Raw genomic sequence first — 55,609 nt, 5'->3', positions numbered from 1 at the left:
CCGCTGCTGAACGCCCTGCTGAACACCGCGTCGGGCGCCACCTGGGTCTCGATCCACCACGGCGGCGGCGTCGGGATCGGCCGCAGCATCCACGCCGGCCAGGTCATCGTCGCCGACGGCACCCCGCTCGCCGCCGAGAAGATCGAGCGGGTGCTCACCAACGACCCGGGCACCGGTGTGATGCGACACGTCGACGCCGGCTACGAGCGCGCCGAAGAGGTGGCCCGCGAGCGCGGCCTGCGCGTGCCGATGTGGGAGTCCGAGTGAGCGAATTCCTCGCGCATGGGATGCTCGCCGGGCTCGACGAGATCGCTGGAACCGGCCGGGACGCCCAGCGTGGCGGCTACTCCCGGCACGTCTGGCAGGCCGCCGACCTCGAGCTGCGCGCCTGGTTCATCGAACGCGCTGAGCGCATCGGGCTCGCGGTCGAGACCGACCGCAACGGCAACATCTGGGCTTGGTGGGGCGAGCCCGGGCCGGATGCCGTCGTCACCGGCAGCCACCTCGACTCCGTGCCCGGCGGCGGCGCCTTCGACGGCCCGCTCGGCGTCGTGTCGTCGCTCGACGCCATCGCCCGACTGCAGGCGAGCGGCTTCGTGCCGTCGCGGGCCTGCGCCATCCTCGTCTTCGCGGAGGAGGAGGGGTCCCGCTTCGGCATCGCCTGCCTCGGCTCGAGGTTGATGACCGGTGCGCTGCACGCGGACCGGGCCAGGGCCCTCGTCGACCCCGACGGCATCACGCTGGCCGACGCCGCGGCCCGCGCCGGACTCGATCCCGCCCGTCTCGGCACCGACCGGGAATCGCTGGAGCGAATCGGACTGTTCGTCGAGCTGCACGTCGAGCAGGGCCGCGGCCTGATCGACCTCGGCGGGCCGGTGGCTGTGGCTTCCTCGATCCTCGCCCACGGGCGCTGGCGCCTCACCGTGACCGGCCAGGGCAACCACGCCGGCGCCACCCTGATGGCCGACCGCCGTGACCCGATGGTGGCCGCAGCCCGCGCCGTGCTCGCCGTGCAGGACACGGCCGCGGCCCGCCCGGGCACCCGGGCCACCGTCGGCCGGATGAACATCGTGCCCGGCGGCACGAACGTGATCCCGTCGAGCGTGCAGGCCTGGCTCGACGCCAGGGCGGAGACCGACGAGGAGACCCGCGCCCTGCTGGGAGAGATCACCGCGGCGGTCGAGGCCGTCGTGGCCGAGAACGGATGCTCCGTCTCGGTCGTGGAGGAATCCTGGGCCGATGCGGTGCACTTCGACCCGGAACTCCGGGACCGGTTCAGCGCCGTTCTCGGTGACGTGCCGGCGCTTGCGACCGGAGCCGGTCATGACTCCGGGGTGCTCACGGCCAGCGTGCCCAGCGCCATGCTCTTCGTGCGCAATCCCACCGGAATCTCGCACTCTCCCGAGGAATTCGCCTCGGCCGACGACTGCGTGGCCGGGGTCGAGGCTTTGGAGAAGCTGCTGAGGACCCTGCTGTGAGCGCCGCCGAGACGCCCGACCCGACGGCGACAACCCCGTCGAGCTCAGTGGCCGAATGCGCCTACTGGTGCGAGACCCTGCTCATCGACGGCGAGTCGATCGCCGGCGTTCGCGTCGAGGTGGGCGAGGACGGACGCATCGCCGGCCTCACGCCCGGCTGCGCACCGAGGCCGCGGGACGTGCGCCTCGGCACCGTGCTGCCCGGAATGGCCAACGCGCACTCCCACGCTTTCCATCGCGCATTGCGCGGCCGCACCCACGGCGCCGGCGGCGACTTCTGGCAGTGGCGCGAGGCGATGTACCTCGCGGCCGGTCGGCTCAACCCCGACCGGTACTACGCCCTCGCCCGTGCCGTGTTCGCGGAGATGCTGGTCAGCGGGTGGACGGCCGTCGGTGAGTTCCACTACGTGCACCACCGCCCGGACGGCTCGCGGTACCCGCGCGAACACGCGATGGAACTCGCGCTGGCCGCAGCGGCCCGCGATGTGGGCATCCGTCTCGTGCTCCTCGACACGCTCTACCTGACCGGCGGCATCGGGTGGCCGCTCGCTCCGGAGCAGCGAGCCTTCGATGACCGTTCGGCGGCGGGCTGGCTGGAACGCTGGCGCTCCCTGCAGGACGCCCTCGGCACGGATCCGGATTGCCGGGTCAGCCTCGGCGCCGCGATTCACTCCGTGCGCGCCGTGCCCACGGCCGCCATGCGGGAGGTGCTCGCGGGGCTGCCTTCCACCGCGCCCCTGCACATCCACCTCTCCGAGCAGCCGCAGGAGAATGCGGACTGCCTGGCGGAATACGGCCTGACGCCGACCGGCGTGCTCGCCGACCTCGGAGCGCTCTCGCCGCGCCTGAGCGTCGTGCACGCCACCCACCTCACCAACGCCGACATCGCGCTGATCGGAAGCGCCGGCGCGACCGTCGTCATGTGCCCGACGACGGAGGCCGACCTCGGCGACGGGATCGGCCCGGCCAGGCGGCTCGCCGACGCCGGCGCGAGCATCGCCCTCGGCTCCGACCAGAACGCCGTCGTCGACCCCCTGCTCGAGATGCGCGGGCTCGAGGCCGGCGAACGACTGGCCTCCGGGGAACGCGGACGCTTCGCCCCGTCCGCTCTGCTGCGCGCCGCCTCGGCCAACGGCTATGCCTCGCTCGGTCTCGGCGACGACGGACTCCGCCCCGGCGCCCTTTGCGACCTCGTCGAGGTGTCGATGGAGAGCGTGCGCACCGTCGGGTCGGTGCCCGCCCAGGTGCCACTCACCGCCACCGCATCCGACGTGCTCCGGGTCATCGTGCACGGCGTGATCGTCGCCGATTCCGGTCGTCTGGTCTGCGCGAACGGCGGCGCGGCCGACCGACTGCCCCAGACGTTGCTGCGCGACGCCCTGGCCGTGCTCGACAAGACCCCGCCTACCCGCCACGACCCGTCGGGAGACCGCGCATGACAGGCCAGCAGACCAGCCCGCAGACCACTGAACTGATCATCGGCATCGCCGAGCTGACCAGCCAGGCCGACGACGGAGAACGCCTGCGGGGTGCCGCCCTGGTGATCGAGAACGGCCGCATCGCCTGGCTCGGACCGGCCTCCAAGGCTCCCGCCGCCGACACCCGCACGGATGTCGCCGGTCGCGCCGTGCTTCCCGGCTGGGTCGACACGCACACCCACCTCATCTTCGCCGGCGACCGGGCCGCGGAGTTCGAGGCCCGGATGGCCGGGCAGCGCTACGCGGCCGGCGGCATCAATACCACCGTTGCCGCGACCCGGGCGGCCACCGAGGAGCAGCTCGTCGCGGGTGCCGCCCGGCTGCGGCGGGAGGCCGAGGCCCAGGGCACCACGTTCCTCGAGACCAAGACCGGCTACGGCCTCGATCTGGCGAGCGAGGCGCGGTCGGCGCGCGCCGCGTCGTCCGTGGCCGACGTGGTCACCTTCCTCGGCGCCCACCTCGTGCCGGCGGGGATGGACCGGCGCGACTACCTCGACCTTGTCACCGGGCCGATGCTCGCCGCGGTGGCCCCGCACGCCGACTACATCGACGCGTTCTGCGAGGTCGGCGCGTTCGACGTGGAGGAGAGCCGCGAGGTGCTGCTCGCCGGCCGCGCGGCCGGGCTCGGCGTGCGCGTGCATGGAAACCAGCTCGGCTTCAGCGGCGGGGTGCGGCTCGCGGTCGAACTCGGCGCGGCCAGCGTCGACCACTGCAATCACCTGGAGGAGCGCGACATCGAGGCCCTCGCGGGGTCGGCGACCGTGGCGACGCTGCTGCCGGCCTGCGACCTGTCGACCCGGGAGCCGTTCCCGCCGGCCCGGCGGCTGGTCGACGCGGGGGCGCGGATCGCCCTGGCCACGAACTGCAATCCGGGCACCTCGTACACGACGTCGATGCCGTTCTGCGTGGCGACGGCCGTGCTGCAGATGGGGCTGACCATCGAGGAGGCCGTCTGGGCGGCGACCCGCGGCGCCGCAACGGCGGTCGGCCGCGAGCACGGACCCGACGCGGTCGGGTCGCTTCGGGTGGGCGGGTGGGCCGACCTGCAGGTGCTCGACGCGCCATCCGTCGCCCATCTGGCCTATCGGCCGGGGGTGCCCCTCACCGCCGCGGTCTGGCGCCGGGGCGTGCGGAGCCGGCGCGGCGGCGGTCTCGATGCCTGATATGGGCAGGATGCCTCGGGCGGTCCCGATGCCTCAGGTGGGCAGGATGCCTCAGGCGGGCTGGATGCCTGAGGTGGGCCGGATGCCTGACGGCGGCCCGGTCCTGCTGCCGGCCGCCGGCCGGGTGCGCACCGCGTGGCGGAATGGCGGGGGCACGACCGCCGAGGTTATCGTTCGGGGCGACAGCCGGAATCCGGGCGCGGAAACCGGTTTCGACTGGCGGGTCAGCATCGCGACGGTCGAGTGCGACGGGGACTTCTCTCCCTATCCGGGCGTGGACCGGTGGCTGATGCCGCTGTCCGCCGGCGGGCTGCGGCTCGTCGAGGAAGGGGAGCTCGTGCCGGTCGGGCTGCACGAGGTGCGCGCCTTCCCCGGCGAACGGGCCGTTTCGGCGGTCGGCGTCACCGAACCGACCCTCGACCTGAACCTGATGGTGCGCCGGGGCGAAACGACCGGAGCGCTGTGCGCAGCGGAGGTGGCCGGGCGCGCCGAGCTGGCGACCGCCGCCGGCGAGCAACTCGTGATCCTCGTTCTCAGCGGTGTTATCGACGCCGCCCTCGACACCGCTCCCGAGGGCACTCCCCCGGGCGCCCGGTCCAGCCGCACGCTCGCCCGTCACGACGCCGTGTTCCTCGGTGCCGGCAGGCAGCTCACCCTGCACGGGGTCGGGCGGATCGCGGTGGCCCGGATCGCGACGGTGCCCGGCGACGACCCGGTGCCCGCCTGACCGATCTGAGTTGTCACTCCGCTGTGTGGTCACGCCACTGTGTCGTCAAAGCAGGCAGACCCCGGCAACCGCGCTGCCGTCGACGAGCTGGAGCCGAAGGTACGCCGGGAGCGGCGATTGCGCGAGCCGAGTCGGCCCGGTAGATGATCAGCCGGCGACGTTCGATGGTCGCGGCCAGGGTGGGCAGCGAGATCCCCACGGCGTGACCTCGGCCGCGGCTGGCCGGACCGACGTCTCTGCGCCCGGGCGCAGGCCGCGCAGCAGCATCTGCTCTGGGCAGACGGTGGAGAGGAAATCCCCGACCGACAGGGCGAGCCTGTCCCCGACGAAGGAGTACAGGATGCGGTTCGAATCGCGGCGCTCGGTGACGAGCCCGGTGGCACGGAGCACGGAGCACGCAGCACGCAGCACGGAGCGACCCTCTCCGATCGCACCCGATCGCCCCTAGTCTGGGCGGATGCCTTCCGAACTCCGTACCGACCGGCTCCTGCTCCGCCGGTGGCGTGAGTCCGATCGGGAACCCTTCGCCGCCATGGGGGCCGATCCGGCCGTGATGCGTTACTTCCCCGCGACGCTGACCCGGGCCGAAAGCGACCCTCTTGCGGCCCGCGCCGATGCCCTCTTCGATCAACACGGCTACGGGCTGTGGGCCCTCGAAAATGCCTCCTCGGGAACGTTCCTCGGTTTCACCGGACTGGCGCCGATGCCCGTCGGCATCCCGGGTTCCGGCGGGGTCGAGGTCGGCTGGCGCCTGGCCCGGGACTTCTGGGGCCAGGGTTACGCGACCGAGGCTGCCCGCGCGGCGCTGGGGTTCGCCTTCGGGGAGCTGGCGCTTTCCGAGGTCCACTCCATCACCGCCGTGATCAACCTCCCGTCCCGTGCCGTGATGGAACGACTGGGGATGACCTTCGTCGACGAGTTCGAGCATCCGCGCGTCGCCCTCAGCTCCCCACTTCGCCCCCACGTGCGGTATCGAATCATGCCTGCCGCCGGTGTTTGAGCCTGTCGAAATCGCCGTCGGCTCGACCTCCGTCCCGGTGATTGAGCCTGTCGAAATCACTGCAGGTTGTCCTCCGCAAAGCGGGGTTGATCAGGTTATCCACACCCCATCGTGAGGGCGGGTTTGGGTCGGGGAATGTCGGTGGTTGGTCGTAGTGTGCTCGTATGGCCACCCCGGTGAGCATCACCCAACAGCAGCTCGGAGTGCTCTTCGACGCGGTCGCGGCAGCCGACAAGGCGATCGCCCGGTGCTTCGCCGTGCGGGCCGAGGCGGTCGACCGGGCCCGCCGGTTCAGCGCCGCGCAGGCCGGGTCGATTCCGCTCAGCCTGCAGTCCCGGTGGAGTCGCGAGGAGATCGCGCAGCGGGAACTCTCCAGCGAACTCGCCGCCACGCTGCGGATCCCGGAACGCACGGCGGAGACCCTCCTTGCCGAGAGCCAGGCGTTGGCCGAGCACCTCCCCGCCACCCGGGCCGCGTTGGCGGAGGGGCGGATCAGTTACCGGCATGCGCAGGCGATCGTCCAGCAGTCCTGGTCGATCCCGGTCGAGGGTGTGGCCGCGTTCGAACAAGCCCTGCTGCCCTCGGCGGAGCATCTGACGGTGGCCAAGCTCAAGCACAAGGCCCGGCTGCTGCGGGAACGGTTGCACCCGGAGACGATCACGGCGCGGCGGGCGAGGTCGATCACGGACCGCACCAGCGGGGTGACCCCCGAGTACGACGGGATGGCCACCCTGTATCTGACGACAGGGGCCGAGCTGGTGCAGGCGATCTTCCACCGGGCCACCGACCTCGCCGCCAGCCTCCAAAGCCCGGACGAGACGCGCACGCTGACGCAGCTGCGCGCGGATGTGCTCAGTGACCTGTTGATCCACGGGGTCACCCCGACCGGCGTCGGCACCGGCGTCAAGGCGACCGTGCAGGTGACGGTGCCGGTGCTGACACTCCTCGGGCACAGTGAGGAACCCGGGTATTTGGAAGGGTATGGGCCGATCGATCCCGCGACGGCGCGGGATCTGGCGTCGAAGGCGCCGAGTTTCACCCGGTTGCTCACCCACCCCGAGACCGGGGTGATCCTCTCTGTGGGGAGGGACCGGTACAAAACGCCCAAGGCGATGCGCCGGTTCCTGCGCCTGCGCGATGAGACCTGCCGCTTCCCCGGCTGCAACAAACCGGCCCGGGGTGCGGAGCTTGACCACTCGCATGATTGGGGGTTGCTCGGCGAGACCGCGCACGACAACCTCGCCCACCTCTGCAGACCCAACCACGCGCTGAAAACCCAGACCCGGTGGACCGTCGCCCAGCAACCGGGCGGCATCCTCACCTGGACCTCCCCGACCGGGCGGGACTTCGTCACCGAACCCGCCACGGTACTGCCCACCGGACCACCGTCGACGGCATCGGACCTCCCCGACGACCCGCCGTTCTGAGGCAGAGGGCAGCGTCTGCCGGTACCGCAGGCGCTGCCGACCTCAGGCCTTGCCGACCGGCCTGGTCGGAGCCTTGGCCGTGGGTCCCCGGGGGGTGCGGTTCTCGGCGCTGACCATCCAGGCGTACTGCTCCAGCTTCTCGATGAAACCGTGCAGGATGTCGGCGCTCGTCGGGTCTTCCTCGTCGACCGCGTCATGCACGGCCCGGATGTTGTCGACCGTCGCGCCCAGGCGGTCGGTGACCAGGCCGACGGTCTCCGCGGTGTCCACCTCCCCGGCCGGGAACTTCGGCAGGTGGGTGGTCGCGGTGACCGTCTCGCTGCGGCCGTCGGGCAGGGCGTCGAGGGCGCGCATCCGTTCGGCGAGTTCGTCAGAGAACAGCCGGGCGTCGTCGATGATCTCGTCGAGCTGCAGGTGCAGGTCGCGGAAGTTCTTGCCGACGACGCTCCAGTGCGCCTGCTTGCCCTGCACGTGCAACTCGATCAGATCGACGAGGACGGACTGCAGGTTGGAGCCGAGTTCTGCTGATGCCTTCACGGTCTTGCCTCTCTCTCGCACGAGGGAAACACGTCTCGGCCGCCGGCCGGCCGGTGCCCCCCCGCTTGGTTTCAGACAGCACTGTAGCAGGTGCGAATGCGGGGGTGTCGAGCCGGGATTCAGCGAACGGCCCGACGCGTCTCCAGGCGCAGTTCGAGCTCGTTCATGACCACGGATGCGAGGTCCTCCAGGGTCGTGATCTCCTCCGGGGTGACCGTGCGGGGTTCGAAGTCGAGCACGCACAGGGTGCCCAGGTTGTGCCCGTCGCGGGTCTTCAGCGGCACGCCCGCGTAGAACTGCAGTCCGAATTCGCCCGCCACGAGCGGGTTGGCGAGGGCGCGCGGGTCGGAGCGGGCATCCTCGACCACCCAGGGAACGTCGCTCATGATCGCGGATGCGCACAGGCCCGGGTCGCGGGGAATCTCGGCGAGGTCGAGCCCGTGATGCGACTTGAACCAGATCCGGTCGTCGTCGACGATGCTGACGATGGCGATCGGCACCCCGAAGATGCGGGCGGCGAGCGCCGCGATCCGGTCGAAGGCGCCGTCGGCGGGGGTGTCGAGGATGTCCAGGCGTTGAACCTCGGTCATCCTGGCCACCTCGTCGGTCGAGAACGGCCCGGATTCGTCGGCGCGGTGCCTGCCCGTCTCGGCGATGACCGCCTGCCGGAGTGCGAGCACCAGTTCCCCGATCGGCGGCCGAAGCTCGGGGTCCCTGGTGAGCATCGACGAGAGCAGGTCCCGCCAGGCCGGCGGGAGGGTCTCGGGGATGACCGGGTCGCGCAGCAACCTCGCCAGGGCCGCCGGCACCGGCTGGCCCTCGAATTCGACCTCGCGGGTGAAGCACTCCAGCAGCACGAGCCCGAGGGAGTACACGTCGCTCGACGGCCCGACCTCTTCGCCCTTCGCCTGCTCCGGGCTGAGATAGGCGGCGGTGCCCGAGGTCATCCCGTCGTTGGTCAGCCGTTCGCTGGACGGGTAGAGTGCGATGCCGAAGTCGGTGAGCTTTGCCCTGGCCCGCAACCGGCTGCTGTACTGGGCGAGCAGGATGTTGGCCGGCTTGATGTCGCGGTGCACGACACCCCGGCTGTGGATGTATTCGAGCCCCTCGGCCAGGTCATACCCGATCTGGGCGATGTGACGGGTCGAGATCGCGCCCTGCAGCAGTCGCTCCCGCAGGTCGACCCCGTCGACGAGTTCCATCACGAGGTAGATCTGGCGTCGATCCGGGGATGCGCGGTGAACCCCCACGTCGAGCAGGGTGACCAGGCTGTGGTGGTTGAGGCTCGCCAGCACGTTCGTCTCGGCCTGCTGCCTGGCGATATCGCCCTGGTCGACGGCGCTCGTGCGGAAGACCTTGATCGCCACGTCGCGACCCAGCCGCTCGTCGGCGGCACGGTACACCGAGGCCATGCCTCCACTGCCGATGAGCTCTTTCAATCGATAGCGCTCACCGAGGAGACCGGTGGGTTTCGCGGTCATTCGGCCTCCTGTCGAAATCGAGTATATGACAGCGCGAACCCCGTGATTCCACCGCCCCGGTGGCGGTCCGGTCGGGCGTCCACGGCACACCGACCGCCCGGGATGCGCACCCGGGTCTCGAGGTCCGGAGGCCGCGCGGCCGAGGCGTGTCCGGGGGTGCGAGATCGGCCCAGGAGTGTGACACTGGCCCTATGACCAGCAGAGGAGTTCGGGGGCGGAACCGCAGGGTCGGGGTGGCCTGCCTGGCCGCCGGGATCGTGCTTCTCGCGGGATGCGCCGCCCCGACAGCATCGACCAGCGATTCCCCGACGCCGACACCGACACCGACACCGACACCGACGGCCACGGTGACCGCCTCGCCAACTCCCTCACCGACCCCCACCGCCTCTGCCGGCGTCGCCGCGTGCGGACCCAACCAGCTCGCACTGTCGCTGCAGTCGCGGCCCTACGACAGCGGCGCCGGCAACTTCTTCTGGGACCTGCAGCTGACCAACAACAGCTCGGTCGAATGCGCGGTCGAGGGGTACCCAGCAATATCCCTGGTCAGCGCCAATTCCGGGGACACGATCGGCACCGTGAGCCCCGAGGAACCCGGCCGCTTCTTCCCGGTCGCCCTCGTGTCGCTGGCACCGGGGGCATCCGCTTTCAGCCTGCTTCACCTCGGCCAGGCCGGCGCCTACAGCTGCACGACCGTTCCGGTCACCGAACTCGCCGTCACACTGCCGGACTGGGCCGACCCGCGCCGGGTGGCCACACCCAACCAGATCGACGGCTGCGACGACACCAGCACCGCCATCGTGCGTTCCGGGCCCCTGGCACCGGACCGGGTCGTCTTCTAACCTGGATCAACCCATGGATGCCGAATCAGCCTTCAACTCCCTCGCCGCCGAGCTCTCCCCGGCCGGCGCCGTCACCGCGAAGATGTTCGGCGCCCGGGCGATCACGCTGCGGAAGAAGGCGTTCGCCTGCCTCCAGGGCGACGCGATCGCCTTCAAGCTCGGCGCCGGCAGCCCGGAACACACTCGCGCCCTCACGATCCCCGGAGCCGGACTCTGGGACCCGTCGGGCCTGGGCCGCCCGTTCACGGACTGGGTGCTGGTGCCCGCGATCGACGGCCCGGAACTCTCCGGCCTCGCCGAGGCAGCCCTGACCGGCCTCGCGGCTGCCCTCAGCTAATTCCTCGCCCTCGGCAGGGCGTCCCGGGCAGCGACGGCCCGCAGCTCCCGGCGTTCCGCCCGGCGCTCCCGGCCGCCCTCGACGAGGAAGTACAGCACGGGCAGCACGACGAGGGTGAGCAGGGTCGAGGAGACGAGCCCGCCGATCACCACGAGGGCGAGCGGCTGGGAGATGAACCCTCCCTTGCCGGTGAGTCCGGTGGCCATCGGCAGCAGCGCGAAGATCGTGGCGAGCGCGGTCATCAGGATCGGGCGGAGCCTCCGGGATGCCCCGTTCACCAGCGCCTCGCGCACCGACAGGCCCCGGCGCCGGTACTGGTTGACCAGGTCGATCAGCACGATCGCATTGGTCACCACGATGCCGATCAGCATCAGCACCCCGATCAGCGACGGCACCCCGAGCGGGATGCCCGTGACCACCTGCAGGGCGATCGCACCCGTGGCGGCGAACGGCACGGAGACGAGCAGGAGCAGCGGCTGTAGCAGGGACCGGAAGGTGGCCACCATCACGATGTAGACGATCAGGATCGCCACCAGCAGCGCGATACCGAGCTGCTGGAACGCCTCCGTCTGGTCGGCCGTGACACCGCCGAGAGTCGCCGTCGCCCCCACGGGCAAGGTGGCGTCGGCGAGCGCGGCGGCCATCTGGGTGTTCGCCGTGCCCAGGTCGTTGCTGTTCGGCGTGGCCGACACCGTGGCCGTGCGGAGCCCCTTCGTGGTCGTCAGGGTCGACGGCCCGTCGACCTGCGCGACCGTGGCCAGGGTGTCGAGGGCGACCGGGCCGGCCGGCGTCGGGATCTGCAGGGCCGCGAGCTCTGCGGTGGTGGCCGGCGTGACCGCCGATTGCAGGTAGACCGACAGGGTGGTCTCGTTGATCACGATCGAGCCGGCGATGCTGGGCTGCATGGCCTGCGACACGAGCGTTCCGAGGGCGAGCTCGCTGAGTCCGGCCTGCGCCGCGGCATCCCGGTTCACCGTGATCGCCAGGTAGGGGCGGGACGCGGCGAGGTTGCTCGAGCTCTCCTTGATGGCGCCGAGCGTCTTCACGGCCGCGAGGATCGTGTCGGTGGCCTTCTGCAGGTCCGCGCCGGTGGCCGCGGTGATGTCGACGGCGATGTCGGATGACCCGCCGAACCCGCCGCCGCTCGTCACCGAGAACTCCCCGCTGTCCTTCAGTGCGGCAAGCGTGCCGCGCACGGCATCCTGCACGGCGTCGGGCTTGACCGTGCCGTCGGTGGTGATCGAATAGGCCACCGCGCTCGTCGAGGGTGCTCCGCCGCTGAAGGCGGCCAGGGCGCTGCCCCCGCCGATCGACACCTGCACGATCTTGACGCCGTCGGTGCCGCGCAGGGTCTTCTCGACCGCGGTGGACGCCGCGTCCTGGGCGGCCAGGCTGGTGCCCACCGGCAGCGTCTGGGTGACCCGGAAGGTGGTCTGCCCGGTCGAGCCGAGGAAGTTGATCTTCATGAACGGCACGATCGCCACCGTGCCGCCGAGCACCAGCACCGCGAGCAGCATCGTCGTCACGGCGTGGGTGAGGGTCCAGCGGATGACCGGAAGGTAGCCCTGCTGCAGGCGGCTGGGGTGCTCGGTGACCGCGTTCGCGGAGGCTTCGGCGGCCGCGTGCCGCCGGCGGCGTGCCCGTTCCTCGATGGTCGAGCCTGCCTCTCCACCCTCGGTGATCGAGCCACCCTCGGTGAGCGAACTTGTCGAGATCCCCGGCTCAATCCCTGCCGGCTCGACCGCCGCCGCCGTACCCGCCGTCGCACCCGCCGCCGGCCGTACCCGCGCCGGCCGGAGGAACCAGTACGCGAGCACCGGAACGATGGTCAGCGACACCAGCAGAGACGCGAGCAGCGCGATCGTCACGGTGAGCGCGAACGGGCGGAACAGCTCCCCGGTCGCCCCGCCCACGAACGCGATCGGCAGGAACACCGTGACCGTCGTGATGGTCGAGGCGGTGATCGCCCCGGCCACCTCCCGCACCGCCCGCACGATGGTGTCGGCACGGTCGATTCCGGCGACCAGGTTGCGCTTGATGTTCTCGATCACGACGATCGAGTCGTCGACGACCCGGCCGATCGCGATCGTGAGCGCGCCGAGGGTGAGGATGTTCAGCGAATAGCCGACACTCTGCAGCCCGATGAAGGTGATCAGCACCGAGGTCGGGATCGAGATCGCGGTGACCAGGGTCGCCCGCACCGAGAGCAGGAAGACCAGGATCACCAGCACCGCGAAGATGAGGCCGAGGAAGCCCTCCTGGGTGAGCGAGTCGATCGACTCCTGGATGAACGGCGCCTGGTCGAAGACCACGGTGAAGGTGGTTCCGGCGACGGCGCCCTCGAGCCTCGGCAGGATCGCTCGCACGGCCTTCGACACGTCGACGGTGTTGGCGGCCGGCACCTTCGTGACCGCGATCGTCAGCGCCGGCTTGCCGTCGACCCTCGAGATGCTCGTCACCGGGTTCGGGCCGAGCGCCACCGTGGCCACATCATCGATCCGGACCGGTCCGGCGCCCGGCACCCGGGAGATGAGCGGCAGTGCCGCGATGTCCTCCGCGGAGCCCAGCTTCGTGCCGGCCTGCACGGAGAGCGTCTTGCCGTCCTGGCTAAGGGCACCGGCCGGGACCAGCGACCCGTTCTGTTGGAGGGCGTCGCGGATGGCCTGCGTGGAGAACCCGCGCGCGGCGAGGGCGGCGACATCCGGCGTGATCGTCACCCGGCGGCCGACGTCGCCGACCAGGGCCGCCTCGCGCACGCCGACGACGTCACGGATGTCGCCGAGCACGCTGCGTTTGAGGTCGTCGGCCAGGGTCGCCCGGTCGCCGCCGGAGACGGCGAGGGAGATCACCGGGAAGTCGTCAATGCTACCGCTGATCACTTGCGGGTCGAGGTTCTCGGGGAGCCGGGTCTTGATCCGGTTGATCGCCTGGCTGATCCGCGACTCCGCCTTGACCAGGTCGGTGCCGTAGGTGAAGGTGGCGCTCACCAAGGATGAGTTCGTGCTGCTCGTCGTCGAGGTGGATTCCAGCCCGGCGATGCCCTGGATCGCGGTCTCGATCGGCGTCGACACGTCGTCGTTGACGACCTCGGGCGAAGCGCCCGGGAAGCTGGTCGACACCAGCAGCTGGGGCAGCTGGAGCGAGGGAATCAGCTCCTGCTTCAGGCTGGTCAGCGCGAGGCTGCCGAAAATGGCGGCGACGATGGTGATGAGCGCGATCAGGGCCCGGTTCTTCATGCTCACAACGGCGAGGAAATGCACCTGCACAGTATCTCATTGCACGGTGTGCAGAATCCGTGTCGCACCGGGGCCCGGGGGTGTCGGCGGAAGCGGGCAGCGCGTATTCTCGGCGACAACGAGCCCCCCAACACCACCGGCTCACCGACAACATCCACCGAGGAGAAACCATGTCCGTTGCACGCGTAACCACCCTGAGCATCCGGTCGGACACGTCGTTCGAAGACGCGATCGCCTCCGGCATCGCCCGTGCGAACAAGACCCTGCGCGGCGTCTCCGGCGCCTGGGTGAAGGAACAGAAGGTTGAGGTGTCCGACGGCACGATCACGTCGTGGGAGGTCGTGATCGAGGTGACCTTCGTGCTCGACGACTGACCGGCTGCCCTGGCTCGTCAGACGACGTCGGCGAGGTACCCGGTGTCCGGCACCGGATGCCGCAGCAGCGAATCCCAGGCCAGGCCGAGCGCGTGGACGGCCAGGTCCATCTCGTCCGTGCCGTAACAGAACGGAATCCGCAGGAACCGTTCGAAGGCTCCGTCGAGCCCGAACCGCGGCCCGGCCGGCACGAGCAGGCCGTGGTTGCGCGCGGCGAGCGCGAGCTGGGAGCTCACCGGCAGCCCGAGGTTGACCCAGGCGGTGATGCCGCCGTCGACGTGCGGCACCTGCCAGTCGGGGAACCGCGCGGCGAGCAGCCGTTCCAGGTGGTCGCGGCCGACCCGGAGTTCGCTCCGGCGGCCCTCGAGGATCGCGGGCATCTCGGCCAGGAGGCGCACCACGATCAGCTGCTCGAGGATGGGCGTGCCCAGGTCGTTCGCCGACCTCGCGGCAACGAGCCGGCGGATCAGCGGCCGTTCGGCGCGAATCCAGCCCACCCGCAGCCCACCCCAGACGGTCTTGCCGACCGACCCGATGGCCACGACGTCGACCGGCTGCCCCGGCTCGGCGTAGGCCGGGAATGGCAGGAACTCGCCGGCCCGGTCGATGTCGAGCTCGGCGATCGTCTCGTCGACGACGAGCACCGTGCCCTGACGGGCCGCGGCGGACAGCACCCGCTCCCGCTGTTCGGTCGGCATGGTGCGGCCGGTCGGGTTGTGGAAGTCCGGCATCAGGTAGCCGAGCACGGGGTTGCTGCGGCGGAGGGTCTGCAGGAGAGCGGTCTCGTCCCAGCCGGCGGTCGCGGCATCCTCGCCGGGCACGGCGGTCGACACGGTGACCGGCACGAGCCGGGCACCGGCGGCGGTCAGCGCCTCGTAGGCGTGCGGGTAGGTGGGCATCTCGATCAGCACCCGGTCGCCGCGGCCGACCAGCACCCGGGCGAGCAGCGCGATCGCATGCTGGGCGCCGATCGTGACCATGATCTGCTCCGGGTCGGTGGGCAGCCCGCGGACCCGGTACCGGTCGGCGATCGCGGCGCGCAGTTCCGGGATCCCGACCGGGTCGAAGCCCGAACCGCCGAGCTGGCCGGGCAGGTCGCCCACGGCGGCCCGGGCGGCATCCGCGAGGCCGGCGAACGCGGGCATGGTGGCCTTGCTGAAGTCGAGGATGCCGCCGGCGGCCGATCCGGTGTGCGCCGCCGGCACTCCGGGCAGCCGGGCCACGCTCCCTGAGCCGCGCACGCTGACCAGGAAGCCCGTGTCGCGGAGCCGGCGGTAGGCGGCGGTGACGGTCGTGCGGCTGACGCCGAGCCGCGCACTGAGGTCGCGTTCGGCGGGCAGCCGGCTGTCGGTGGGGATGCGCCCGTCGAGGGTGAGCAGGCGGATGCGGTCGGACAGCGCCCGGTACGCGCTCCCGCCGTCGCGCCACTCCCCCAGCCTCGCCTCGAGGGCCCGCGCGCTCATCTGGTTCTCGACCATGAGGCCACTATAGGGAGATTGGCTACTTGATAACAGGCCAATAGTGCAATTGGATTGACGACTATGACCCGTCGCCTCTCCCAACTGCTCATTGGTCTCTTTCTCTATGGCCTGGGGATCGCGCTGATCGTGCGGGGCGAGATCGGCGTCGCCCCGTGGGACGTTCTCACCCAGGGCATCGACAGCCACACCCACCTCGGCTTCGGCCTGATCACGGTGCTGATGAGCGGCGTCGTGCTCCTGCTCTGGATCCCGATCCGGCAGAAGCCCGGCATCGGCACGGTGCTGAACGCCCTGCTGGTCGGACCGTCCGCGGACGTGGGCCTCTGGCTGATCCCGCCGGGCCAGGACCTCTGGCTGCGCGTCATCTTCTTCGCGGCCGGGCTGCTCGTGCTGGCGGTCGCGACCGGCCTCTATATCGGCGCGCACTTCGGCCCCGGCCCCCGCGACGGACTGATGACCGGCCTGCACAAGCGCACCGGCTGGCGGATCTGGGTGGTGCGCACCGGCGTCGAGGTGGTCGTGCTGGGCGCCGGCTGGTTGCTCGGCGGAAACGTCGGCGTGGGCACGGTGCTCTTCGCCGTGCTCGTCGGCCCGCTCTGCAACTGGACGATCCCGTTCTTCGCGATCAAGCGCCCCGCCGAGGCGGAGGCCGCGCCCGCGCATCCCGGCCTCGAAGAGGCGCTCGAGGGCTCCGCCGTCCCGTCCGAACCCTCGATCGACAGCCCCGCCAACTGAGGTCTCCGCACGGAAGCCGATGCTGAAAGGTCGGTGACGATTGTTGAACAATCGCCGGAAGTAAGGCATCCTTAGTCAAAACTTCCCGCAAGGGACGGAGGGATAAGGATGTCCACCATCGACCTGAACGGTATCGACCCGAGCGGTATCGACCTGAACAGTGACGTCGGAGAGTCCTTCGGCAATTGGAGCCTCGGCGACGACGCCGCCATCATCTCGTCGGTGTCGAGCGTGAACGTCGCCTGCGCGTTCCACGCCGGCGACCCGAGCACGATCAGGGCCACCTGCGCCGCGGCGGCCGCGGCCCAGGTCACGGTCGGCGCGCATCCGGGCTACCGCGACCTCGCCGGTTTCGGCCGGCGTTTCATCGATATGGCCCCTGGCCACCTCACCGACGAGGTCATCTACCAGATCGGCGCGCTCCAGGCCCTGGCCGCGGTCGCCGGCACCCGCGTCAGCTACGTGAAACCGCACGGCGCGCTCTACAACGCGATCGCGCACCACACCGTGCAGGCGCAGGCCGTGGTGGACGCCATCATGGCGGTCGACGCCGGCCTCCCCGTGATGGTGCTGCCGAATTCGGAGATCCAGCGGCTCGCCGACGCGGCCGGGCTCCGCACGGTCGTCGAGGCGTTCGCCGACCGCGCCTACAACCCCGACGGGTCCCTGGCCTCCCGCAGCCTGCCCGGCGCCGTGATCGTCGACCCGGCCAGGGTCACCGAGCAGGCCCTCCGGCTGGCGGCCGATCGCCGGGTGCAGGCGGTCGACGGCACGTTCCTCGACGTGCCCGTCGAGAGCATCTGCCTGCACGGGGACACTCCCGGCGCGGTCGCCCTGGCCGCCCAGGTGCGCACGGCGCTGCAGGATGCCGGCATCCCGATCCGAAGCTTCGTCTAGCCCGTGACGGGGTCGATTCGCGGCATCCGCGGCATCCGTGCCGTCGGCGACCGCGCCGTGCTGGTCGAACTGGACAGCCTCGCCGATGTGCTCGGGCTGCAGGCCCGGCTGCAGGAGGATCCGATCGACGGCCAGCTCGACGTGCTGGCGGCCGCCACGACCGTGCTCGTCACCGCCGTCTCCGCCGCCGCCGCCCGCGGGTTCGCCGCCGAGTTGAGGGGCCGTGACGTGACCCGGGCGCCGCATCCGGACACGACCCTCGTGCTGATCGACACCATCTATGACGGCGAGGACCTCGCCCTGGTCGCCGCCGAGACCGGCCTCAGCCAGGACGGGGTCATCGTCGCGCACACGGGCCAGACCTGGACCGCCGCGTTCGGCGGCTTCGCCCCCGGGTTCGTCTACCTGACCGGCGAGACCCCGGCGCTCGTCGTGCCCCGGCGCGCCGAGCCGCGCAGCGCGGTGCCCGCCGGGTCGGTCGCCCTCGCCGGCGACTACTCCGCCGTCTACCCGCGGGCCTCCCCCGGCGGCTGGCAGCTGATCGGCCGCACGGATGCCCGGATGTGGGACCTCGACCGAGCCCGGCCTGCCCTCGTGCGGCCCGGCAACCGGGTGCGATTCCGTGCGGTGCGCGAGTTCGTCGTCGCGGCCGCGGACGTGACGAACACACCAGTCGAGGCCGCGGAAGGCGGGCCGGGCCACGGAGTCCTCGTGGTCTCCCCCGGCCCGCAGACCACCGTGCAGGACCTCGGCCGCCCCGGCTTCGCGGACCTCGGCGTGGCAAGCTCCGGCGCGCTCGACCGCGGCGCCCTCCGCCGGGCCAACCACATCGTCGGCAATCCGGCCACGGCCGCCGTGCTCGAGAACGCCCTCGGCGGGCTCGTGCTCACGGCGGAGACCGACCAGGTGCTGGCCGTCACCGGCGCCCCGGTGAGCCTCACCGTCACGGCGCCCAGCGGCACACCCGGCGCCACTCAAGGCGGCACACCCGGCGCCACGCCCGGCGCTACACAAAGCGTCACGCCCGGCGTCACGCAAAGCGGCACGCCCGGCGCCACACCAGGCGCCATACAAGGCGGCACACCCGGCGGCACACCCGGCGGCACACCCGGCGTCACGCCCGGCGTCACGCCCGGGGTCACACAAGGCAGCACACCCGGAGCTGCTCCCGTGCGCCGCGAGCCGCCGATGGACGCCCCCATCTCCCTGCTCGCCGGCGAGACGCTCACCCTCGGCCCGCCCCGCGCCGGGGTGCGCAGCTACCTGGCCTTCCGCGGCGGGATCGACGTTCCCCTGGTGCTCGGCAGCCGCTCCGCCGACACCATGTCCGGGATCGGCCCGGCCCCGCTCGTCGCCGGCGACCGCCTCCGGATGCTTCCGGCCGCCCCCGGCAGCGCCGTGCACGGCCCCGAGACCCCGCCGGCCCCGCCGGCCGAGGTCACCGTGCTGCGCTTCGTGCCCGGGCCGCGCGCGGACTGGTTCGACGCGGCATCCGTCGCCCGGCTCGCCGGCGACGAGTGGGCGGTGACCGCGAAATCGAACCGGATCGGCCTCCGCCTCGACGGCGAACCGCTCGTGCGGTCCACGCCGGGCGAGCTCGCCAGCGAGGGCACGGTGAAGGGCGCCATGCAGGTGCCGCCGTCGGGCCTGCCCGTTCTGTTCCTCGCCGACCACCCCGTCACGGGCGGCTATCCGGTGATCGGGGTCGTGCTGGCCGAGGACCTCGACCTGGCCGCCCAACTGCCCACCGGCGCCCGGATCCGGTTCGCCCCGACACCCGGCGCCGCACCCTCGATCGTCCCCATCCCCGCAACGGAGAGCTGAGAGCATGCAGAAAGTCCTGATTGCCAACCGCGGCGAGATCGCGGTGCGCATCATCCGCGCCTGCGACGATGCCGGCCTCGAATCCGTCGCCGTGTATGCGGGGGTCGACGCCGACGCCCTGCACGTGAACGCCGCCACGGAAGCCTGGACCCTGGGCGGGGACAGCCCGGCCGACAGCTACCTCAACGTGGCGAAGCTGCTCGACATCGCCCGCCGGTCCGGCGCCGACGCGGTGCACCCCGGCTACGGCTTCCTCTCCGAGAACGCCGACTTCGCCCAGGCCGTGCAGGACGCCGGCCTGGTCTGGATCGGCCCGACGCCGGAGGCCATCCGGGTGCTCGGCAACAAGGTGTCGGCCCGGGAACTCGCGATCCGGGTCGGCGCTCCCCTCGTGGCCGGGTCGGAGGGCACCGTCGCAACGGCGGCCGAAGTGCGCGCGTTCGCGATGGCGCACGGCCTCCCTGTCGCGATCAAGGCGGCCTTCGGCGGCGGCGGGCGCGGACTCAAGGTGGTCTGGGACATGGATGCGATCGAGGAGTCCTTCGACTCGGCCGTGCGCGAGTCGACGGCCGCGTTCGGCCGCGGCGAATGCTTTGTCGAACGGTTCCTGCACAAGCCCCGGCACGTCGAGGCGCAGATCCTCGCCGACACCCGCGGCAACGTCATCGTCGTCGGCACTCGGGACTGCTCGCTGCAGCGCCGCAACCAGAAGCTCGTCGAGGAGGCGCCGGCGCCGTTCCTCACGCCCGCCCAACGCGCGCAGATCTACACCTCGGCCAAGGCCATCTGCCGGGCCGCCGGCTACACCGGCGCGGGGACCGTCGAGTACCTGCTCGCCCAGGACGGCACCATCTCGTTCCTCGAGGTGAACACCCGGCTGCAGGTGGAGCATCCGATCACCGAGGAGACCAGCGGGATCGACCTCGTGCTCGCCCAGCTGACCATCGCCGCCGGCGGTCCGCTGCCCGTCGCGGCGGACCCCGAACCGCGCGGTCACTCCTTCGAGTTCCGGATCAACGCCGAGGATGTCGGGCGCGGGTTCCTGCCCTGCCCCGGCACCGTGACGACCTTCACCGTGCCGACCGGGCCGGGCATCCGCGTCGACACGGGAGTGAGGGCCGGCGACCTCGTCCCGGCGCAGTTCGATTCCCTGCTGGCCAAGCTCATCGTCACCGGCGCCGACCGGCAGCAGGCGCTCCGCCGCGCCCGGCGCGCCCTGGCCGAGTTCGAGATCACCGGCCTGCCGACCGTGCTGCCGTTCCACCGGGCCGTGGTGCGGGCGCCGGCGTTCACCGGCGCCGACCGGCTCGGTGTGCACACCGGCTGGATCCAGGCCGACTTCGCCGAGCAGCTGCCGAACGACCCCCAGTACAACCCGGCGGCCCCCGAGGCGCCCCGCCACACCATCAGCATCGAGGTCGACGGCCGGCGGATGGCTCTCGGCCTGCCGGCCAGCCTGCTCGACGCGCTCGGGCGCGGCGCGGGGCCGGCGAACAGCCCGGCGGCCGGTTCGGCGGCCGGCTCGTTCTCGGCCGTCGGCACGGCCGGCACCGTCAGCCCGGCGCCGGAGGCCGACCCGAGCATCCTCAGCGCCACCATGGGCGGATCGGTCGTGAAATGGATGGTGGAACCCGGTGCCGCGGTGACCGAGGGCGACCCGGTGCTCGTGCTCGAGGCCATGAAGATGGAGTCGATCGTGACGGCGCATCGCACCGGGATCCTGCGGAACCCGACCGTGCACCCCGGCGACGCCGTGGCCGCGAACTCCGCCGTCGCCTCCATCGGCGACTGAGCCGGGCCCGCCCGCATCATGACGGCACGCACCATCATGACGGCACGCACGGCACGCACCATCATGACGGCACGCACGGCACGCACCCGGACGGCCCGCAACGGGACCGTCCGGGACGCGCCAGCCCGTATCGTGGCAGCATGACCCTCGCCGAGATCCTGGACGACCTCCGCCGCACGAAGGCGTCCGGCCTGCACGCCGAGACCGGCCTGTGGGTGGCCGGGGTGCTGCGCGAGCAGATCGCCGCCGGGCGCCTCGCGCCGGGCACCAAGCTGTCGGAGGAAACCCTGGGCGACGCGCTCGGCGTGTCCCGGAACACCCTGCGGGAGGCGTTCTCCACCCTGAGCGCCGAGCGCGTGGTCACCAGGTTCCCCAACCGCGGAGTCTTCGTGTCCCGGCCGACGACCGACGACATCCGGGAGATCTACCGGGTGCGGCGCTACCTCGAACCGGCCGCCGTGACCTGGACCCCCGCGACCGAACTCGGCCCCGTCCGACTTGCGCCGCTGAGCCTGGCGGTCGAGCGGGCCCGCGCCGCCAGGGACGCCGGGTCGATCCCCGGCATGGCAGGGGCCAACCAGGACTTCCATGCCACCATCGTGGCGCTGGCCGGCAGCGAGCGCCTCGACCAGCTGATGAGCCAGGTGCTCGCCGAGATGCGCCTGGTCTTCCACTCCATGGCCGAGAACGCGCTGTTCCACGCGCCCTACGTCGACGAGAACGACCGGATCGTGTCACTGCTCGCGGAGGGACGCCAGTCCGACGCCGCCACCGTGCTGGCCGACTACCTCGTCCGAGCCGAGGCCCAGCTGCTCGCCGCCGTGGCCGCCCGCGCCGGAGGCTGATTCAGGAGATCCGGCCCCGGGCCTGCGCCGGGTCCCCGGACCAGTGCGGTCGTCCCGGCCGCGTGCGGAGAATCTCCTGAGTTAGCCACGACGCGAAACGTCTGCGGCGGGATGACGCACGGTTAGGGCACGAGGTAGTCGGAATCGCGGGCGTCCGTGATCAGCATGTGCCCCGGGGCGTGGCCGATCGCGAGCGGCGGCCGCGACTCCATCACCGCGGCCTGCGGGGTCACCCCGCAGGCCCAGAAGACGGGGATGTCCCCTGGCCGGAGCGAGACCGCCTCGCCGAAGTCGGGTGCGGCAAGCTCGGCGATGCCCAGGCGCGCGGGGTCTCCGACGTGCACCGGGGCGCCGTGCACCGCCGGGTAGCGCGCGCTGATCCGCACCGCGTCGGCCACCTGCTCGGGCGGGATCGGCCGCATCGAGACCACGAGCGGGCCGCCGAGCGAGCCCGCCGCGGTGGATCGCACGTTCGTGCGGTACATCGGCACGTGCCGGCCCAGGTCGATGTGGGCCACCGGGATGCCGCCGTCCTGCAGCGCGGCCTCGAAGGTGAAGCTGCAACCGAGGATGAAGGTCACCAGGTCCGACCGCCACCACTCCCGCAGGTCCGTCGGCTCGGCGACGAGCTCGCCGTGCTCGTAGACCGTGTAGCGAGGCAGGTCGGTGCGGATGTCCCCGCCGGCCAGCAGCGCACCGCTGGTCTCGCCCTCGTCCAGCACCCCGAGCACGGGACACGACTTCGGGTTCCGCTGGGCGAAGAGCAGCACGTCGAAGGCCTGCGCGCGGGGGACGATCAGGAGGTTGGCCTGGGTGAATCCCCTGGCCCAGCCGGCGGTCGGGGCGACGAGGCCGCCCCGGAAGTGCGCGCGGGCCGCCGCGCCGGTCAGGGTGGCCCGGTCGAGCGGGAGGGCTGGCATCCGCCTACACCCAGAGCTTGGCGAGGCCGCCGAGCGACTGGTAGCCGAGGAAGAGCGTGAGCAGCCAGGCGAGCACGCCGATGGCCAGCAGCCACTTCGGGTAGACGTAGCCGCCGAGCAGGTCGCGGCGGCGCCAGGCCACCCAGAGGATGACGGCGAAGCCGACGGGCAGGATCAGGCCGTTGATGGCCCCGGCCATGATCAGCAGTGTCGCGGGCGCCTGCCCGAGGAGCGTGTAGACCAGGGTCGACACGGCGATGAACGCGCAGGTGGCGATGCTGCGGGTGCGCGGGGAGGTCCTGGGGGTGGTCACGAAGGAGATCGACGTGTACGCGGCGCCGATCACGGAGGTGATCGACGCGGCCCAGAGCACGATGCCGAAGAGTCGCGGCCCGATCTCACCGGCCGCCGCCTGGAACGCCTCGGCCGGCTGGTTGTCACTGGTCAGCGCGACCCCGCCGGCGACGACGCCGAGGATGGCGAGGAACAAAAGCACCCGGATCACGCCGGTGATGACGATGCCCAGGACCGAACTGCGGGTGATCGCGCTGACGTTGCCACGACCGGAGACACCGGCGTCGATCATCCGGTGCGCCCCGGCGTAGGTGATGTAGCCGCCGATGGTGCCGCCGATCAGGGTGGTGATGATGAGGAAGTCGACGCCGTCGGGGATGACCGCGTTCTTGAGGGCCAGGCCGAGGGGCGGATGCGACACGATCGCCACGTAGGCGATCAGCAGGATCATCACCGCGCCGAGCACGACGACGATCTTGTCGAGCGCGAGCCCCGCCTTCTTGCTCAGGAAGATCGCGATGGCGATCACGGCGGAGATGACCCCGCCGAGCTTCGCGTCGACGCCGAAGAGCACGTTGGCGCCCAGGCCGGTTCCCGCGATGTTGCCGATGTTGAAGACCAGCCCGCCGAGGCAGATCAGTGCGGCGAGGAACCAGCCTGAGCCGGGAAGGACGGTGTTGGCGAGTTCCTGGGCCCGCTTGCCACTGACGCCGATGACCCGCCAGACGTTGAGCTGCACGGCGATGTCGACGAGGATCGAGACGAGGATCGCGAAGGCGAAGGCGGCGCCGAGCTGCACCGTGAAGCTGGTGGTCTGCACGATGAAGCCGGGTCCGACGGCGCTCGTCGCCATCAGGAACATCGCCCCGAGGAGGGCGCTCCGCCGGGTATTCCGCCGCCTGACCGGCTTCTTCGGGCGGGGGCCGGAGGTGCGTTTGGTACGTGCGGGGCTCACGGTGGTAACCATCGGGCGCTCACTTCTCTGTGGGGGGAATGCTGTCAGCACCGGCGGCCACTGAGTTCGTGACAGCCTATAGATTGTTCAACAATCGACGCAACCCCATGGCGCAGGTGAACCGACCACGCCCCCCGAAAGAGGGCAAATGGTCGGTCCGGGGGCGCCAGACCGCCCATTTGCCCTCCCTGTTCTAGGTCTCCTGCGACGGCCGCAGCTGGCGGTCGGCGTAGACGACCATCGCGTCGCGCAAGAATTCGGCGCCACGAACCCCTCCGAAGTTGGCCGCGAAGCGTTCGTCGGCGACGTACATCTCACCGAGCCCGGCGAAGTACTCCCGGGTCGGCCCGGTCGTGCCGGAACCGGGCGTGCCCGGGATGCCGGCCAGCCAGTCGAACTGACGCCGGGCCAGCCGCTGGGCCTCCTCACCCTCGGGGGCGAGGCCCCGCTCGGCGGCGGCCTGCCAATCGGCCGCGAGCTGCCGCCGCTCGTTCTGCCAGGCCGCCTTCTCGGCCGGACTCTTCCTCGTCCACCAGGCGTCGCCGTCGGCGTAGGCGGCCTTCCCCCAGCGTTCCTCGACCTCGTCCCGGTAGGCCGTGTGATCGAAGCCGTCGAACATCTGCTCAGCCATGAGCTGTTCCTTCCTGTCCAGTGTGTCGATCGTGTTTTCGACGGAGCGGATCTGCCGGGCGAGCCTCTCGCGCTCCTCGCGCAGCCAGGCGAGGTGTGCGGCCAGGGCGCGCGTCTCATCCGTCTGCTCGTCGATCACCTCGCGGATGGCGGGGAGGCCGAGGCCGAGGTCCCGGAGCATGAGGATGCGCTGCAGCCGCACGAGTGAGCGCTCGTCGTAGTAGCGGTAGCCGTTGGCGCCGATGCGGCTGGGCTCGAGCAGCCCGACCGTGCCGTAATGGCGCAGGGTGCGGCTGGTGGTGTTCGCCAGTCGCGCGACGTCCTGAATCGACCAGTCCATGGTGACTCCCGTCGTGTCGAGTGTCTCGAGTGCGTCGAATTCCAGCCTAGAACTTGACGCGACGTCAATGTCAAGGCGGGCCGCCGCCGGGCGTCGAGGCCCCCGGGCGTCGACCGGGTCAGGCGCAGAAACCGGCGATGGTCCCGGCCAGGATCTCGGTCAGCTGGAGCACGGATGCCTCCTCCGCCCACTCGACGTCGGCGTGGGCCCCGCCGCCGGCGACGCCGATCACCAGGCAGGGGATGCCCGCCTCGTGGAGCAGCCCGGCATCCGTCCAGAACGGTTCGCCCCGCGTTGCCGGAGGATGCCCGAGCACGCGGCCGGCCTCGGCGCGGACGAGCCGCACGATCGGCCAGCCGGGATCGGCCTCGAACGCCGCACGCGCCACCAGCCGGGTCAGGCGAAAACGGAAGTCCGCGGTGCGCTGGGCGATTACCGTGAGTAGCCCCTGCAACTCTGCCTCGACGTCGTCGGGTGTCTCGCCGGGCAGCGTGCGCCGCTCGATCGTGAGCGTGCAGGCCGCGGCGACGGTGGCGGCATCCGTGCCCCCGCGGATCTTGGAGACCCGCACGGTGCCGTGCCCGAGGAGCGGATGGCCCGGACCTGCCTCGATCTGCTCGCGCAGACCGTCGAGGGCCCGGAGCACGAGACCGGCGTGAGCGATCGCGTCGATGCCCCGCTCCGGCTGGGAGCCGTGCGCGGCCAGCCCGGTGAGCTCGAGCTCGAACCAGGCGAAGCCGCGGTGGGCGAGGGTCAGGCAGAGCTCGCTCGGTTCTGCCACGATCGCCGCGTCGGCCCGGAAGTCGCGCAGCACCTCCATGGTGCCGAGGCTGCCGAACTCCTCGTCGGCGACGAGGGTGACGAGCACGTCACCGGAGAGCCCGGCGGCGGATGCCCGCGCCGCCGCCACGAGGATCGCCGCCACGCCACCCTTCATGTCGAAGGCGCCGCGGCCGAGCACCCGGCCGCCGCTCCGCTCCCCGGAAAACGGGTCGCCGCTGTAGCCCGCAACGCCCACGGTGTCGAGGTGGCCGTTGAGCATGAGGGAACGGCCGCCGCCGCTCCCGCGGAAGATGGCGACGATCGAGGGTCGCCCCGGGCGTTCCTCGAGGCGGTGCACCTCGAAGCCGTGGCCCGAGAGCCAGCGCGCGCACCGGTCCGCGATCTCCGCCTCCCCGGCCGCGCCGGGCACGAGATCGGGATTGACCGAGTCGATGCCGATCAGTCGCCGCATCAGGTCGATCGGGTCGTCGACTACGCCAATCCAGGCCCCACTCTGCTCGTCGGTCACGGGTCGAATCTACCGGCGGCCGACGCGATCACGGAGGATGCATCGGTACCATGTGGCATGAGAAGTGAGACGGATGGCACCACGAATGGCACGGTGACGGAGGCCCCGCCGCTGATCTCCTGGGGACTCCTGCCTGCCGGGCTGCTGTCCGCGTCGGCGGTCGTGCTTTTCGGGGTGCGTGCGGCCGTCCCCGGTTACACGCTGTTGATCGCCGCCCTGGCACTGGCCTTCGTCGTGAACCGGGCGCTGTTCAAGGACCTGCTCCTGCTCGCGCTCGGCCTGGTGATCATCAGCACGATCTCGGTCGAGGCCAACATCGACTACCCGAACATGGCGTTGATGGGCACCGTGCTCACCCTCGCGGTGCTCGTGCCCTATCTCATCTCGCGCTTCGGCTTCCGCGACCACGCGATCCGCTTCCCGATTCGCACCGGTCAGCGCTGGAGCACCCTCGAACGCTGGTATCTCGTGATCGTCGTCGGCCTCGGCTACGCCATCCTGCCGACCTATTTCATCCGATCCGGCGCCTACCAGAACTGGCCCGCCGTCACGGTCCCCGATGAGATCGCACGCCTCTTCGTGGGCGTCGGCTTCGTCGGCATCTGGGACGAGCTGTTCTTCATCTGCGTCGCCTTCACCCTGCTCCGGCGCCATTTCCCGGACTGGCAGGCGAACCTGTTGCAGGCGGTGATCTTCTGTTCCTTCCTCTGGGAACTCGGCTACCAGAGCTGGGGGCCCCTGATGACCTTCCCCTTCGCCCTGCTGCAGGGTTACACGTTCAAACTCACCAGGTCACTCACTTACGTCGTCTGCGTGCACCTGCTCTTCGACGTGGTCGTATTCCTCGTGATCGTGCACGCCCACACCCGGGAGTGGCTGCCGATCTTCCTCTACTGAACGTCCACCGGGAGCCCGCGCCTGCCGAGACCCCGCCCCGCCGCCCGTCGGGCCCCCGGACCTCGCAGTTGTCGAGCTCGTCGACGCCCCGCGGCCAAGATTTCGATGACCTCAGTCTCGCGGGCAGTCCAGGCTGAGCCGGCCAGCCCGTCAGTCCGTGTCCTGGTCCCGTGTCGGCGTGCCCGGGTCGAGTTGCCGTGGGGTCTTGCTGGGGAGAGGGATGAGGCTCTGTGCCGGGTCGACCGAGACCGGTGGCTTCAGCCAGTACTGATCGCCGCCCCGGAGGATGACCCAGCCCGTGTTGTGGAGGAGCAGGTGGTGGGGGTGGCAGAGGCAGACTCCGTCGGCGAGGTCGGTGTAGCCGTGTTCCAGGAGCCACTCCTTGAGGTGGTGAGCTTCGGTCCAGGACGGTGGCCGGTCGCACTCGGGCCAGACGCAGCCGCCGTCGCGGGCGCCCATGGCGGTGCGTTGGGCCGGGGTGAAGAGGCGTTGTTCTCTGCCGACGTCGATGGGTTGGCCCGTGTTGTCGAAGAGGATTCCGAGGTAGCCGGTGTCGCAGAGTTGTCGTTGGACGGTGGCGAGGGAGACCGGGGCGGGACTGCCCTCGATGGACCCGTGCCCTGCCGCGAGGACCAGGGCCGTCCCCGGTTGTCCCGGCTGACCGGGCTGGCCGGGCTGGCCGGGCTGGTCGGGCTGGCCGGGTTGGCCGGGTTGATTAGAGGGAGCGGCTTCGGCAGGTCTGACCGTCGGCATGAGCCGGGCATCTGATGTCTCCGGTGTTTCAGCTACTCCCGCGGCGTGGGGTGTCGATCTTGAGTAGTTGCACGAACGAGTCCGCGGGGATCTGCGCGGTGCTGCGGGGGTCGTCCTGGACGGCCTTGGCCCAGGCTTTGCGTTTCTTGTCCACGAAGCGCACCCCGCCGCGTCTGGGGCTGGTGATCGAGTCGTAGGTGGAGAGCACGAACTCGCCATCCTCGGGGGCGAAGAGCCCGTGCAGGCGGACCTTGCCGTCGGCGAGGCGGTAAACCTTGAGGAACCGGTCGTCGTAGGCCTGCTTCTCCCTCGCGGCGATGCCGGCCTGATCGAGGTCGTCGCGCATCCTTCGGGCGCGGGTGAAGCATTGGTCCGCGTTCAACTGACCGGCTTCGGCGAGCAGCCGGCTGAGGGCGGTGGCGAGTGTGTCGGCGGTGACGGCGGTATCGATATCGCCCAGGCCTTTCCGGATGGATTCGGCGGCGTCGACGGAGAGGGTCCCGGCGGTCACTGCGCGAGCGATCGGCGCCTGCCACGACACCGGGCTGCACGGATCGGGCGGGAAACTACCCGTGCCGTCGGAGTCGTCGCCCGCACCACCATCGACACCGGTCCCGTCAGCGCCAGCCCCGTCCACGCCGGTCCCGTCAGCGCCGGGCGACCCGAGGCCGTCTGCGGCCTGCCGGTCGGCGGCCTCGGCCCGGGCGAGCATCGTGCCGACGGCAACGAGCTTGAATGCTTCGTTCTTGCTTGCGCCGGTGACCTTCTGGATCATCGCCTCCGGGGAGAGGAACCCCTGCTGCGCGGCCAGGCCGGAATGGCCCAGCTCCGGGCGGGAGCGATCGGCGATGGTCGCAGCCATCCACGCGGCGTACATCTCAAGCAGCCGGCGGGCCTTGGCGATCTCCCGCTGACCGGTCAGCACGACCGCGTCGGGAAGGGCCTCGTAGTCGGCGCTGGAGCAGCCCAGGCGGGCGACGGCATCCGCTGCCTGTCTGAGCTGCTCTGCCGGTGAGTCCATGCCACGAAGATACCAAAACACGAACACAAATGTGAGCGTTTGTCACTACTTGTGGATAACTTATTCGAAGATTCATTCACAGGACTCGACAGGCGCGACCACCGGGGCCGGCAGGCGCGCCTCAGCGCAGGAATGCCCTCCTGCGGCGGTCGCTGCCACCGTGCAGCTCGCGGTTGAGCCTGCGGTCGCCGTGGCAGAGAACCGAACCCAGTCGATTTCTTCCCGAGTCTTCGGGACGATCTCCGGCGGTGCACCCTTCTTCTTCCCGGCGACCGGCCCGTTCGCCCGATCGTGGTCAGCAGGGGACGTACCCGGCGTGGTCTCCCACGACGATCTACGAAAAGGGCGACCGCGTGCTCTTCGACGGCCGGATCCTGGAGAACACGTGATGGGACCAGGGCGAGAGCCCCCAGGCCGCCCTGGACGGCTCGAGCAGCGCTCCGTGGAGCCCGCTCAAGAACGAGGAAATACAGAAGATCCTGTCGGGAAAATGACCGGGCGAGCGACCAGGCCGGTGACCGGGCTGCAGCCGTAACTCAGCGCCGCACCATCGCCGAGACGCGACCAGATGATCACCTGGTCCCGCCCTCTCCTGGTTTCTCCGCGGAATGACTGACGGGGGGTTGCGCGCCTGACGAACGCGATATATCGTGAGTTTCAAGAGACGCGATATATCGCGATTCAGGATTTCGGCATCCGCCCGGCGGATGCCTCACAGACAGGAGTACGCAATGGCACAGGAGAAATGGCTGGTCGCCCCCGGGCAGACCAAGGTGATCGATATCGAGCTCGTCCGCAACCTCAAGGTGGGCCTGATCGGGGGAAAGGTCGACGTGATCGGCCACGACGAGGCCGACACCCGGGTCGAAGTGCACAGCGTGAGCGGCAAGGACCTCAAAATCTCGCTCGACGGCGACACCCTCGAGATCGACCACCCCCAGTTGCGCTGGGACAACTTCATCGAGGTGTTCGCCTCCTTCCGCGGCACCGCGAAGGCCGATGTGAGCATCATGGTTCCCCGCGACGTAACCCTGAAACTGGGCGTGGTCAGCGCCGAAGCCCTCGTATCCGGGCTGAGCGCCGGCGCCCGGCTGAGCACCGTCTCCGGCGACATCGTCGTCGACGGCGTCACCGGCTCCCTCGAGCTCAACGGAGTGAACGGCGAGATGTCCGTCAGCAACCACACCGGCCGCATCTCCGCGCACACCGTCACCGGCGACATCACCGCGAGCGGCAGGATCCCGCGTTTCAGTGCCGACGGGGTCAGCGGAAACGTGTTCCTCGACATCGACGGAGTCCCCGACGCGATCGACACCAATGCGGTCAGCGGCAACCTGACCGCGCGGCTCGACGCCGCGGTGGCCACGAGCTACCACCTCAACACCGTCTCCGGCACGCTCCAGCTCGACGACCAGACCATGAAGGGCGTCTTCGGCAAGGGCTACGAGGGCAGCAGCGGCGACCTTTCCGGCACCTGGCTCGAGTTGCACGCAAATTCGGTGTCCGGGGACGTCTCGATCGTGCGGCGCGCGCCGGCCACGGCAGCTCCGGCTGCAGCGGATGCCGCGACGAGCGCCACCGACCCCACCGGCTCGGCGGCGGAGGCCTCGGAATGACTCCCGTCTTCGCGCACGGCAGCCTGCGCCTCTACCTGCTCAGCCTGCTCGCCGAGCAGCCGCGCCACGGCTACGAGTTGATCCAGGCCCTCAGCGACCGATTCGGCGGCACCTACATTCCCAGCGCCGGAACGATCTACCCGCGCCTGGCCAAGCTCGAGGAGGAGGGCCTGGTCACCAAGTCCACGGACGGGCGCAAGACCGTTTACGAGATCACCGCCGCAGGCCGCGAGGAACTCCTGGCCCGCGAGGGCGACCTGGACGCCATCGAAACCGAGGTGACCGACTCGGTGCGGCGCCTGGCCGATGAGGTGCGTTTCAGCGTCACCGCGGCGATGAAGAGCCTGCGCGCCGATCTTGCCTCGGCGAAACGACAGGCTGGAAAGGAGAACCCGGCCCCGCCCTCGAGTGGCGCCCCCGATTCGAGCAGCTCCATCCGCCTCGAGTCGAACCGAGCCCTGCATGAGGCCGACCTCGTGCTCAACGAATTCCGTCAGCAACTCCGCGCCGACCTTCGCAACCGAGCCGCCGTGGCCCGCGTACCGGCCGCCACGGTGCCGGAGTTGCGCCGACAGCTCGCCGAGGTGCGCGCGGGCATCCTCGCCTCACTCGGCCACTGACGGGCCGGCGGACCGCTCGGGTCGAGCCGCTCTCGATGGTCGAGCCCGTCGAGACCATCCCACCCGATCAGGCGGATCGCTCGACGACCTGCTCCGGGGTGGGGTGGTAGACCTGCGTGCGTTCCCCCGAGCGGTCGATCTCGTGCAGGCTCATCAGCTCGGAGCAGATCGGGCAGCGGGCCTCCGACTTCGCCGCTGCCTCATCGGTCGCCGTCACCGTCGTGTACGGGCCGAGGGGCGGCGGGCCGATCCAGGGCAGGAGGGTGCGATTGAGCCAGCCGACGACGCCGACCAGGCCGCCGTCTCGTTCCCCTTTACTAGTGCGTGTCATAATCATTAGTGTACTAATCAAATCCGAAAAGACGAGGCACGCACCGATGATCGAGGACACCCCCGACCTGCTCCGACTGGAAGACCAGGTCTGCTTCGCGCTCGCGATCGCCTCCCGCAGTGTCATCGGCATCTACCGGCCCATCCTCGAGCCCTACGGCCTCACTCACCCGCAGTACCTGGTGATGCTGGCCCTCTGGGGACGCAGCCCCCGTTCGGTCAAGGACCTCGCCACCGAGCTACGCCTCGAACCGGCCACCCTCTCCCCCCTGCTGAAGCGGCTCGAGGCCACCGGGCTGGTCACCCGCACCCGGAACGACCGTGACGAGCGGATGCTCGACGTGGCCCTGACCGCGGACGGAATGCGGCTCCGCGAGGAGGCCCGGACCATCCCGCCGCGCATCATCGACAGGCTGGGAATGAGCATCGACGAGCTCGAGGCCCTGCGACGCTCGCTCTGGCGGGTGATCGACGCCACCCACACCGGGTAGGGACGCCCCCGGGACTCGCCCGGACCCACTCGTGACACGCGGACGCCACGCCGCATCCGGGGCAACCTCCCACAGATTTGACAGCGGTGTGCAAGGGAGTAGTGTCGTCCCTCGTGACACCAGAGGGAACCGGCCCCGCGCCAGAAACACGATCGCCCAAGCGATGGATCATCGGCGACCCGCTCTCGACCGAGCACCTCGAGGGTCAGCTGCTGCCCAAGCACCTTGCCCTGCCGATCTTCGCCAGCGACCCGCTGTCGAGCGTGGCCTACGCGCCGCAAGAGCTCCTGATGATCCTCACCCTCGGCGGGCTCGCGTTCCTGAGCTTCGCCCCGTGGGTCGCGGCCGTCGTCGTTCTCCTCCTCGTCGTCGTGGTCGCGTCCTACCGCCAGCTGATCAAGGCCTACCCCTCCGGCGGCGGTGACTACGAGGTCGCCTCGAAGAACCTCGGTGAGAAGGCCGGACTGCTCGTGGCCTCCGCCCTGCTCGTCGACTACGTGATGACCGTGGTCGTCTCGGTGGCCAGCGGCGTGGACAACATCATCTCGGCGCTGCCGATGCTGGCGGGTTTCCGGGTCGAGATCGCCGTCGTCTTCGTCATCCTGCTCGCGGCGGTCAACCTCCGCGGCGTCGCCGAGTCGAGCAAGGCGTTCGCGATCCCGACCTATCTGTTCATCGCGAGCGTGTTCGTGCTCGTGGTCGTCGGCCTCGCCCGGGTCGCCCTCGGCGACGCCCCCGTCGCCGAGTCGGCGGGGTTCGACGTGCAGGCCCAGAACCTGGCCCAGTCCGCCTTCATCCTGCTGCTGCTGCGCTCTTTCGCCAGTGGGTGCAGCGCGCTCACCGGCGTCGAGGCGATCGCCAACGGAGTGCCCGCGTTCAAGCATCCGAAGGTCAAGAACGCGCAGCGCACCCTCGTGCTGATGGGCGGGATCGCGATCACCCTGTTCGTCGGCCTGACCGCGCTCGCCCTGATCACCAAGGTGCACTACGCCGAGAACCCCTGCGACCTGATCGGCTGGGACGAGTGCGCGACCTCGCCGCAGCGGAGCCTGATCGCCCAGATCGCGGCCGCCACCTTCGGCAACAACTCGATCATGTTCTTCGTGCTGCAGGCCGCGACCGCCGCGGTGCTGCTGCTGGCGGCCAACACGGCCTTCAACGGCTTCCCGCTGCTCGGCTCGGTGCTGGCGAAGGACTCCTACGCCCCCAAGTCCCTGAGCACCCGCGGCGACCGCTTGATCTACTCCAACGGCGTGCTGCTCCTGGCCCTGTTCGCCTGCCTGATCATCATCGTCTACCAGGCGAACCTCACGGTCCTGATCCAGCTGTACATCATCGGCGTCTTCGTCTCGTTCACGCTCGGCCAGACCGGCATGGTGAAGCACTGGCTCACGCTCCTCAAGACGAACCCGCCGAACCGCGGATCGATCATCGCGAGCCTGTCCATCAACGGTTTCGGCGCACTGCTCACCGGCGTCGTGCTGATCGTCGTCACCATCACCAAGTTCACCCACGGCGCCTGGCTCGTCTTCGTGATGATGCCGGTGCTCTTCACGTTGATGCTCGGCGTCAACCGGTACTACCGGGACGTCGCGAAGGAGATCGAGGTCGACCCGGAGACCACCTTCGGCTCCCAGGGCGACCACGCGATCGTGCTCGTCGGCAAGATGCAGAAGCCCGTGCTCAAGGCGCTCGACTACGCGATCGCCGCCCGCCACGAGGGCATCGAGGCCGTGCACATCTCGATCGACGAGGAAGAGACCAAACAGCTCAAACGCGACTGGGTCAGGCAGAACATCCAGGTGCCGCTGCGGATCGTGCAGTCGCCCTACCGGGACATCAGCTGGCCCCTGATCAGCTACATCAAGGACCGCCGCGTGGACCACGGCTCCGAAGTCATCACCGTCTACACGCCGATCTACATCGTCGGACACTGGTGGGAGGGCCTGCTCCACAACCACAAGGCCCGGCGCCTGCGCCAGAAGCTCATGCTCGTGCACGGCGTCACCATTGCGCTCGTGCCGTGGCTGCTCGACTCCTCCGAGCTCATCTACGGCCGCCGGTCCCGGCCGATTCCCGGCCAGGACCGTCGCGGCGAGCCCGTGCGTCCCCGTCCGATCCCACGCAAGCCGCTCGCGCCCGCGACCAAGGAGATCCCCGTGCGGCCCACGCCGGTGGTCGGTGTGACCCCGCCGCAGTCCCGGCCGTCCGCTGCACGACGCCGCAAACGCAAGTAGCCGGTCGCGTCCACTCGCTCTGGACATTCCAGTCGCTCAGGTCGACACTCGCAAGAGAGGGATCTGGGGAGAGCGGAAGTAGGGCGACATGCGCGACCGGCATTCGAAACGCGGTATGACCGATAACGGCAGCGGACAACAACCGGCCGCCGTCGACAAACCCAAAGCCTGGGCTGCCGGGATTCCCGGCGTCACCCACGCACTCGGACCGGCCTTAACGCAGATGGGCGTGGGCCGGAGCCTGAAGATGCTCACGTCGATGAATCAGAAGGACGGATTCGACTGCATGAGCTGCGCGTGGCCGGACCCGGAGCACCGGAAAACGCTCGAATTCTGCGAAAACGGCGCGAAGGCGGTCAGCTGGGAGGCGACGCGACTTACTGTGCCGACGCGATTCTGGGCCGAGAACTCGATCACCGACCTGCTCGAGAAGTCCGAATACTGGCTCGGCATGCAGGGTCGGCTCGTCGAGCCGGTCTACAAGCCGGCCGGGAGCGACCACTACGAACCGATCAGCTGGGAGGAAGCGTTCCAGGTGACTGCCACGAAGCTCAGAGGTCTGGAGTCGCCAAACCAGGCGGCGTTCTACACGAGTGGCCGCACCTCAAACGAGGCCGCATTCGCCTACCAGCTCTTCGTGCGCGCGTTCGGGACCAACAATCTTCCTGACTGCTCGAACATGTGTCATGAGTCGACCAGTCTGGCCATGGCCCAGACCATCGGCATCGGCAAGAGCACCGTCGGCTATGACGACTTCGCTCAGGCCGACCTGATCATCATCATGGGCCAGAACCCGGGCAGCAACCATCCGCGGATGCTCACCGCACTGGAGGAGGCCAAGGAGGCTGGCGCACAGATCGTCGCAGTCAACCCCCTCATCGAAGCCGGACTCCGGCGCTATAAGAACCCCCAGCGGGTGAAGGGCTTGATCGGCCACGGAACGTCGATCGCGGACCAGTACCTGCAGATCCGGCTCGGCGGTGACATGGCGTTGCTTCAAGCCATCTCCAAACGCGTCCTCGACGCCGACGACGCCAACCCCGGCACCGTGCTCGACCACGATTTCCTGAACGACCATTGCTCGGGTCTCGCCGAACTCAGGGCCCATCTGGCGCTTCTCGACGAACGCGCCGTACTCGCCGCGACCGGTCTGGACGCCTCGGCAATCAACGAGCTCGCGGATCGATACCTCGCCGCTGACAAGGTCATCATTACCTGGGCGATGGGGCTCACCCAGCACAAGAAGGCCGTGCCGACGATCCGGGAGATCATCAATCTGTTGCTGCTGCGGGGCAACATCGGCAAGCCCGGGGCGGGGGCATCGCCCATCCGCGGGCACAGCAATGTGCAGGGCGACCGCACGATGGGCATTTGGGAGAAGATGCCGCCGCAATTCCTCGACGCCCTGCAGAGGGAGTTCGGGTTCGATCCACCGCGGGAGCACGGGATCGACAGCGTCGGCGCGATCCGTGGAATGCGTGATGGGAAGATCAAGGTGTGGATTGCCCTGGGGGGTAACCTTGTGGCCGCGATCTCCGACACGGCCGTCGCGGAGGCGGCACTTCGCCGCACTGCGCTGACAGTGCAGATCTCCACCAAGCTCAACCGCTCCCACCTGGTGGTCGGCGAGGAAGCGCTGATCCTGCCGACCTTGGGGCGAACCGAGATCGACGTTCAGGCCACCGGCCCCCAATTCGTGACAGTCGAAGACACGGTCTGCGCGGTCCATGCCTCCGGCGGCCGAGTCGCTCCTGCCTCTCCGACTCTGCTGTCCGAGGTCGCCATCGTCAGCAGGCTGGCCAGGGCGGCGCTGCCCGCGGACGGGCCTGGGTCCATCGACTGGGCCGGTTTCGAGCGAGACTACGCGCTGATCCGGGACCACATCGCCCACGTACTTCCGCAGTTCGCGGACTTCAACCGGCGCGTCAGGGAACCGGGCGGATTCGTGCTCGCGCACGGACCGCGTGACTCCCGCACGTTCCCCACGCCGACCGGAAAGGCTCTCCTGACGATCAACGAGCTTGAACACCTCGAATGCCCGCCAGGGCGCCTGCTCTTGCAGACCGTGCGCTCTCACGATCAGTTCAACACCACGATCTACAGTCCCAACGATCGGTACCGTGGTATCACGGGCGGCCGCATGGTGATCTTTGTGAACTCGGACGACCTCGCCGACCTGGGCATCGCCGACGGCGATCTGGTGGATGTGCACAGCGAGTTCGCGGACGGTGTTGACCGGGTCGTGCGGGGATTCCGGGCGGTCGACTTCCCGACCGCCCGGGGCTGCGCCGCAGCCTACTTCCCGGAGGCGAATCCGCTTGTGCCGTTGGATTCCGTGGCGGAGGGCAGCAACACGCCGGCCTCCAAGTCCATCCTGATCCGGCTGGAACGCTCGGCCCGGACCAGGTAGCGCAATCGGATTCGTCCGACGACGCCAGCGGAGCGCCCGGTCTCTGTGAAGATCGGACGCCCCCTGCGCTCGTGAAACGTCGAGCTATCCCCGTCTCACCGGTTTGCGGCTTTGGGTGCTCCGATTCCCGGCTTGATTTGGAACGGGCCGGCCGCCGACGGTCGCACGTCGAAGTCGAAGATCGCCGTGGGGATGTAGACGGTGGAGCACGAGTTCGGGATGTCCACTACGCCGGACAACCGCCCCTCGATCGGCGCGGCGCCGAGGATGATGTACGCCTGCTCCGGGCTGTAACCGAACTTGACCAGGTAGTCGATTGCGTGCAGGCATGCCCGTTGGTAGGAAAGGTGCGAGTCCAAGTAGCGCTGTTCTCCGTCCAGCGTGACTGACGTGCCGGAGAATGCCAGCCACTCGCTGTACCGCGGGTCCACGTTGCCGGGCATGAAGATGGCGTTCTCGCTCACGCCGTAGGTTTCCATTCCGCCCTTGATCAGATCCACCCGGAGGTCGATGAAACCACCCATCTCGATTGCGCCGCAGAAGGTGATCTCACCGTCGCCCTGTGAGAAGTGCAGGTCTCCGAGGGACAGATTGGCCCCGTCAATGAATACCGGATAGAAGATCCGAGTGCCCTTGGACATGTTTTTGATGTCCTGATTGCCACCGTTCTCTCGGGGCGGAGCGGTGCGGGCGGCTTCTCCGGCCACGCGGTCGAACTCGGACTCCGGGAGGCTGCCGAGCACCGCGAACCGGGGCTCCGGCGGCAGGGCCAGCGGGGGTACGCGGTCCGGATTCGTGGCGATCAGATCTCCCTCACGCTTGTTCCATTTCGCCAGGAGTGCGGCTGACGGTGCAGTGCCCATCAAGCCGGGGTGGATCAAGCCCGTAAACGACACGCTCGGTACGTGGCGCGAGGTGGCGATCTGTCCGGTGAAGTCCCAAATGGCCTTGTAGGCATCCGGGAACTGGTCGACCAGGAAGCCGCCACCGTTGTTCTTGGCGAAGATCCCGGTGTATCCCCAGCCCTGACCGGCCAGCGGACCCGAGTCTTCCTGGGGGATGGGGCCGACATCGAGGATGTCCACGACTAGCAGGTCCCCCGGCTGGGCGCCCTCGACGGCGAAGGGGCCGCTGAGCTTGTGCACGGTCAGTAGGGGCGCGTTGAGCACATCGTCGGCGGAATCGTCGTTGACTATGGCGCCGTCGAACCATTCCCGGCAATCGACGCGGAACGACTCGCCGGGTTTGACCGTGTCGACCGGGGGGATCTCAGGGTGCCATCGGTTGTGTCCGACTTTCTCCTGCTCTTCGAACTTCTTGCTCGAGTCCAATGGGAAGATCTTTCTGGGCATGTCATCTCCTATACCTGTTGCGCCGATCAGCGAGCTATGGCCGCGGCAGTTTCCGATGGAGCGGATTGGTGGTGATTAGCTGGGGTGTACCGGCGCGGACTCCTGGGATTCGGGAGTCGACGACTGTGGGTTCGTGGGCGCTGCGGTTGGCCGAGTCGATGAGTTTGTAGGCCGAGGTGCCGGCCAGGGAGAGCGTCGGTGCGCTCATCCGCCGTTTTGCCGTCCCCTGACAGGTCGGGCAGCTGAGGAGGTCGGGCGCGAGGCCCATCGGGAGGATGACTTCGAACTCCTGGCCTTCGGCGCAGCGATACTCGTAGATGGGCATCCGGGTCTCCCTACACCGCGCCAACCGCGGCGACGGGCTCTGAGTGCTGACTCTCCCGAGTGGGGCGGCCCAGCATCCAGGCCACCAGCAAAGCCCCGACGCCGGCCGCGGCCACGATCAGGGCGTACCCGGCGTTCGTTTCGTAGCGGTCCAGCAGGAGAAGGAAAGCTGGAATCGTTCCCGTCATATGGCTGATGAACACGGTGAACCAGCCGGTCGTTCGGGTCAGTGAAGTCTTCCCCAATCCAAGCACCAGGAAGAAGAGGAACCAGAGCACGGCCCAGATGAGCCAGATGACGCCGAAAACGGGGTCGTTGCCCACCGGGGTGAACGAGAGAAATCCGATGACGACGGCGCAGGCCGCCACGAACAGGGAGAACCAGCCGAGGCCCTCACCGCTGATACCGGTGAATTGCAGGATGCCGACGTAGAGGTAGGTGAACCCGAACAGATAGAGGCCTGCCGCGCCGTAGATGGTGGCCTGATCTCCGTCGGCCCCCAGAATGATGAGGGTTGGGAAGATCACCTGCATTCCGCCGACGAAAAAATTCAGGATCCCGGCTGACTTGCCGGGTATCGCGCCTAACAGCATCAGTCCGTTGATGAACAGGACTGCGCCGACGTAAAGTAAACCCACACTGCCCATGAGAGCTCCGTTGCGCTCGGTCTAACCGTGAAACGATGAGGCTCCAAGTTGTAGCGAGCGCCCCACCGTCGTTGGGTACACGCACCGTAGCCCCACCCTCCTAGACTGTCAACGGAACTAGCAGTGGGAGCACAGTGGACATGAGCGAACCCGCCCGCCCGAACCGGGCCCGCCCCGTGCACACCGATTGGCGGTATCTCGGACTCGTAGTCGTCGGAGGAGCGGTCGGGACGGCCCTGCGCGAGATTGTCACTCTCTCGAGCCCGTCGAGCGGCCTGTTCCCCGCGGCGACCTTCGGCATCAATCTCCTCGGTTCCTTCCTCCTCGGCGTTCTGCTGGAAAGTCTGTTCCGGCGAGGACCCGATCAGGGGGTTCGACGCATCGGACGACTCGTCCTCGGCGCGGGCGTGCTCGGCGGCTTCACCACCTACAGCACTCTGGCCACGGACACCGTCACCCTTCTCGCGGGGGGACAGTCGGGGACAGCCGTGCTCTACGCCCTCGGGACTGTTGTGCTCGGTGTCGTTGCGGCCGGGGTCGGCCTCGTCGCCGCGGCTGCAGGCCATCGGCATTTCCTCCTGGACGCATCGGCGGCGGGTGACGAATGAACATCCTCACGGTGCTCGCCGCTGCACTCGCCGGGGGGATCGGCGCGGCCGCCCGAGTGTTCGTCGACGGCACGGTGCGGACCCGTTGGCCGGCACCCACCTTCCCGGCAGGACTCGTGCTGATCAACGTCACCGGCTCGCTGGGCCTCGGCCTGGTCACCGGCTTGGCACTGGAGGGCCTCGTCTCGCCGGAATGGCAGGTGATCCTCGGCGGCGGATTGCTCGGCGGATACACCACCTTCAGCACCGCCAGCGTCGACACCGCCATGTTGCTCCGGAAAGGTCGTCCCGTCGCCGCGGTCGCCACCGGCCTGGGGATGCTGCTCGGTTCGGTGGCGGCCGCGGGCCTGGGACTGTGGGTCGGCCTGCAACTCTGAGCGCCCGTCGACTCTAGAGCAGTGCGACGATCTGGCGGGCGATCGTGCGGCCGGCCCGGTGCGCGCCGACCGTGCTCGCCTGGGGTCCATAGCCGGCCAGGAAGATGCGCGGGTCCGTCCAGGATGCCCCGCCGCCGACGGAGAGCCCGCCGGCCTTCTCCCGCAGCTTGAGCGGGGAGAGGTGGCGCAGTTCGGGCCGGAACCCGGATGCCCAGATGATCGCGTCGGCCTCGGTGAACGTGCCGTCGGGCCAGCGCACCCCGGTCGGCTCGATGGCCGCGAACATCGGCCGGGCCACGAGCAGCCCGCGGTCGATCCCCGCGGCGATCCGGCGGCTCACCGGAACGCCGGTGCCGCTGACGATGCTCGGCAGGGCGCGCCCGGCCCGGGCTGCCTCGTCCTGAGCGGCGACCGCGGCGGAGGCCCCCTCGAGTTCGAGCAGCTCGGTGTGGATCCAGTCGATCGGGCGCCTGGCCGCCCAGCTGAGCTCGGCCCCGACGCCCTCGAGCTCGAGGAGGAATCCGATCGCGCTGGTGCCGCCTCCGACGACCACCACGCGCTGGCCGGCGAATTCTTCGGCGGACACGTAGCCCGCGGTGTGCAGCTGCCGCCCGGCGAAGCGATCGGCGCCGGGGTAGTGCGGCACGAACGGAGAGCCCCAGGTGCCCGTGGCGTTGACGAGGAGCCGGGCCGTGGTGTCCCGGTCGCCGTAACCCGGCGAGGTCGTCGACACCACGAGGTCCGCCCGGTGATTGGCCACGGATCGCACGGTGACCGGCCGCACGACCTTCAGCCCGAAGTGCTCCTCATACCGGCGGTAGTAGTCCGCCACGATCTCCCGGGCGGGAAGTGAGCGGTCGGCGGTGTCGAAACTGATGCCGAGTTCAGCCATCCCGGGCAGATCATTGACCCGGTGTGCCGCACCGAGGCGCAGGGACCGCCAGCGATGTTGCCAGGCTCCGCCCGCATCCGGACCGCGGTCGAAGATCACAAAGTCGCGACCAGGGCTAAGCTCGAACTTGCGCAGGTAGTAGGCCACCGAAAGGCCGGCCTGACCGGCGCCGACGATGACAACGGGTACCGTCGCCTCGTTCGCCATCACACCTCATTCCAGCAGGGTGGCCTGTGAACCTCGTCAGCGGGGGTTCAGGCCCATCATGCTAAACTAGCGGCTAGTTTTCACCATTCCGTTCGGCAACTCCCCGGGTGACTCATTCCTCACTCGGCCTGGCATCGTTAGGGGGTCTCGCATGGGGCGCGGCCGTCAAAAAGCAAAGCACACCAAGGTTGCCCGCGAGCTGAAGTATTTCAGCCCGGACACCAACTACAACGCGCTCGAACGCGAGCTCACGGGGCATCCGGTCGAAGACCCGCGCCTCGACGAGGACCTCGCGAAGTGGCCGGAATACGAGGCGTCGAAGCCCGGCAAGGGTGACGAAGACGACGAGCAATACGTCGATACCTACGCGACGGAAGACGAGCAGCGCACGGCGTGATGGCGCGCGATGCGCGCGATGCGAAGCATCGCGAAAGGCGGCAGCCCTAAACCCGGCAGCCTCCAGGAGTGCCACTGCGACCGGCAACCGGTGACCGGTGACCGGTGACCGGTGACCGGTGACCGTGAAGTATCCCCGCGACTGCCGACCCCCGTCGCCCCCTCGCCCGCGTTACCCCGCGCGCGCCGCGCGCACCGCGCGCCAACGCAAGTCGCCGAGATCCACCTATTCGGTCGAGACCGACTAGCGCGCAGGGCGGTCTCGACCGGAAGGGCAGATCTCGGCGAGGGCAAGAGGGGTCGGCCCCCGCAACTGCCCCCGCCCCGCCGACCGGATCAGCCCGCGTAGCCGCCGACCAGGCGCACGGCGCCGCCGTTGACGCCCTTGGCGCCCTGTTCGAAGCCCGACAGGTCGTGCGCCGCGGTCGAGACGCGTCCGGCAACCCAGGCGGGGATGCCGTCGGCGGCCAGGCGCGCGATCACGGATGACGCGGAGCCGGCCGCGACGACCGCGAACATGCCGATCCCCAGGTTCCAGGTGCCCTCGGAACTCTCGAGGGAGGAGCCGGCCATCTCGCTGAGCACCCGGAAGACGGGCGACGGCGACCAGGTGGACCGGTCCACCTCGACCCAGGAGCCGAGCGGCAGCACACGGGCGAGGTTGGCCGCGATCCCGCCGCCGGTGACGTGGCTGAGCGAGTGCACCGCCCCGGCGAGCTCGGGGTCGGCCAGCACGCTGAGCAGCGGGCCGGTGTAGAGCCGGGTCGGGGTGAGCAGCACCTCGCCGACGACCCCGCCGAGATCGGCGGACGTGTCGGTGTAGCCGATGCCGCGCTGGGCGAGGATGTGACGCACGAGCGAGTAGCCGTTGGAGTGCAGCCCGGATGACGCGAGTGCGATGACCACGTCGCCCGGCGTGACCCGCTCGGCACCGAGGACCTGGTCGGCCTCGACCACGCCGGTGGCCGCGCCGGCGACGTCATAGTCGTCGGGGCCGAGCAGGCCGGGGTGCTCCGCGGTCTCTCCGCCGACGAGGGCGGTTCCGGTTTCGGAGCAGGCCCGGGCGATGCCGGCGACGATGTCCGCGATGCGTTCGGGGACCACCTTCCCGCAGGCGATGTAGTCGGTCATGAACAGCGGGCGGGCGCCCACCACGACGATGTCGTCGACGACCATGCCGACCAGGTCCTGGCCGATGGTGTCGTGCTTGTCGATGGCCTGGGCGATCGCGACCTTGGTGCCCACGCCATCCGTCGACGTCGCCAGCAGCGGGCGACGGTAGGAGGTGAGGAACGACACGTCGTAGAGTCCGGCGAAGCCGCCGAACCCGCCGAGCACCTCGGGGCCGTGGGTGCGGGAGACGGCGGCCTTCATCAGGGAGACGGCGAGGTCGCCGGCCTGGGTGTCGACTCCGGCCGCGGCGTATGAAGCGTTGCTCATTCTTGTCTTCCTGGGTCGCCGATCGGGAACGCTCCCGGCTTTGCGGGGATGCGGCCCTGGGTCGTTGGTTCTCCGGCCGGGGCGCCGGGGCGGCGCGCAGCGGCCTCGAGCAGGGGCTCGTACTCCGCGTCGGGTCCCGGGTCGCAGCCGTCGGACCCGGCGGGGCGTTCGAGCAGGTTCTTGCCCAGGTGGAGCGCGTCGGGCAGCGGGATCGGGTAGACCCCGGTGAAGCACGCGGTGCAGAGCTTCTCCCGCGGCTGCTCGGTGGCGGCGATCATGCCTTCCGGGGAGAGGTAGCCGAGCGAGTCGGCGCCGATGGCCTGGCGCACCTCGTCGACGCCGAGCCCGGTCGCGATGAGTTCGGCCCGGGAGGCGAAGTCGATGCCGTAGAAGCAGGGCCAGGTGATCGGCGGGCTCGAGATGCGCACGTGCACCTCGGCGGCGCCGGCCTCCCGGAGCATGCTGACGAGGGCGCGCTGGGTGTTGCCGCGCACGATCGAATCGTCGACGACGATGAGTCGCTTGCCCTTGATCACGGCCTTGAGCGGGTTGAGCTTGAGCTTGATCCCGCGCTGGCGGATGGTCTCGGACGGCTGGATGAAGGTGCGGCCGACATACGAGTTCTTGACCAGACCCTGGCCGAACGGGATGCCGGACGCCTGCGCGTAGCCGATCGCGGCCGGCGTGCCCGACTCGGGGGTCGGGATGACGAGGTCGGCCTCGACCGGGTACTCCGCGGCGAGGCGGCGGCCCATTTCCACCCGCGCCTCGTGCACCCCGCGGCCGGCGATGGTGGTGTCCGGCCGGGCCAGGTAGACGTATTCGAACACGCAGCCGGCGGGCTTGGACTCGGCGAACCGCTGCGAGCGCAGGCCGTCTTCGTCGATGATGAGCAGTTCGCCCGGCTCGACCTCGCGCACGAAGCTGGCGCCGACGATGTCGAGGGCAGCGGTCTCGGATGCGACCACCCAGCCGCGTTCGAGGCGGCCCAGCACCAGCGGGCGCACGCCCTGCGGGTCGCGGGCCGCGTACAACGTGGTCTCGTCCATGAAGACGAGGCAATAGGCCCCCCGCAGCCGCGGCAGCACCTCGAGCGCCGTGGCCTCGAGGGTGTGGTCGAGGTCGCCGGTGAACAGCGCCGTGATCACGGCGGTGTCGGTGGTGTTTCCGCGGGCGAGTTCGCCCTCCACCTTCGGGTAGCGTTCGTGCACGAGCTGCAGGAGCTCGGCGGTATTGGTGAGGTTGCCGTTGTGGCCGAGCGCCACGGTGCCGCCGGAGGTGCGCCCGAGGGTGGGCTGGGCGTTCTGCCAGCTCGAGGACCCGGTGGTGGAGTAGCGGGTGTGGCCGACCGCGATGTGGCCGAGGAGAGTGCTCAGTGCGGCCTCGTTGAAGACCTGCGCGACGAGGCCCATGTCCTTGTAGATGAGGATCTTGGAGCCGTCGCTGGTGGCGATGCCGGCCGATTCCTGCCCGCGGTGCTGCAGGGCGTAGAGGCCGAAGTAGCTGAGTTTGGCCACCTCCTCGCCGGGGGCCCAGACGCCGAAGACGCCACAGGCATCCTGCGGCCCCTTCTCGCCCGGGAGAAGGTCATGACCTAGAAGTCCGTCGCCACCAGCCAAATCGAAGCCTCTTAACTATCTTTACTCTGAGTTGTCGCTGGAAGTCGGGGAGTCGGACGGAGCATCCGGAGCCTCCTGGCCGCTCGGCCCATAGGCGCCCAGTCTATCGACGACGACCGTGGTGGCCGAGCGGCCGGCGACCCGGTCGATGACCATGGCGGCCACGGCGCCGACGGTGACGCCGGCCACGACCCCCGCGAGCAGTAGGAATCCGAAGACCTGGCTGGGCGCGAACTCCGCATTCGCCGGGAAGGAGACGGTGAGCACGAGGGCGAGGATGGCGCCGACGACGGCGCCGAGGATCATGAAGTTGAGGTAGCGCGGCGAGCGCCGCACGGTGACCCGGGCCTGGTCGACGAGGATCTCGCCTTCGCCGGACTCCGGGACCTGCTGTTCGGGTTGCTCGGCTGAACTCACCCGTCTATTGTCGCACGCGCGCCGGGGCCATCGGCTGGCTTTTCGCGGTCGCTGGCAGACTGGGCGGATGAACAGGATTGCGGTGCTCGGAAGCGCGAACATGGACCTCGTCGTGCGGCAGCCCCGCCCCGCGAACCCCGGGGAGACGATCATCGGCTCCGCCTTCATGACCGTGCCGGGCGGCAAAGGTCTGAACCAGGCGGTCGCCGCTGCCCGGCTGGGTGCCTCGGTCGACTTCCTCGGCGCGGTCGGAACGGATGCCTACGGCTCGGAACTGCGCGCGCTGCTGGGCTCGGAGGGCATCCGTTCGTCGGGTCTCGCCACGATGCCGGGGGCGACGGGGACTGCCCATATCGCCGTCGTGGACTCCGGCGAGAACTCGATCGTCGTCGTACCGGGTGCCAACGCGACGGTGACGGGACTGTCGGAGGCGCAGCGGGAGACGATCGGCGGCGCCTCCCATCTCCTGTTGCAGTGCGAGCTGCCCGTTTCCGCGCTCGTAGCGGGCGTCGCCGCCGCGCGGGCGGCCGGAGTGTTCACCGTGTTCACGCCGGCGCCGGTCGTGCCGCTGCCGGACGGGTTCCTCGCCGGGGTGGACCTGGTCGTGCCCAATCGGCTGGAATCCGCGGCGCTCACCGGCGAGAGTGACCCGGTGCGCGCGGCCGAGGCACTCAGCGCCGGCGGCACCTGGGCCATCGTCACCCTCGGTGCGGAGGGCTGCGTCGTGGCCTTCGACGGCAGCGTGCTCGGGCTCGCCCCCGCGCGCCCGGTGCGTGCGGTCGACACGACCGCCGCCGGGGATACGTTCGTCGGCGCACTCGTCGCGCGACTGTCGGCCGGTTCGGGCCGCACGAGTGGTGCCGGTGCCGCCGCCGCGGGCGCCGGTGCGGGTACTGGTGCCGATGCCGGCACGGTTGCAGGGCCCGCGACCGTCAGCGAGGCAGAGATGATCGACGCGGTGCGCTGGGCGACCGTTGCGTCGTCCCTGTCGGTCACCCGTCCCGGTGCGACGAGTTCGATGCCGACCCTGGCCGAGGTCAGCGCGATCCTCCGCTGAGTGCGCCGGATCCCCGCGTCGGCCGCTGCAATCGGGTTGCGCCGCCGGGCTGCTCCTAGCCCAGCGGGAGCGGGAGGTGCGCGGCGAGGTCGGCCCGCTGGCCGGAGGCGTGGATGCGCCCGGTCGCGAGACCGTCGACCCAGGAGAGCGCCCCGGTGGCCAGGGCGAGCCAGGTGGCGGCATCCGTCTCGACCACGTTGGGCGGGGTGCCGCGGGTGTGCCGGGGACCGGCGATGCACTGCACGGCCCCGAACGGCGGCACGCGCACCTCGAGGGTGTTGCCGTTGGCCTCCTCGGAGAGCAGCTGCAGGGTGTAGCGCACGGCGAGGGCACGGATGTCCCGGCTCGCCCCGGCCGCATCCGCCAGGTAGCGGCGCACCGCCGCGCGTCCCACCCCGTCGTCGATTCTCGCCTTGGCCATCTACCCATTCTGCCGCCCTCGCCCGCACCCCGCCCCCACCCCATTCCGCACCCCACCCGTACCGGGAAACGAGAGGGGAACCAAGGGCCGGAAAACGAGGGGAACCGAGGAGGGACCGCGGGCGCGGCATCCGATAGCCTGAACCGGTGAGAATTCTGGTCCTCGGTTCCGGTGCCCGCGAGCACGCCATCATCACCGCCCTGCTCCGAGAGGAGCCGGCCCACGAGGTCGTGGCCGCACCCGGCAACGCCGGGATCGCCCGGGACGTTCCGGTCGTTCCGCTCGATCCGACCGACCCGGAGCAGGTCACCAACTACGCCAACCTGAACGGTGTCGACCTCGTCGTGATCGGCCCGGAAGCTCCCCTCGTCGCCGGCGTCGCCGACGCGTTGCGCGCCCACGGAATCCCCGTGTTCGGCCCGGGCAAGGCCGCCGCGGCCCTCGAAGGCAGCAAGACCTTCGCCAAACGCATCATGGAAGCGGCCGGGGTGCCGACCGGCCGCGCGGTGCGGGCCGGCACGCTCGCCGAGGCGACGGCGGCGCTCGACGAGTTCGGCTCGCCCTACGTCGTCAAGGCCGACGGCCTCGCCGCCGGAAAGGGTGTGCTCGTCACCGAGGACCGCCCCGCGGCCCTCGCCCATGCCACCCACTGGCTGCAGCACGGCAGCGTGCTGATCGAGGAGTTCCTCGACGGGGCGGAGGTCTCGCTCTTCCTGCTCAGCGACGGCCACACCGTGCTCCCCCTCTCCCCCGCCCAGGACTACAAGCGCCTCGCCGACGGCGACGCCGGCCCGAACACCGGCGGGATGGGCGCCTACTCCCCGCTGCCCTGGCTCGACGCCCGGTTCGGCAGCGAACAGGCCTTCGTCGACGAGGTCATCGAGACCATCGCCCTGCCCACCGTGCGCCGCCTCGCCGCCGAGGACACCCCGTTCATCGGGCTGCTCTACTGCGGCCTCATTCTGACGGATGCCGGCATCCGCGTGATCGAATTCAACGCCCGCTTCGGCGACCCCGAGACCCAGGTCGTGCTGCCCCGGCTCGTCACCCCGCTGTCCGGCCTGCTGCTGGCCGCGTCCACCGGTGCGCTCGGCGGCCTGGCCCGCCCGGTGTTCTCGGCCGACGCCTGCGTCACGGTCGTGCTCGCGAGCGAGAACTACCCGGATGCCCCCGTCACCGGGCGTCCGCTGGCCGGCCTCGACGCGGCATCCGTCCTGCCCGGCGTCACGATCGCGCACGCGGCGACCGCTGCGATCGACGGCGTGCTCGTCTCCACCGGCGGGCGCGTGCTCAGTGTCGTCGCGGTCGGCGACGGCTTCGCCGAGGCCAGAGCCCGCGCCTACGAGGCCCTCGCCCTGATCACCCTCGAGGGCGCCCAGTACCGCACCGACATCGCCGCCCGCGTCGCCGGCTGACACCGTGCGAGAGAATGAAGCCGTGACCTCACTCGACCAGCCATCGACATCCGCCCCCCTCGACCTGCCGGGCTGGCGCCACGCCTACTCGGGCAAGGTGCGCGACCTGTACGTTCCCGCCGGGGCGAACCCGGATGCCCCCGTCGACCTGGCCACCGCCAGCCGGGTGCTCGTCGTCGCCAGCGACCGTGTCAGCGCCTTCGACCACGTGCTCGAGCCCGGCATCCCCGGCAAGGGCGAACTGCTCACCACGCTCAGCCTGTGGTGGTTCGACCAGCTCGCGGGCATCCCCAACCACCTCGTTCCCGACCACACCGTGAACGGAGTCGTGTCGAGCCTGATCCCCGCCGCGGTCGCCGGCCGGGCGATGCTCTGCAAGACCCTGGACATGTTCCCGATCGAGTGCGTCGTGCGCGGCTACCTGACCGGCTCCGGCTGGAAGGAATACCAGGCCAGCCGGACCGTGTGCGGCATCCCGCTCCCCGCCGGGCGGCAGAACGGCGACCGGCTGCCCGAACCGATCTACACCCCCGCCTGGAAGGCGCCGATGGGCGAGCACGATGAGAACATCTCGTTCGAGCGCACCGTCGAACTGGTCGGCGAGCCGGTCGCGACCGAGCTGCGCCGGCTCTCGCTCGAGATCTTCGGTCAAGCCTCCGTCATTGCCGAGAAGGCCGGCGTCATCCTCGCCGACACGAAGTTCGAGTTCGGCGCCGACCGCGTCACCGGCGTGATCACGCTCGCCGACGAGGTGCTCACCAGCGACTCCAGCCGCTACTGGGACGCCGCCTTGTGGCGCTCCGGCAGCACGCCCGAGCAGCGGATGGCCAGCTTCGACAAGCAGATCGTGCGCGACTGGCTCTCCGCCCACTGGGACCAGACCGGCACCCCGCCCGCCCTGCCGGAGGACATCATCGCGCGCACCTCCGCCCGCTACCTGGAGCTGCTCGAGCGACTCACCCACGCCGGGCTCGCCGCGAAGGGCTGATACCCACCCGGGCAGCGCGGGCGCCCGCGTCGCGGGGAGTCACGCCCGCCCGCCCGGCGCCCCGAAAATGTTACGCTCCCGGCATGCGAATCAAGATGTGCAGTGTCCACGTGAACGATCCCTCGGCCGCGTTCGACTTCTACACATCCGTCCTCGGTTTCGAGGAACTGCTGACCATGCCCGAACACCAGCTCTACGTCGTCAAGTCCCGTGAAGACCCCGACGGCGTCGGACTTCTGCTCGAGCCGAGCGACAACAAGATCTCCACGAAGTACGCCCAGGGGCTGCGCGCCCTCGGCCTGCCCGTGATCGTGCTCGGCTCGGCCGATGTGCGCGCGGATTACGACCGGCTCACCGCGCTCGGGGTGCGCTTCACCAGCGAGCCGATCACGGATGCCTCCGGCACCTCGGTGCTCTTCGACGACACCTGCGGAAACCTGGTCCAGCTCCACCAGGACTGAGCAGTTCCACCAGGACTGAGCAGCTCCACCACGGCCGAGCAGCTCCACCACGGCCGAGCGCCTGCGGTTGCGCCCCCGAACGGGGCATTCCGGAATACCGGCGGGCCGGCATCCGTTTATGCCGCTGTGAGCCACTCTGCGAACGACCTCCTTCCCGCCTCCACCGGAATGGGCGCGGTGACCCTCCGGGTGGGCAACCTCGACGCCATGATCGCGTACTACCGGGATGCGGTCACCCTCACGCTGCTCAGCCAGCACGGCGCTGTCGCCGTGCTCGGCCGCGGCAGCACGCCGATCGTCATCCTGCAGCACGCCCCGGAACTCGCCGCGGCCGAGCCGCGCTCGAGCGGGCTGTTCCACACCGCAATCCTCTTCGACACCCAGGCGCAGCTCGCCGCGGCCGTCTACTCGGTCGGCACGAAGCATCCGGGTACGTTCACTGGCAGCGCCGACCACCTGGTCAGCCAGGCGTTCTACTTCACCGACCCGGAGGGAAACGGGATCGAACTGTACTGGGACCGCGACCGCACGGCGTGGAGCTGGTCGCACGGCCAGGTCGAGATGGCCACCCTCTACCTGGACCCGAACGAGTTCATCGGCGAGCACCTCACCGAGGCCGGCCAGGCCGATCCCTCCGCGGGCAACGCCATCGTCGGGCACGTGCACCTCTCCGTCGGCGACGTGGCCACGGCCCGCCGGTTCTACGTCGACCGGCTCGGCTTCGAAGCGACGGCGTCGCTCGGCGGCGCGGCCCTGTTCGTGTCCGCGGGCGGCTACCACCACCACATGGCGATGAACACCTGGAACAGCGCCGGCGCAGGCAAGCGCCGGCTCGCGCTCGGGCTGGGCGAGGTGGACATCATCCTGCCGACGGTCGACGACATCGGCGCGCTGGGCGAACGGATGAGCCACTTCGGCGTGGAGACCCGCCACGACGGGCAGACCCTCGGCTTCGACGACCCGTGGGGCAACCAGATCGTCGTCCGCAACGCGTAGCGTTGCGAAAGGCGGCAGCCCCTACCCCGGCACCCGCCGCCCGGGGAAGAAGAGGCCGAGCACAAACGTGCGGGCGGCCACGTTCTAGACGGTCGCGGCCTTCATCAGGCTCCCGGGGCCGAGGCCGGCCCTGCCGGCGGTCGGGTGGCGGCCCGCTTGCCGCGGCGGGACAGCCCGTGCACCGCGGCCTGGAACTCGCGCGCGCCGAGCGGGCGCCCCGGCAGTTTCGGGCGGTCCAGGTCTTTCGAGCGCAGCCCATCGAGCACGATCGAGAGTTGCCGGCGCCACTGGCCGGTGTAGCCGCCGCCGAGGGTGCCGAGGGAGCCGACCATGGTGACCAGCACGGCCAGGTCGACCGCGTCGACGTCCGGGCGCAACGCACCGTCTCGCTTGGCCTGGGCCACGAGCGCCGCGATCACGGTCTGGAAGTCCTTGCCCTTGCCGAGCGTCGGGTCGATGGTCTCCATCCGCTTGAGGATGAAGGGGAGAGCCGGGTCGGCGACGAGCCATTCGGCCACCCGCTCGGTGTAGACGACGATGCCGTCCCACGCGGTGGGGGCCGCGGCGATCTCATCCTTGACCGTGGCGAGTTCGGCGAGCGCGATCTCGTGCAGCGCGCGGATGAGGTCGTCCCTGGTCGGGAAGTTGCGGTACAGGGTGGCCACACCCACGTCGGCGCGGCGAGCGATCTCCTCGAGCGACGCGTCGACACCGTGCACGGCGATCAGGGCACGGGCCTCCAGGAGGAGACGTTCGCGGTTCTGCCGGGCGTCACGCCGTCTCGGCTGCACCCCGTCCTGCTGGGTCGGTTCGGGCGAAGTCATGGGCTTGATTCTAGGACCCTTACCTCCGACTTCGCGGAGGGGATCCTCCACGACCCGGGTTCGCGGTCGGTCATGTTGCGTCCACCGGCGTGTCCCACCAGAATGCAATCAACGAAACCTGGCACCGCGGCCCGATGCCGGCCGTGCGGAACGGAGCTGGAATGCCGGTCGAGAACAACACCCGGGAGTTCGATCCGGAGATCGTGACCGACTTCCGGGAGCGGATGAGCTACGGCGCTTACCTCGACCTGGACACCCTGCTCGGCGCCCAGAAACCGGTGAGCAGGCCGGAGCACCACGACGAACTCCTCTTCATCATCCAGCACCAGACGACTGAACTCTGGCTCAAGCTCGTGCTGCACGAACTGCGGGCCGCCACGGAGCACCTGCGCCTGGACCGGATCTCCCCGGCCCTCAAATGCATCGCCAGGGTCAAGCACATCCAGCGCACACTCACCGAGCAGTGGTCCGTGCTCGCGACCCTCACCCCGAGCGAATACGCCGAGTTCCGGGGGGTTCTGGGCAACTCCTCCGGGTTCCAGTCCTATCAATACCGGGCAGTGGAGTTCGCACTCGGCAACAAGAACCGGCGGATGCTCACCGTGTTCGAGAGCGACGAGATGGCGCATGCGCTGCTCACCGAGATGCTCGAGGCGCCGAGCATCTACGACGAGTTCCTGCGCTACCTGCACCGGCAGGGATTCTCCGTTCCCGCCGCCGTGCTCGACCGGGACGTCACCGAGGCCTGGGTGCTGCACCCGGAGCTGGTGGCGGTCTTCCGCGGAATCTACGAGAACGCCACCCTGCACTGGGGTGCCTACGAGGCCTGCGAGGAGCTCGTCGACCTCGAGGACAACTTCCAGCTCTGGCGGTTCCGGCACCTCAAGACGGTGCAGCGCATCATCGGCATGAAGCACGGCACCGGCGGCTCGAGCGGCGCCGCCTTCCTGCAGAAGGCGCTCGAGCTCACCTTCTTTCCCGAGCTGTTCGCGGTGCGCACGGAGCTCGGCACGTGAGCCGCGGGCGTCGACCTCCCTCATGAGCGGCACCGTCTTCCCCGGCTTTCTCGACGCGCACGTGCACCTGGCCCTGATCGACCCTGCCGGCCTGGCCTCAAACGGCATCGCCAGGGTGCTCGACCTCGGCGGGCCGCACCGGGCACCGGAGACGGATACGGACGGCTCCGGCCCACAGACGGCCTTCGCCGGCCAGTTCCTCACCACGCCGGGCGGCTACCCCGCCCGGCAGGGGTGGACCCCGGCCGGCAGCGTCTGCGAGGTGGCGCGCGCCACGGACGCCGCCGCGGCCGTGGACCGGCAGCTCGCGGCCGGCGCATCCGTGATCAAGGTCACCCTGAACACCGCGGCCGGCCCGGTGCTGCCCGGCGACGTGCTCGCGGCGATCGTCGCCAGGGCGCACGAGCGCGGCGTGCCCGTCGTCGCCCACGCGGAGGGTGCCGGCCAGGCCGGGGACGCGTACGCCGCGGGCGTCGGCGTGCTCGCGCACACCCCGTTCGACGAGCGCCTGGACGACGACCTCATCGCTGCGATGGCCGGCCGGATGACCTGGATCAGCACCCTCGACATCCACGGCTGGGGCCGGCCCACCGACGACTTCGCCCGGGCGAGCGACAACCTGCGCCGGTTCCACGCCGCCGGCGGCCAGGTGCTCTACGGCACGGACCTCGGCAACGGCCCGCTCCCGGTCGGACTCAACCGGCGCGAGCTCGACGCCCTGCTGGCCTGCGGCCTCTCCCCCGGCGAACTCCTCCGCGCCCTGACCCGCGACTCCATCGGCCGGTTCCCCGGCGCCCTCCCGCGCACCGGCGCGGGCCTCCCCGCCACGGTCATCCCGGGCGAGCGCCCCGGCGACCCGGGCGATTTCACCCGCTGGCTGTGCACGGCACGGGTGGTCCCGGCTGCGGCCGCCGGGGAAGTCGGTCATCATGGGAGCCTGCCGCATCAGCCGTTCGAGACCGAGGAAACCAGATGACCCCCAGCACCGAAAGCAGCCACGCCGGCCTCGGCGGCCAGGACGCCCAGCTCGCCTTCGCCCGCCGGATGGACCGCATCGACGGCCTTGCGCACTACCGCCGCCAGTTCGTCGGCACCGACGGCGTCGGCGACGCCACCCCGAACCCGTTCGCCTACCTCGACGGCAATTCCCTCGGGCGGCCGAGCCTGGCCAGCGTGGCCCGGATCACCGAGTTCCTCACCCACGACTGGGGCACCCGACTGATCCGCGGCTGGGACGAGCAGTGGATGGGCCTGCCGCTGAAGATCGGCGACGACCTCGGCCGCGCCGCGCTCGGCGCCGGGCCCGGCCAGGTGTTCGTCGGCGATTCCACCACCGTGCTGCTCTACAAGCTGGCCCGCGCGGCGGTCGACTACCGCCGGATCGACACCGAGCCGGTGCGCACCGAGATCGTGCTCGACACCGACAACTTCCCCACCGACCGGTACCTGCTCGAGGGCATCGCCGCCGAGCGCGGGCTCACCCTGCGCTGGATCCACGCCGACCCCGCCTCCGGCGTCACCGTCGACCAGGTGCGGCAGGCGGTCGGCCCGCAGACCGCCCTCGTGCTGCTCAGCCACGTCGCGTACCGCTCCGGCTTCCTCGCCGACATGCGCACCATCACCGAGCTGGTGCACACCGCCGGCGGGCTCGTGCTCTGGGATCTCAGCCACTCGGTCGGGTCGGTGCCGGTCGAACTCGACCTCTGCGACGTCGACCTGGCCGTGGGCTGCAGCTACAAGTACTTGAACGGCGGCCCGGGTGCCCCCGCGTTCGGCTATGTGCGGCGGGACCTGCAGGACGTGCTCACCCAGCCGATCCAGGGCTGGATGGGAACGAAGGATGTCTTCACGATGGGCCCGGGGTATGTGCCGGCCGACGGCATCCGCCGCTTCATGAGCGGCACTCCCGCCATCGTCGGAATGCTCGCCATGCAGGACACCATCGCCATGATCGAGGAGGCCGGCATCGGGCAGGTGCGGGCCAAATCGGTGGCGCTGACCGAGTTCGCGCTCAGCCTGGTCGACACCTGGCTGGTGCCGCTGGGGGTGCGGGTGACCTCCCCGCGGGAGCACACGCACCGGGGCGGGCACGTGACGATCAACCACCCGGCCATGCGGCAGGTCACGAAGACGCTCTGGGAGCACGACGTGATCCCCGATTTCCGGGGCCCCGACGCCCTGCGGATCGGGCTCTCGCCGCTCAGCACCAGCTTCGTCGAGACCTTCGAGGGCGTCGCCGCGATCCGTGACGTGCTCCGCGGGGTGCTGCTCGGACAGAGCGGACTCGCGGACGGCGCCGAGGCCGGTCGCAGCACCCCTGCCGGCCTGTAGAATCGTGGAATCCACCCCCCGACGTCTCCGGAGTGAACCATGCCAACAATCGTCGTAGAAGTTATGCCCAAGGCCGAGCTGCTTGACCCGCAGGGCAAGGCCGTCGCCGGCGCTCTCGGCCGCCTCGGCAAGAGCCGGTTCACCGGCGTGCGCCTGGGCAAGCGGTTCGAGATCACCGTCGCCGGGCACATCGACGACGCCGTGCTGGCCGAGATCCAGGAACTCGCCGACACCGTGCTCTCCAACTCCGTCATCGAAGACGTCGTCGGCATCCATGTGCTGGAGGCACCCGCCGGAGAGACCCACTGATGCGCGTCGGAGTCGTCACCTTCCCCGGCTCGCTCGACGATCGTGACGCGCAGCGTGCGATCCGCCTGGCCGGCGCGGATCCCGTCGCTCTCTGGCACGGCGAGCACGACCTGCACGGCGTCGACGCCCTGGTGCTGCCCGGCGGTTTCAGCTACGGCGACTACCTGCGCGCCGGCGCCATCGCCAGCCTCTCCCCGATCATGGCCGAGGTCATCGACGCCGCGAACAAGGGGATGCCGGTGCTCGGCATCTGCAACGGCTTCCAGATGCTGACCGAGGCGCACCTGCTGGGCGGTGGCCTGATCCGCAACGACCACGGTTCCTTCATCTGCCGGGACCAGCAGCTGCGCGTGGAGAACACGGCCACCGACTGGACGAGCGGCTTCACGGCCGGCCAGGAGATCACCGTCCCGCTCAAGAACGGCGAGGGCGGCTTCATCGCCTCCGCCGACACGCTCGCGCGCCTCGAGGGTGAGGGACACGTCGTCGTGCGCTACCTCGGCCTCAACCCGAACGGTTCCCTGAACGACATCGCGGGCATCACGAACGCCCGCGGCAACGTCGTCGGGCTGATGCCGCACCCCGAGCACGCCGTCGAACCCGGCTTCGGCCCCGACACCGCCGACGCGATGCGCAGCGGCGTCGACGGTCTCACCTTCTTCAGCTCGGTGATCCAGCGGGTGCTCGCAGCCGCGTAGGGCTTCCCGGCGGCGACCCGGTGGTCGGGCCCGTCGAGACCCGAGAAAAATCGAATATACTATCTATTTCTTTAGGAATACAGTGACAAAGTCTCGACTTTGTGTTCGATTCGGCGTACACTGGTGACATGGCAGGAGCCTCGGATCCGCAGTCACAGGCCGCCCCGGCAGGGGCGGCGAATCGGTCAGCGTTCGGCCTGACCGGCTCGGAGTCGACTGGCGCCCCGGCCGGGTCTGTTCCGGCCGGGCCTGTTCCGGCCGGGCCTGATCCGGACGGCGCCGGGCCGGCGCAACGGATCGGGCGGGCGCGGGAGGCCGTAGCCGCGGCCCTGGACGGGATCGCGTTCGGGCTGCTCAG

At 70.1% G+C, this 55,609-nt stretch carries 56 protein-coding genes (1 of these 56 cut by a window edge); 35 read left to right on the top strand and 21 right to left on the bottom strand.

The genetic code is table 11. From position 1 onward, the window contains the following. The 5 genes from hutU to E3O48_RS14550 all read left to right on the top strand — a co-directional run. Positions 1-267, top strand: the final stretch of a protein-coding gene (gene hutU, locus E3O48_RS14570) for a urocanate hydratase (protein ID WP_134539868.1). It extends 1,422 nt beyond the left edge of the window; only the last 267 of its 1,689 coding nucleotides appear in the window; the start codon falls outside the window, past its left edge; it ends in the stop codon at positions 265-267. Between the two features lie 20 nt (positions 268-287). After that, complete coding sequence (locus E3O48_RS14565; protein WP_134539984.1) at positions 288-1,478, top strand: allantoate amidohydrolase; 1,191 nt, start codon at positions 288-290, stop codon at positions 1,476-1,478. Continuing rightward, positions 1,475-2,917 (top strand): formimidoylglutamate deiminase, encoded by a 1,443-nt coding sequence (locus E3O48_RS14560; RefSeq protein ID WP_241982557.1) that lies wholly within the window; start codon positions 1,475-1,477, stop codon positions 2,915-2,917. Before E3O48_RS14565 ends, E3O48_RS14560 begins: the two co-directional genes overlap by 4 nt. Beyond that, a complete protein-coding gene (gene hutI / locus E3O48_RS14555) occupies positions 2,914-4,119 on the top strand; it encodes an imidazolonepropionase (RefSeq protein ID WP_134539866.1) in 1,206 nt (401 codons plus the stop codon). Before E3O48_RS14560 ends, hutI begins: the two co-directional genes overlap by 4 nt. A gap of 64 nt (positions 4,120-4,183) precedes the next feature. Beyond that, positions 4,184-4,846, top strand: a complete 663-nt coding sequence (locus E3O48_RS14550; RefSeq protein WP_166788712.1) for a HutD family protein — start codon at positions 4,184-4,186, stop codon at positions 4,844-4,846. 147 nt (positions 4,847-4,993) lie between these two features. Here E3O48_RS14550 and E3O48_RS18085 read toward each other — a convergent pair whose 3' ends face one another. Further along, positions 4,994-5,257, bottom strand: coding sequence for a hypothetical protein (locus E3O48_RS18085; RefSeq protein ID WP_241982556.1), 264 nt, complete (start codon positions 5,255-5,257; stop codon positions 4,994-4,996). Positions 5,258-5,303: 46 nt separating this feature from the next. On the opposite strand from E3O48_RS18085, the gene E3O48_RS14540 reads away from it, so the two are divergent. Continuing rightward, positions 5,304-5,846: a GNAT family N-acetyltransferase gene (locus tag E3O48_RS14540; RefSeq protein WP_134539863.1), complete on the top strand. Its 543-nt coding sequence runs from the start codon at positions 5,304-5,306 to the stop codon at positions 5,844-5,846. Positions 5,847-6,010: 164 nt separating this feature from the next. After that, the gene (locus E3O48_RS14535) at positions 6,011-7,273 is read left to right on the top strand and encodes an HNH endonuclease signature motif containing protein (RefSeq protein ID WP_134539861.1); all 1,263 of its coding nucleotides are present in this window, start codon (positions 6,011-6,013) and stop codon (positions 7,271-7,273) included. A 42-nt stretch (positions 7,274-7,315) separates the two neighbouring features. On the opposite strand, the gene E3O48_RS14530 is transcribed toward E3O48_RS14535, so the two are convergent. Together E3O48_RS14530 and E3O48_RS14525 are read right to left on the bottom strand one after the other, a co-directional pair. Further along, positions 7,316-7,810, bottom strand: coding sequence for a Dps family protein (locus E3O48_RS14530; RefSeq protein WP_134539859.1), 495 nt, complete (start codon positions 7,808-7,810; stop codon positions 7,316-7,318). A gap of 119 nt (positions 7,811-7,929) precedes the next feature. Next, the gene (locus E3O48_RS14525; protein WP_134539857.1) at positions 7,930-9,291 is read right to left on the bottom strand and encodes a protein kinase; all 1,362 of its coding nucleotides are present in this window, start codon (positions 9,289-9,291) and stop codon (positions 7,930-7,932) included. A 191-nt stretch (positions 9,292-9,482) separates the two neighbouring features. On the opposite strand from E3O48_RS14525, the gene E3O48_RS14515 reads away from it, so the two are divergent. Continuing rightward, positions 9,483-10,130 (top strand): DUF4232 domain-containing protein, encoded by a 648-nt coding sequence (locus E3O48_RS14515; RefSeq protein ID WP_166788711.1) that lies wholly within the window; start codon positions 9,483-9,485, stop codon positions 10,128-10,130. A 13-nt stretch (positions 10,131-10,143) separates the two neighbouring features. Next, positions 10,144-10,467, top strand: coding sequence for a hypothetical protein (locus E3O48_RS14510; protein ID WP_174774812.1), 324 nt, complete (start codon positions 10,144-10,146; stop codon positions 10,465-10,467). Here E3O48_RS14510 and E3O48_RS14505 read toward each other — a convergent pair. Next, positions 10,464-13,727, bottom strand: coding sequence for an efflux RND transporter permease subunit (locus E3O48_RS14505; protein ID WP_134539980.1), 3,264 nt, complete (start codon positions 13,725-13,727; stop codon positions 10,464-10,466). The genes E3O48_RS14510 and E3O48_RS14505 overlap by 4 nt on opposite strands. Before the next feature lie 146 nt (positions 13,728-13,873). On the opposite strand from E3O48_RS14505, the gene E3O48_RS14500 reads away from it, so the two are divergent. Then, entirely contained in the window at positions 13,874-14,077 is a 204-nt protein-coding gene (locus tag E3O48_RS14500; protein WP_134539853.1) for a dodecin family protein, read from the top strand. 17 nt (positions 14,078-14,094) lie between these two features. On the opposite strand, the gene E3O48_RS14495 is transcribed toward E3O48_RS14500, so the two are convergent. Beyond that, entirely contained in the window at positions 14,095-15,555 is a 1,461-nt protein-coding gene (locus E3O48_RS14495) for a PLP-dependent aminotransferase family protein (RefSeq protein WP_134539851.1), read from the bottom strand. Between the two features lie 63 nt (positions 15,556-15,618). Here E3O48_RS14495 and E3O48_RS14490 point away from each other — a divergent pair, with 63 nt between their 5' ends. The 5 genes from E3O48_RS14490 to E3O48_RS14470 all read left to right on the top strand — a co-directional run bounded on the left by E3O48_RS14490 (position 15,619) and on the right by E3O48_RS14470 (position 21,651). Beyond that, a complete protein-coding gene (locus E3O48_RS14490; RefSeq protein ID WP_241982555.1) occupies positions 15,619-16,293 on the top strand; it encodes a YitT family protein in 675 nt (224 codons plus the stop codon). Positions 16,294-16,401: 108 nt separating this feature from the next. Beyond that, on the top strand, positions 16,402-17,190 hold the full coding sequence (locus E3O48_RS14485; RefSeq protein WP_134539849.1) for a LamB/YcsF family protein: 789 nt from the start codon (positions 16,402-16,404) through the stop codon (positions 17,188-17,190). A 3-nt stretch (positions 17,191-17,193) separates the two neighbouring features. Beyond that, positions 17,194-19,014 carry a carboxyltransferase domain-containing protein gene (locus tag E3O48_RS14480; protein ID WP_134539847.1) on the top strand — a complete coding sequence of 607 codons (1,821 nt, stop codon included), beginning with the start codon at positions 17,194-17,196 and terminating at the stop codon, positions 19,012-19,014. Positions 19,015-19,018: 4 nt separating this feature from the next. Continuing rightward, the gene (locus E3O48_RS14475) at positions 19,019-20,806 is read left to right on the top strand and encodes a biotin carboxylase N-terminal domain-containing protein (RefSeq protein WP_134539845.1); all 1,788 of its coding nucleotides are present in this window, start codon (positions 19,019-19,021) and stop codon (positions 20,804-20,806) included. A gap of 140 nt (positions 20,807-20,946) precedes the next feature. Continuing rightward, positions 20,947-21,651, top strand: coding sequence for a GntR family transcriptional regulator (locus E3O48_RS14470; protein WP_134539843.1), 705 nt, complete (start codon positions 20,947-20,949; stop codon positions 21,649-21,651). Between the two features lie 122 nt (positions 21,652-21,773). Here E3O48_RS14470 and E3O48_RS14465 read toward each other — a convergent pair whose 3' ends face one another. From E3O48_RS14465 to E3O48_RS14450, 4 genes are all read right to left on the bottom strand, one after another. Beyond that, the gene (locus E3O48_RS14465; protein WP_134539841.1) at positions 21,774-22,571 is read right to left on the bottom strand and encodes a putative hydro-lyase; all 798 of its coding nucleotides are present in this window, start codon (positions 22,569-22,571) and stop codon (positions 21,774-21,776) included. 4 nt (positions 22,572-22,575) lie between these two features. Beyond that, positions 22,576-23,820 carry an NRAMP family divalent metal transporter gene (locus E3O48_RS14460; protein WP_241982554.1) on the bottom strand — a complete coding sequence of 415 codons (1,245 nt, stop codon included), beginning with the start codon at positions 23,818-23,820 and terminating at the stop codon, positions 22,576-22,578. 193 nt (positions 23,821-24,013) lie between these two features. Next, entirely contained in the window at positions 24,014-24,790 is a 777-nt protein-coding gene (locus E3O48_RS14455; protein ID WP_134539839.1) for a MerR family transcriptional regulator, read from the bottom strand. Between the two features lie 118 nt (positions 24,791-24,908). Next, complete coding sequence (locus tag E3O48_RS14450) at positions 24,909-26,081, bottom strand: M20/M25/M40 family metallo-hydrolase (protein ID WP_241982553.1); 1,173 nt, start codon at positions 26,079-26,081, stop codon at positions 24,909-24,911. A gap of 57 nt (positions 26,082-26,138) precedes the next feature. On the opposite strand from E3O48_RS14450, the gene E3O48_RS14445 reads away from it, so the two are divergent. Continuing rightward, positions 26,139-26,978, top strand: a complete 840-nt coding sequence (locus E3O48_RS14445) for a CPBP family intramembrane glutamic endopeptidase (protein WP_134539837.1) — start codon at positions 26,139-26,141, stop codon at positions 26,976-26,978. A gap of 150 nt (positions 26,979-27,128) precedes the next feature. Here the strand turns inward: E3O48_RS14445 and E3O48_RS14440 are convergent, their stop codons facing one another. Both E3O48_RS14440 and E3O48_RS14435 read right to left on the bottom strand, forming a co-directional pair. Beyond that, complete coding sequence (locus E3O48_RS14440) at positions 27,129-27,731, bottom strand: DUF222 domain-containing protein (RefSeq protein ID WP_134539835.1); 603 nt, start codon at positions 27,729-27,731, stop codon at positions 27,129-27,131. A 28-nt stretch (positions 27,732-27,759) separates the two neighbouring features. Continuing rightward, positions 27,760-28,752, bottom strand: a complete 993-nt coding sequence (locus E3O48_RS14435; RefSeq protein ID WP_134539833.1) for a DUF222 domain-containing protein — start codon at positions 28,750-28,752, stop codon at positions 27,760-27,762. Positions 28,753-29,483: 731 nt separating this feature from the next. On the opposite strand from E3O48_RS14435, the gene E3O48_RS14425 reads away from it, so the two are divergent. Together E3O48_RS14425 and E3O48_RS14420 are read left to right on the top strand one after the other, a co-directional pair. After that, positions 29,484-30,368, top strand: coding sequence for a DUF4097 family beta strand repeat-containing protein (locus tag E3O48_RS14425; protein ID WP_134539831.1), 885 nt, complete (start codon positions 29,484-29,486; stop codon positions 30,366-30,368). After that, the gene (locus E3O48_RS14420) at positions 30,365-30,988 is read left to right on the top strand and encodes a PadR family transcriptional regulator (protein ID WP_134539829.1); all 624 of its coding nucleotides are present in this window, start codon (positions 30,365-30,367) and stop codon (positions 30,986-30,988) included. Before E3O48_RS14425 ends, E3O48_RS14420 begins: the two co-directional genes overlap by 4 nt. A gap of 67 nt (positions 30,989-31,055) precedes the next feature. On the opposite strand, the gene E3O48_RS14415 is transcribed toward E3O48_RS14420, so the two are convergent. Continuing rightward, positions 31,056-31,319, bottom strand: coding sequence for a hypothetical protein (locus E3O48_RS14415; RefSeq protein WP_134508109.1), 264 nt, complete (start codon positions 31,317-31,319; stop codon positions 31,056-31,058). Between the two features lie 46 nt (positions 31,320-31,365). Here E3O48_RS14415 and E3O48_RS14410 point away from each other — a divergent pair, with 46 nt between their 5' ends. From E3O48_RS14410 to E3O48_RS14400, 3 genes are all read left to right on the top strand, one after another. Continuing rightward, the gene (locus E3O48_RS14410) at positions 31,366-31,809 is read left to right on the top strand and encodes a MarR family winged helix-turn-helix transcriptional regulator (RefSeq protein WP_134539827.1); all 444 of its coding nucleotides are present in this window, start codon (positions 31,366-31,368) and stop codon (positions 31,807-31,809) included. Positions 31,810-31,910: 101 nt separating this feature from the next. Beyond that, entirely contained in the window at positions 31,911-34,046 is a 2,136-nt protein-coding gene (locus tag E3O48_RS14405; RefSeq protein ID WP_370250113.1) for an APC family permease, read from the top strand. Between the two features lie 115 nt (positions 34,047-34,161). Then, a complete protein-coding gene (locus tag E3O48_RS14400; protein ID WP_134539825.1) occupies positions 34,162-36,456 on the top strand; it encodes an FdhF/YdeP family oxidoreductase in 2,295 nt (764 codons plus the stop codon). Positions 36,457-36,551: 95 nt separating this feature from the next. Here the strand turns inward: E3O48_RS14400 and fmdA are convergent, their stop codons facing one another. The 3 genes from fmdA to E3O48_RS14385 are packed head-to-tail and all read right to left on the bottom strand — an operon-like array spanning position 36,552 to position 38,779. After that, a complete protein-coding gene (fmdA, locus tag E3O48_RS14395; protein WP_134539824.1) occupies positions 36,552-37,808 on the bottom strand; it encodes a formamidase in 1,257 nt (418 codons plus the stop codon). Between the two features lie 34 nt (positions 37,809-37,842). Further along, complete coding sequence (locus E3O48_RS14390; protein ID WP_134539822.1) at positions 37,843-38,133, bottom strand: FmdB family zinc ribbon protein; 291 nt, start codon at positions 38,131-38,133, stop codon at positions 37,843-37,845. Positions 38,134-38,143: 10 nt separating this feature from the next. Continuing rightward, positions 38,144-38,779 (bottom strand): AmiS/UreI family transporter, encoded by a 636-nt coding sequence (locus E3O48_RS14385; RefSeq protein WP_134539820.1) that lies wholly within the window; start codon positions 38,777-38,779, stop codon positions 38,144-38,146. 140 nt (positions 38,780-38,919) lie between these two features. Here E3O48_RS14385 and E3O48_RS14380 point away from each other — a divergent pair, with 140 nt between their 5' ends. Together E3O48_RS14380 and crcB are read left to right on the top strand one after the other, a co-directional pair. Continuing rightward, entirely contained in the window at positions 38,920-39,387 is a 468-nt protein-coding gene (locus tag E3O48_RS14380; protein WP_134539818.1) for a CrcB family protein, read from the top strand. Then, a complete protein-coding gene (gene crcB / locus E3O48_RS14375) occupies positions 39,384-39,764 on the top strand; it encodes a fluoride efflux transporter CrcB (protein WP_134539816.1) in 381 nt (126 codons plus the stop codon). The genes E3O48_RS14380 and crcB overlap by 4 nt, the downstream gene beginning before the upstream one ends. 13 nt (positions 39,765-39,777) lie before the next feature. Here crcB and E3O48_RS14370 read toward each other — a convergent pair whose 3' ends face one another. Next, positions 39,778-40,863, bottom strand: coding sequence for an NAD(P)-binding domain-containing protein (locus E3O48_RS14370; protein WP_134539814.1), 1,086 nt, complete (start codon positions 40,861-40,863; stop codon positions 39,778-39,780). Between the two features lie 151 nt (positions 40,864-41,014). Here E3O48_RS14370 and E3O48_RS14365 point away from each other — a divergent pair, with 151 nt between their 5' ends. Then, positions 41,015-41,260, top strand: coding sequence for a DUF3073 domain-containing protein (locus E3O48_RS14365; protein WP_134508114.1), 246 nt, complete (start codon positions 41,015-41,017; stop codon positions 41,258-41,260). Positions 41,261-41,595: 335 nt separating this feature from the next. Here E3O48_RS14365 and purM read toward each other — a convergent pair whose 3' ends face one another. The 3 genes from purM to E3O48_RS14350 are packed head-to-tail and all read right to left on the bottom strand — an operon-like array spanning position 41,596 to position 44,735. Next, positions 41,596-42,699, bottom strand: coding sequence for a phosphoribosylformylglycinamidine cyclo-ligase (purM, locus tag E3O48_RS14360; protein ID WP_134539812.1), 1,104 nt, complete (start codon positions 42,697-42,699; stop codon positions 41,596-41,598). Beyond that, positions 42,696-44,318: an amidophosphoribosyltransferase gene (gene purF, locus E3O48_RS14355; protein ID WP_241982552.1), complete on the bottom strand. Its 1,623-nt coding sequence runs from the start codon at positions 44,316-44,318 to the stop codon at positions 42,696-42,698. The genes purM and purF overlap by 4 nt, the downstream gene beginning before the upstream one ends. Positions 44,319-44,339: 21 nt before the next feature. Next, positions 44,340-44,735: a hypothetical protein gene (locus tag E3O48_RS14350; RefSeq protein ID WP_134539811.1), complete on the bottom strand. Its 396-nt coding sequence runs from the start codon at positions 44,733-44,735 to the stop codon at positions 44,340-44,342. Positions 44,736-44,802: 67 nt separating this feature from the next. On the opposite strand from E3O48_RS14350, the gene E3O48_RS14345 reads away from it, so the two are divergent. Then, a complete protein-coding gene (locus tag E3O48_RS14345; protein WP_134539809.1) occupies positions 44,803-45,792 on the top strand; it encodes a ribokinase in 990 nt (329 codons plus the stop codon). A 55-nt stretch (positions 45,793-45,847) separates the two neighbouring features. On the opposite strand, the gene E3O48_RS14340 is transcribed toward E3O48_RS14345, so the two are convergent. Then, positions 45,848-46,213 carry a sterol carrier family protein gene (locus E3O48_RS14340; protein ID WP_134539807.1) on the bottom strand — a complete coding sequence of 122 codons (366 nt, stop codon included), beginning with the start codon at positions 46,211-46,213 and terminating at the stop codon, positions 45,848-45,850. 146 nt (positions 46,214-46,359) lie between these two features. Between E3O48_RS14340 and purD the strand changes: the two genes are divergently transcribed. From purD to E3O48_RS14320, 4 genes are all read left to right on the top strand, one after another. Beyond that, a complete protein-coding gene (purD, locus tag E3O48_RS14335; protein ID WP_134539805.1) occupies positions 46,360-47,628 on the top strand; it encodes a phosphoribosylamine--glycine ligase in 1,269 nt (422 codons plus the stop codon). A gap of 22 nt (positions 47,629-47,650) precedes the next feature. Beyond that, entirely contained in the window at positions 47,651-48,616 is a 966-nt protein-coding gene (locus E3O48_RS14330) for a phosphoribosylaminoimidazolesuccinocarboxamide synthase (protein ID WP_134539803.1), read from the top strand. Between the two features lie 83 nt (positions 48,617-48,699). Further along, positions 48,700-49,077: a VOC family protein gene (locus E3O48_RS14325; protein WP_134539801.1), complete on the top strand. Its 378-nt coding sequence runs from the start codon at positions 48,700-48,702 to the stop codon at positions 49,075-49,077. A gap of 168 nt (positions 49,078-49,245) precedes the next feature. Then, positions 49,246-50,073, top strand: coding sequence for a VOC family protein (locus E3O48_RS14320; RefSeq protein WP_134539970.1), 828 nt, complete (start codon positions 49,246-49,248; stop codon positions 50,071-50,073). A 104-nt stretch (positions 50,074-50,177) separates the two neighbouring features. Here E3O48_RS14320 and E3O48_RS14315 read toward each other — a convergent pair whose 3' ends face one another. Continuing rightward, positions 50,178-50,897: a TetR/AcrR family transcriptional regulator gene (locus E3O48_RS14315; protein WP_134539799.1), complete on the bottom strand. Its 720-nt coding sequence runs from the start codon at positions 50,895-50,897 to the stop codon at positions 50,178-50,180. 161 nt (positions 50,898-51,058) lie between these two features. Between E3O48_RS14315 and kynA the strand changes: the two genes are divergently transcribed. From kynA to E3O48_RS14285, 6 genes are all read left to right on the top strand, one after another. Further along, positions 51,059-51,913, top strand: coding sequence for a tryptophan 2,3-dioxygenase (gene kynA, locus E3O48_RS14310; protein ID WP_134539797.1), 855 nt, complete (start codon positions 51,059-51,061; stop codon positions 51,911-51,913). A gap of 22 nt (positions 51,914-51,935) precedes the next feature. Then, positions 51,936-52,889, top strand: coding sequence for an amidohydrolase family protein (locus E3O48_RS14305; protein ID WP_134539795.1), 954 nt, complete (start codon positions 51,936-51,938; stop codon positions 52,887-52,889). Further along, on the top strand, positions 52,886-54,244 hold the full coding sequence (locus E3O48_RS14300) for a kynureninase (protein WP_134539793.1): 1,359 nt from the start codon (positions 52,886-52,888) through the stop codon (positions 54,242-54,244). The genes E3O48_RS14305 and E3O48_RS14300 overlap by 4 nt, the downstream gene beginning before the upstream one ends. Before the next feature lie 39 nt (positions 54,245-54,283). After that, on the top strand, positions 54,284-54,553 hold the full coding sequence (purS, locus tag E3O48_RS14295; protein ID WP_134508134.1) for a phosphoribosylformylglycinamidine synthase subunit PurS: 270 nt from the start codon (positions 54,284-54,286) through the stop codon (positions 54,551-54,553). Further along, positions 54,553-55,251 (top strand): phosphoribosylformylglycinamidine synthase subunit PurQ, encoded by a 699-nt coding sequence (purQ, locus tag E3O48_RS14290; protein WP_134539791.1) that lies wholly within the window; start codon positions 54,553-54,555, stop codon positions 55,249-55,251. The genes purS and purQ overlap by 1 nt, the downstream gene beginning before the upstream one ends. A gap of 128 nt (positions 55,252-55,379) precedes the next feature. After that, positions 55,380-55,609, top strand: a 230-nt coding sequence (locus E3O48_RS14285; protein ID WP_198413077.1) for a hypothetical protein, incomplete at its 3' end; no start/stop codon positions are given.

This window comes from Cryobacterium sp. HLT2-28 (assembly GCF_004402495.1).
GTDB classification, from domain to species: Bacteria; Actinomycetota; Actinomycetes; order Actinomycetales; family Microbacteriaceae; genus Cryobacterium; species Cryobacterium mannosilyticum.
The sequence above is the reverse complement of the archived record's forward strand: the minus strand, read 5'-3'. Positions and strand labels throughout refer to the sequence as shown.

Excerpts from the sequence above, each read along its gene's own strand:
- E3O48_RS14525 (WP_134539857.1), bottom strand. The coding sequence starts at position 9,291 with ATGACCGCGAAACCCACCGGTCTCCTCGGTGAGCGCTATCGATTGAAA.
- E3O48_RS14455 (WP_134539839.1), bottom strand. The coding sequence starts at position 24,790 with ATGGACTGGTCGATTCAGGACGTCGCGCGACTGGCGAACACCACCAGC.
- crcB (WP_134539816.1), top strand. The coding sequence starts at position 39,384 with ATGAACATCCTCACGGTGCTCGCCGCTGCACTCGCCGGGGGGATCGGC.
- E3O48_RS14420 (WP_134539829.1), top strand. The coding sequence starts at position 30,365 with ATGACTCCCGTCTTCGCGCACGGCAGCCTGCGCCTCTACCTGCTCAGC.
- E3O48_RS14465 (WP_134539841.1), bottom strand. The coding sequence starts at position 22,571 with ATGCCAGCCCTCCCGCTCGACCGGGCCACCCTGACCGGCGCGGCGGCC.
- E3O48_RS14470 (WP_134539843.1), top strand. The coding sequence starts at position 20,947 with ATGACCCTCGCCGAGATCCTGGACGACCTCCGCCGCACGAAGGCGTCC.
- E3O48_RS14345 (WP_134539809.1), top strand. The coding sequence starts at position 44,803 with ATGAACAGGATTGCGGTGCTCGGAAGCGCGAACATGGACCTCGTCGTG.
- E3O48_RS14495 (WP_134539851.1), bottom strand. The coding sequence starts at position 15,555 with ATGGTCGAGAACCAGATGAGCGCGCGGGCCCTCGAGGCGAGGCTGGGG.
- E3O48_RS14415 (WP_134508109.1), bottom strand. The coding sequence starts at position 31,319 with ATGACACGCACTAGTAAAGGGGAACGAGACGGCGGCCTGGTCGGCGTC.
- E3O48_RS14365 (WP_134508114.1), top strand. The coding sequence starts at position 41,015 with ATGGGGCGCGGCCGTCAAAAAGCAAAGCACACCAAGGTTGCCCGCGAG.
- E3O48_RS14380 (WP_134539818.1), top strand. The coding sequence starts at position 38,920 with ATGAGCGAACCCGCCCGCCCGAACCGGGCCCGCCCCGTGCACACCGAT.
- E3O48_RS14315 (WP_134539799.1), bottom strand. The coding sequence starts at position 50,897 with ATGACTTCGCCCGAACCGACCCAGCAGGACGGGGTGCAGCCGAGACGG.
- E3O48_RS14515 (WP_166788711.1), top strand. The coding sequence starts at position 9,483 with ATGACCAGCAGAGGAGTTCGGGGGCGGAACCGCAGGGTCGGGGTGGCC.
- E3O48_RS14325 (WP_134539801.1), top strand. The coding sequence starts at position 48,700 with ATGCGAATCAAGATGTGCAGTGTCCACGTGAACGATCCCTCGGCCGCG.
- purS (WP_134508134.1), top strand. The coding sequence starts at position 54,284 with ATGCCAACAATCGTCGTAGAAGTTATGCCCAAGGCCGAGCTGCTTGAC.
- E3O48_RS14565 (WP_134539984.1), top strand. The coding sequence starts at position 288 with ATGCTCGCCGGGCTCGACGAGATCGCTGGAACCGGCCGGGACGCCCAG.
- E3O48_RS14535 (WP_134539861.1), top strand. The coding sequence starts at position 6,011 with ATGGCCACCCCGGTGAGCATCACCCAACAGCAGCTCGGAGTGCTCTTC.
- E3O48_RS14510 (WP_174774812.1), top strand. The coding sequence starts at position 10,144 with ATGGATGCCGAATCAGCCTTCAACTCCCTCGCCGCCGAGCTCTCCCCG.
- E3O48_RS14385 (WP_134539820.1), bottom strand. The coding sequence starts at position 38,779 with ATGGGCAGTGTGGGTTTACTTTACGTCGGCGCAGTCCTGTTCATCAAC.
- purM (WP_134539812.1), bottom strand. The coding sequence starts at position 42,699 with ATGAGCAACGCTTCATACGCCGCGGCCGGAGTCGACACCCAGGCCGGC.
- E3O48_RS14485 (WP_134539849.1), top strand. The coding sequence starts at position 16,402 with ATGTCCACCATCGACCTGAACGGTATCGACCCGAGCGGTATCGACCTG.
- E3O48_RS14440 (WP_134539835.1), bottom strand. The coding sequence starts at position 27,731 with ATGCCGACGGTCAGACCTGCCGAAGCCGCTCCCTCTAATCAACCCGGC.
- purQ (WP_134539791.1), top strand. The coding sequence starts at position 54,553 with ATGCGCGTCGGAGTCGTCACCTTCCCCGGCTCGCTCGACGATCGTGAC.
- E3O48_RS14305 (WP_134539795.1), top strand. The coding sequence starts at position 51,936 with ATGAGCGGCACCGTCTTCCCCGGCTTTCTCGACGCGCACGTGCACCTG.
- E3O48_RS14340 (WP_134539807.1), bottom strand. The coding sequence starts at position 46,213 with ATGGCCAAGGCGAGAATCGACGACGGGGTGGGACGCGCGGCGGTGCGC.
- E3O48_RS14550 (WP_166788712.1), top strand. The coding sequence starts at position 4,184 with ATGCCTGAGGTGGGCCGGATGCCTGACGGCGGCCCGGTCCTGCTGCCG.
- E3O48_RS14435 (WP_134539833.1), bottom strand. The coding sequence starts at position 28,752 with ATGGACTCACCGGCAGAGCAGCTCAGACAGGCAGCGGATGCCGTCGCC.
- E3O48_RS14410 (WP_134539827.1), top strand. The coding sequence starts at position 31,366 with ATGATCGAGGACACCCCCGACCTGCTCCGACTGGAAGACCAGGTCTGC.
- hutI (WP_134539866.1), top strand. The coding sequence starts at position 2,914 with ATGACAGGCCAGCAGACCAGCCCGCAGACCACTGAACTGATCATCGGC.
- E3O48_RS14475 (WP_134539845.1), top strand. The coding sequence starts at position 19,019 with ATGCAGAAAGTCCTGATTGCCAACCGCGGCGAGATCGCGGTGCGCATC.
- E3O48_RS14445 (WP_134539837.1), top strand. The coding sequence starts at position 26,139 with ATGAGAAGTGAGACGGATGGCACCACGAATGGCACGGTGACGGAGGCC.
- E3O48_RS14370 (WP_134539814.1), bottom strand. The coding sequence starts at position 40,863 with ATGGCGAACGAGGCGACGGTACCCGTTGTCATCGTCGGCGCCGGTCAG.
- E3O48_RS14300 (WP_134539793.1), top strand. The coding sequence starts at position 52,886 with ATGACCCCCAGCACCGAAAGCAGCCACGCCGGCCTCGGCGGCCAGGAC.
- E3O48_RS14400 (WP_134539825.1), top strand. The coding sequence starts at position 34,162 with ATGACCGATAACGGCAGCGGACAACAACCGGCCGCCGTCGACAAACCC.
- E3O48_RS14425 (WP_134539831.1), top strand. The coding sequence starts at position 29,484 with ATGGCACAGGAGAAATGGCTGGTCGCCCCCGGGCAGACCAAGGTGATC.
- E3O48_RS14500 (WP_134539853.1), top strand. The coding sequence starts at position 13,874 with ATGTCCGTTGCACGCGTAACCACCCTGAGCATCCGGTCGGACACGTCG.
- E3O48_RS14540 (WP_134539863.1), top strand. The coding sequence starts at position 5,304 with ATGCCTTCCGAACTCCGTACCGACCGGCTCCTGCTCCGCCGGTGGCGT.
- E3O48_RS14490 (WP_241982555.1), top strand. The coding sequence starts at position 15,619 with ATGACCCGTCGCCTCTCCCAACTGCTCATTGGTCTCTTTCTCTATGGC.
- E3O48_RS14390 (WP_134539822.1), bottom strand. The coding sequence starts at position 38,133 with ATGCCCATCTACGAGTATCGCTGCGCCGAAGGCCAGGAGTTCGAAGTC.
- kynA (WP_134539797.1), top strand. The coding sequence starts at position 51,059 with ATGCCGGTCGAGAACAACACCCGGGAGTTCGATCCGGAGATCGTGACC.
- E3O48_RS14320 (WP_134539970.1), top strand. The coding sequence starts at position 49,246 with ATGGGCGCGGTGACCCTCCGGGTGGGCAACCTCGACGCCATGATCGCG.
- fmdA (WP_134539824.1), bottom strand. The coding sequence starts at position 37,808 with ATGCCCAGAAAGATCTTCCCATTGGACTCGAGCAAGAAGTTCGAAGAG.